Origin of the sequence: Streptococcus infantis, from assembly GCF_047460405.1 — a bacterium.
Taxonomy (GTDB): domain Bacteria; phylum Bacillota; class Bacilli; order Lactobacillales; family Streptococcaceae; genus Streptococcus; species Streptococcus infantis_Q.
Genome location: NZ_JASHGH010000013.1, coordinates 1 through 57,671 on the forward strand (window position 1 = coordinate 1; position 57,671 = coordinate 57,671).

At 41.2% G+C, this 57,671-nt stretch carries 46 protein-coding genes and 5 pseudogenes (1 of these 51 running past the window's edge); 24 read left to right on the top strand and 27 right to left on the bottom strand.

The features are described from left to right. Positions 1 to 221: 221 nt before the first annotated feature. The 4 genes and pseudogenes from QM928_RS06695 to ruvB form a co-directional block, all read right to left on the bottom strand. Positions 222 to 2,012, bottom strand: a pseudogene (locus QM928_RS06695) (hypothetical protein); the annotation flags it as partial. Positions 2,013 to 2,525: 513 nt separating this feature from the next. Further along, positions 2,526 to 7,559: pseudogene (locus QM928_RS06700) on the bottom strand (accessory Sec-dependent serine-rich glycoprotein adhesin); the annotation flags it as partial. A gap of 585 nt (positions 7,560 to 8,144) precedes the next feature. Beyond that, positions 8,145 to 8,717, bottom strand: a complete 573-nt coding sequence (locus tag QM928_RS06705; RefSeq protein WP_414294840.1) for a nucleotidyltransferase family protein — start codon at positions 8,715 to 8,717, stop codon at positions 8,145 to 8,147. Further along, positions 8,698 to 9,696: a Holliday junction branch migration DNA helicase RuvB gene (gene ruvB, locus QM928_RS06710; RefSeq protein ID WP_083303327.1), complete on the bottom strand. Its 999-nt coding sequence runs from the start codon at positions 9,694 to 9,696 to the stop codon at positions 8,698 to 8,700. The genes QM928_RS06705 and ruvB overlap by 20 nt, the downstream gene beginning before the upstream one ends. 123 nt (positions 9,697 to 9,819) lie before the next feature. On the opposite strand from ruvB, the gene QM928_RS06715 reads away from it, so the two are divergent. Beyond that, positions 9,820 to 9,912, top strand: a complete 93-nt coding sequence (locus QM928_RS06715) for a type I toxin-antitoxin system Fst family toxin (RefSeq protein WP_000970382.1) — start codon at positions 9,820 to 9,822, stop codon at positions 9,910 to 9,912. A gap of 149 nt (positions 9,913 to 10,061) precedes the next feature. Further along, positions 10,062 to 10,347, top strand: a pseudogene (locus QM928_RS06720) (site-specific integrase); the annotation flags it as partial. 518 nt (positions 10,348 to 10,865) lie between these two features. Here the strand turns inward: QM928_RS06720 and QM928_RS06725 are convergent. The 6 genes from QM928_RS06725 to leuS all read right to left on the bottom strand — a co-directional run bounded on the left by QM928_RS06725 (position 10,866) and on the right by leuS (position 16,533). Continuing rightward, on the bottom strand, positions 10,866 to 11,219 hold the full coding sequence (locus QM928_RS06725; RefSeq protein WP_315640030.1) for a type II toxin-antitoxin system RelE/ParE family toxin: 354 nt from the start codon (positions 11,217 to 11,219) through the stop codon (positions 10,866 to 10,868). Next, the gene (locus QM928_RS06730; RefSeq protein WP_315640031.1) at positions 11,209 to 11,493 is read right to left on the bottom strand and encodes a type II toxin-antitoxin system RelB/DinJ family antitoxin; all 285 of its coding nucleotides are present in this window, start codon (positions 11,491 to 11,493) and stop codon (positions 11,209 to 11,211) included. The genes QM928_RS06725 and QM928_RS06730 overlap by 11 nt, the downstream gene beginning before the upstream one ends. A gap of 533 nt (positions 11,494 to 12,026) precedes the next feature. Next, positions 12,027 to 12,449, bottom strand: coding sequence for a GNAT family N-acetyltransferase (locus QM928_RS06735; RefSeq protein ID WP_414294841.1), 423 nt, complete (start codon positions 12,447 to 12,449; stop codon positions 12,027 to 12,029). An 11-nt stretch (positions 12,450 to 12,460) separates the two neighbouring features. Then, positions 12,461 to 13,153 carry a GNAT family N-acetyltransferase gene (locus QM928_RS06740; RefSeq protein ID WP_414294842.1) on the bottom strand — a complete coding sequence of 231 codons (693 nt, stop codon included), beginning with the start codon at positions 13,151 to 13,153 and terminating at the stop codon, positions 12,461 to 12,463. Between the two features lie 121 nt (positions 13,154 to 13,274). Beyond that, positions 13,275 to 13,688, bottom strand: a complete 414-nt coding sequence (locus tag QM928_RS06745; protein WP_178894499.1) for a YjdF family protein — start codon at positions 13,686 to 13,688, stop codon at positions 13,275 to 13,277. A 343-nt stretch (positions 13,689 to 14,031) separates the two neighbouring features. Then, positions 14,032 to 16,533: a leucine--tRNA ligase gene (leuS, locus tag QM928_RS06750; RefSeq protein ID WP_414276545.1), complete on the bottom strand. Its 2,502-nt coding sequence runs from the start codon at positions 16,531 to 16,533 to the stop codon at positions 14,032 to 14,034. 149 nt (positions 16,534 to 16,682) lie between these two features. Here leuS and QM928_RS06755 point away from each other — a divergent pair, with 149 nt between their 5' ends. From QM928_RS06755 to QM928_RS06815, 13 genes are all read left to right on the top strand, one after another. Next, on the top strand, positions 16,683 to 18,332 hold the full coding sequence (locus QM928_RS06755) for a sensor histidine kinase (protein WP_414273829.1): 1,650 nt from the start codon (positions 16,683 to 16,685) through the stop codon (positions 18,330 to 18,332). Then, complete coding sequence (locus tag QM928_RS06760; protein ID WP_316108080.1) at positions 18,325 to 19,095, top strand: response regulator transcription factor; 771 nt, start codon at positions 18,325 to 18,327, stop codon at positions 19,093 to 19,095. The genes QM928_RS06755 and QM928_RS06760 overlap by 8 nt, the downstream gene beginning before the upstream one ends. A gap of 113 nt (positions 19,096 to 19,208) precedes the next feature. Beyond that, a complete protein-coding gene (locus tag QM928_RS06765; RefSeq protein WP_414276546.1) occupies positions 19,209 to 20,255 on the top strand; it encodes an extracellular solute-binding protein in 1,047 nt (348 codons plus the stop codon). Positions 20,256 to 20,267: 12 nt separating this feature from the next. Further along, a complete protein-coding gene (locus QM928_RS06770; protein WP_414276547.1) occupies positions 20,268 to 21,359 on the top strand; it encodes an ABC transporter ATP-binding protein in 1,092 nt (363 codons plus the stop codon). Next, complete coding sequence (locus QM928_RS06775) at positions 21,349 to 23,007, top strand: ABC transporter permease (protein WP_414276548.1); 1,659 nt, start codon at positions 21,349 to 21,351, stop codon at positions 23,005 to 23,007. Before QM928_RS06770 ends, QM928_RS06775 begins: the two co-directional genes overlap by 11 nt. Before the next feature lie 190 nt (positions 23,008 to 23,197). After that, positions 23,198 to 24,214 (top strand): NAD(P)H-dependent glycerol-3-phosphate dehydrogenase, encoded by a 1,017-nt coding sequence (locus tag QM928_RS06780; protein ID WP_414276549.1) that lies wholly within the window; start codon positions 23,198 to 23,200, stop codon positions 24,212 to 24,214. 25 nt (positions 24,215 to 24,239) lie between these two features. Further along, positions 24,240 to 25,136 (top strand): UTP--glucose-1-phosphate uridylyltransferase GalU, encoded by an 897-nt coding sequence (gene galU / locus QM928_RS06785; protein ID WP_414294843.1) that lies wholly within the window; start codon positions 24,240 to 24,242, stop codon positions 25,134 to 25,136. Between the two features lie 147 nt (positions 25,137 to 25,283). Then, positions 25,284 to 27,761: a penicillin-binding protein PBP1B gene (pbp1b, locus tag QM928_RS06790; RefSeq protein ID WP_414294844.1), complete on the top strand. Its 2,478-nt coding sequence runs from the start codon at positions 25,284 to 25,286 to the stop codon at positions 27,759 to 27,761. A gap of 101 nt (positions 27,762 to 27,862) precedes the next feature. Continuing rightward, the gene (locus tag QM928_RS06795; RefSeq protein ID WP_414294845.1) at positions 27,863 to 28,795 is read left to right on the top strand and encodes a DMT family transporter; all 933 of its coding nucleotides are present in this window, start codon (positions 27,863 to 27,865) and stop codon (positions 28,793 to 28,795) included. A gap of 63 nt (positions 28,796 to 28,858) precedes the next feature. After that, positions 28,859 to 29,557 (top strand): 2,3,4,5-tetrahydropyridine-2,6-dicarboxylate N-acetyltransferase, encoded by a 699-nt coding sequence (gene dapD, locus QM928_RS06800; RefSeq protein WP_414294846.1) that lies wholly within the window; start codon positions 28,859 to 28,861, stop codon positions 29,555 to 29,557. A 61-nt stretch (positions 29,558 to 29,618) separates the two neighbouring features. Then, on the top strand, positions 29,619 to 30,749 hold the full coding sequence (locus QM928_RS06805; RefSeq protein WP_414294847.1) for an N-acetyldiaminopimelate deacetylase: 1,131 nt from the start codon (positions 29,619 to 29,621) through the stop codon (positions 30,747 to 30,749). A 3-nt stretch (positions 30,750 to 30,752) separates the two neighbouring features. Further along, positions 30,753 to 31,292, top strand: coding sequence for a 5-formyltetrahydrofolate cyclo-ligase (locus tag QM928_RS06810; protein WP_414294848.1), 540 nt, complete (start codon positions 30,753 to 30,755; stop codon positions 31,290 to 31,292). Continuing rightward, a complete protein-coding gene (locus QM928_RS06815) occupies positions 31,276 to 31,950 on the top strand; it encodes a rhomboid family intramembrane serine protease (protein ID WP_414294849.1) in 675 nt (224 codons plus the stop codon). The genes QM928_RS06810 and QM928_RS06815 overlap by 17 nt, the downstream gene beginning before the upstream one ends. 81 nt (positions 31,951 to 32,031) lie before the next feature. Here the strand turns inward: QM928_RS06815 and QM928_RS06820 are convergent, their stop codons facing one another. From QM928_RS06820 to QM928_RS06840, 5 genes are all read right to left on the bottom strand, one after another. Continuing rightward, positions 32,032 to 33,411, bottom strand: coding sequence for a glycoside hydrolase family 1 protein (locus QM928_RS06820; RefSeq protein WP_414294850.1), 1,380 nt, complete (start codon positions 33,409 to 33,411; stop codon positions 32,032 to 32,034). A gap of 110 nt (positions 33,412 to 33,521) precedes the next feature. Next, positions 33,522 to 35,375 (bottom strand): proline--tRNA ligase, encoded by a 1,854-nt coding sequence (locus QM928_RS06825; RefSeq protein ID WP_414294851.1) that lies wholly within the window; start codon positions 35,373 to 35,375, stop codon positions 33,522 to 33,524. Between the two features lie 17 nt (positions 35,376 to 35,392). Further along, the gene (gene rseP / locus QM928_RS06830) at positions 35,393 to 36,649 is read right to left on the bottom strand and encodes an RIP metalloprotease RseP (RefSeq protein WP_075227063.1); all 1,257 of its coding nucleotides are present in this window, start codon (positions 36,647 to 36,649) and stop codon (positions 35,393 to 35,395) included. Between the two features lie 21 nt (positions 36,650 to 36,670). Continuing rightward, a complete protein-coding gene (locus QM928_RS06835) occupies positions 36,671 to 37,474 on the bottom strand; it encodes a phosphatidate cytidylyltransferase (protein WP_000613843.1) in 804 nt (267 codons plus the stop codon). Between the two features lie 8 nt (positions 37,475 to 37,482). Beyond that, on the bottom strand, positions 37,483 to 38,235 hold the full coding sequence (locus QM928_RS06840) for an isoprenyl transferase (RefSeq protein ID WP_049509838.1): 753 nt from the start codon (positions 38,233 to 38,235) through the stop codon (positions 37,483 to 37,485). A gap of 215 nt (positions 38,236 to 38,450) precedes the next feature. On the opposite strand from QM928_RS06840, the gene QM928_RS06845 reads away from it, so the two are divergent. The 8 genes and pseudogenes from QM928_RS06845 to QM928_RS06880 all read left to right on the top strand — a co-directional run bounded on the left by QM928_RS06845 (position 38,451) and on the right by QM928_RS06880 (position 46,308). Then, positions 38,451 to 38,846: a helix-hairpin-helix domain-containing protein gene (locus QM928_RS06845; protein WP_223140451.1), complete on the top strand. Its 396-nt coding sequence runs from the start codon at positions 38,451 to 38,453 to the stop codon at positions 38,844 to 38,846. Positions 38,847 to 39,138: 292 nt separating this feature from the next. Beyond that, positions 39,139 to 39,717 (top strand): flavin reductase family protein, encoded by a 579-nt coding sequence (locus tag QM928_RS06850; RefSeq protein WP_248034971.1) that lies wholly within the window; start codon positions 39,139 to 39,141, stop codon positions 39,715 to 39,717. Continuing rightward, positions 39,704 to 40,264, top strand: a complete 561-nt coding sequence (locus QM928_RS06855; RefSeq protein WP_414294852.1) for a GNAT family N-acetyltransferase — start codon at positions 39,704 to 39,706, stop codon at positions 40,262 to 40,264. Before QM928_RS06850 ends, QM928_RS06855 begins: the two co-directional genes overlap by 14 nt. Next, positions 40,264 to 40,842 (top strand): AAA family ATPase, encoded by a 579-nt coding sequence (locus QM928_RS06860; RefSeq protein ID WP_414294853.1) that lies wholly within the window; start codon positions 40,264 to 40,266, stop codon positions 40,840 to 40,842. Before QM928_RS06855 ends, QM928_RS06860 begins: the two co-directional genes overlap by 1 nt. Continuing rightward, entirely contained in the window at positions 40,835 to 43,486 is a 2,652-nt protein-coding gene (locus tag QM928_RS06865) for a valine--tRNA ligase (protein WP_414294854.1), read from the top strand. Before QM928_RS06860 ends, QM928_RS06865 begins: the two co-directional genes overlap by 8 nt. A gap of 83 nt (positions 43,487 to 43,569) precedes the next feature. Beyond that, positions 43,570 to 45,237, top strand: coding sequence for an ATP-dependent nuclease (locus tag QM928_RS06870; protein WP_414294855.1), 1,668 nt, complete (start codon positions 43,570 to 43,572; stop codon positions 45,235 to 45,237). Positions 45,238 to 45,263: 26 nt separating this feature from the next. After that, a pseudogene (locus QM928_RS06875) lies at positions 45,264 to 45,407 on the top strand (DNA cytosine methyltransferase); the annotation flags it as partial. An 85-nt stretch (positions 45,408 to 45,492) separates the two neighbouring features. Continuing rightward, positions 45,493 to 46,308, top strand: a complete 816-nt coding sequence (locus QM928_RS06880) for a Fic family protein (RefSeq protein ID WP_414285178.1) — start codon at positions 45,493 to 45,495, stop codon at positions 46,306 to 46,308. A 126-nt stretch (positions 46,309 to 46,434) separates the two neighbouring features. On the opposite strand, the pseudogene QM928_RS06885 reads toward QM928_RS06880, so the two are convergent. The 3 genes and pseudogenes from QM928_RS06885 to QM928_RS06895 all read right to left on the bottom strand — a co-directional run. After that, positions 46,435 to 46,759 (bottom strand): annotated as a pseudogene (locus QM928_RS06885) (group II intron maturase-specific domain-containing protein); the annotation flags it as partial. Between the two features lie 112 nt (positions 46,760 to 46,871). Then, a complete protein-coding gene (locus QM928_RS06890; protein WP_414285177.1) occupies positions 46,872 to 47,558 on the bottom strand; it encodes a YoaK family protein in 687 nt (228 codons plus the stop codon). A gap of 210 nt (positions 47,559 to 47,768) precedes the next feature. Next, on the bottom strand, positions 47,769 to 48,467 hold the full coding sequence (locus QM928_RS06895; protein WP_248034959.1) for a hypothetical protein: 699 nt from the start codon (positions 48,465 to 48,467) through the stop codon (positions 47,769 to 47,771). 280 nt (positions 48,468 to 48,747) lie between these two features. Here QM928_RS06895 and QM928_RS06900 point away from each other — a divergent pair, with 280 nt between their 5' ends. Then, positions 48,748 to 48,978, top strand: coding sequence for a hypothetical protein (locus QM928_RS06900; RefSeq protein WP_049549587.1), 231 nt, complete (start codon positions 48,748 to 48,750; stop codon positions 48,976 to 48,978). A 201-nt stretch (positions 48,979 to 49,179) separates the two neighbouring features. On the opposite strand, the gene QM928_RS06905 is transcribed toward QM928_RS06900, so the two are convergent. The 9 genes from QM928_RS06905 to QM928_RS06945 all read right to left on the bottom strand — a co-directional run. Then, a complete protein-coding gene (locus tag QM928_RS06905; protein WP_049503793.1) occupies positions 49,180 to 49,953 on the bottom strand; it encodes an NUDIX domain-containing protein in 774 nt (257 codons plus the stop codon). A gap of 1 nt (position 49,954) precedes the next feature. Beyond that, entirely contained in the window at positions 49,955 to 50,731 is a 777-nt protein-coding gene (pnuC, locus tag QM928_RS06910; RefSeq protein WP_414294856.1) for a nicotinamide riboside transporter PnuC, read from the bottom strand. A gap of 9 nt (positions 50,732 to 50,740) precedes the next feature. Then, entirely contained in the window at positions 50,741 to 51,799 is a 1,059-nt protein-coding gene (locus QM928_RS06915; protein WP_414294857.1) for an AAA family ATPase, read from the bottom strand. A 248-nt stretch (positions 51,800 to 52,047) separates the two neighbouring features. Continuing rightward, entirely contained in the window at positions 52,048 to 54,480 is a 2,433-nt protein-coding gene (locus QM928_RS06920; RefSeq protein ID WP_414294858.1) for an ATP-dependent Clp protease ATP-binding subunit, read from the bottom strand. A 6-nt stretch (positions 54,481 to 54,486) separates the two neighbouring features. After that, the gene (locus QM928_RS06925; RefSeq protein ID WP_001237459.1) at positions 54,487 to 54,945 is read right to left on the bottom strand and encodes a CtsR family transcriptional regulator; all 459 of its coding nucleotides are present in this window, start codon (positions 54,943 to 54,945) and stop codon (positions 54,487 to 54,489) included. Positions 54,946 to 55,423: 478 nt separating this feature from the next. Further along, positions 55,424 to 55,768 (bottom strand): HK97 gp10 family phage protein, encoded by a 345-nt coding sequence (locus QM928_RS06930; RefSeq protein ID WP_004261968.1) that lies wholly within the window; start codon positions 55,766 to 55,768, stop codon positions 55,424 to 55,426. A gap of 133 nt (positions 55,769 to 55,901) precedes the next feature. Beyond that, the gene (locus QM928_RS06935) at positions 55,902 to 56,312 is read right to left on the bottom strand and encodes a DUF722 domain-containing protein (protein WP_414294859.1); all 411 of its coding nucleotides are present in this window, start codon (positions 56,310 to 56,312) and stop codon (positions 55,902 to 55,904) included. A 377-nt stretch (positions 56,313 to 56,689) separates the two neighbouring features. Continuing rightward, the gene (locus tag QM928_RS06940) at positions 56,690 to 57,238 is read right to left on the bottom strand and encodes a hypothetical protein (RefSeq protein ID WP_414294860.1); all 549 of its coding nucleotides are present in this window, start codon (positions 57,236 to 57,238) and stop codon (positions 56,690 to 56,692) included. 9 nt (positions 57,239 to 57,247) lie between these two features. After that, on the bottom strand, positions 57,248 to 57,671 hold the end of the coding sequence (locus tag QM928_RS06945; RefSeq protein ID WP_414294861.1) for a phage major capsid protein. It continues 437 nt past the right edge of the window; the window shows 424 of its 861 coding nt (coding positions 438–861); its start codon lies beyond the right edge, outside the window; it ends in the stop codon at positions 57,248 to 57,250.

Consider the following 57,671-nt stretch of genomic DNA (forward strand, 5'->3'; position numbering starts at 1 on the left):
GTGCTGGCTGATTGGCTCGCACTGGTTGACGCTGATTCAGATGCACTTGTGCTGGCTGATTGACTTGCGCTTGTTGAAGCACTTTGGCTTGCAGACGTGCTGGCTGATTGGCTCGCACTTGTCGATGCCGACTCAGAAGCCGATGTGCTTGCTGATGCTGACGCGCTTGTTGACGCTGATTCAGAAGCCGATGTACTTGCTGACTGACTAGCACTTGTACTTGCTGATTGACTGGCGCTTGTTGAAGCTGACTGGCTAGCTGATGTGCTTGCTGATTGGCTCGCACTGGTTGAAGCCGACTGGCTAGCTGACGTGCTTGCTGATTGACTTGCGCTTGTTGAAGCACTTTGGCTTGCCGACGTGCTGGCTGATTGGCTCGCACTGGTTGACGCTGACTGGCTAGCCGACGTGCTTGCTGATTGACTGGCGCTTGTTGAAGCACTTTGGCTTGCCGACGTGCTTGCTGATTGGCTCGCACTGGTTGACGCTGACTGGCTAGCCGATGTACTTGCGGATTGACTTGCGCTTGTCGATGCTGACTGGCTAGCTGATGTGCTGGCTGATTGACTGGCGCTTGTTGAAGCTGACTGGCTAGCTGACGTGCTTGCGGATTGGCTTGCACTGGTTGACGCTGACTGGCTAGCTGACGTGCTTGCTGATTGGCTCGCACTTGTCGATGCTGACTCAGACGCTGATGTGCTTGCTGATTGGCTCGCACTTGTCGATGCCGACTCAGAAGCCGATGTGCTTGCTGATGCTGACGCGCTTGTTGAAGCACTTTGGCTTGCTGACGTGCTTGCTGATTGGCTCGCACTTGTCGATGCGGACTGACTAGCTGATGTGCTTGCTGACTGACTTGCACTGGTTGATGCTGATTCAGATGCCGATGTACTTGCTGATTGGCTTGCACTGGTTGACGCTGACTCAGAAGCCGATGTGCTTGCTGATTGACTTGCGCTTGTTGAAGCACTTTGGCTTGCAGACGTGCTGGCTGATTGGCTCGCACTGGTCGATGCTGACTGGCTAGCTGAGGTACTTGCTGATTGACTTGCACTTGTTGACGCTGACTGGCTTGCCGACGTGCTTGCTGATTGGCTCGCACTGGTTGATGCTGATTCAGATGCACTTGTGCTTGCTGATTGACTTGCGCTTGTTGAAGCTGACTGGCTAGCTGAGGTACTTGCTGATTGGCTTGCACTTGTTGACGCTGACTGGCTAGCTGAGGTGCTGGCTGATTGGCTCGCACTGGTTGAGGCCGATTGGCTAGCTGAGGTGCTGGCTGATTGACTTGCGCTTGTCGATGCTGACTCAGACGCTGAGGTGCTTGCTGATTGGCTTGCACTTGTCGATGCGGACTGGCTAGCTGAGGTGCTGGCTGATTGGCTCGCACTTGTCGATGCGGACTGGCTAGCTGAGGTACTTGCTGATTGGCTCGCACTTGTCGATGCTGACTGACTAGCTGATGTGCTTGCTGATTGGCTCGCACTGGTTGACGCTGACTGACTTGCAGACGTGCTGGCTGATTGGCTTGCACTTGTCGATGCTGACTGGCTAGCTGATGTGCTGGCTGATTGGCTTGCACTGGTTGACGCTGACTGGCTAGCTGATGTACTTGCTGATTGACTTGCGCTTGTTGAAGCTGACTGGCTAGCTGACGTGCTTGCTGATTGACTCGCACTTGTCGATGCTGACTGGCTAGCTGATGTACTTGCTGATTGACTTGCGCTTGTCGATGCTGACTGGCTAGCTGACGTGCTTGCTGATTGGCTTGCACTTGTCGATGCTGACTGACTAGCTGACGTGCTTGCTGATTGGCTCGCACTTGTCGATGCTGACTGACTAGCTGATGTGCTGGCTGATTGGCTCGCACTGGTTGACGCTGACTGGCTAGCTGATGTGCTTGCTGATTGGCTCGCACTTGTCGACGCCGACTGGCTAGCTGAGGTGCTTGCTGATTGACTTGCGCTTGTTGAAGCACTTTGGCTTGCAGACGTGCTTGCTGATTGGCTCGCACTTGTCGATGCTGACTGACTAGCTGATGTGCTTGCTGATTGACTTGCGCTTGTTGAAGCACTTTGGCTTGCAGACGTGCTTGCTGATTGGCTTGCACTGGTTGACGCTGACTGGCTAGCTGATGTGCTTGCTGATTGGCTCGCACTGGTTGACGCTGATTCAGAGGCCGATGTGCTTGCTGATTGGCTCGCACTGGTTGATGCGGATTCAGACGCTGACGTGCTTGCTGATTGGCTTGCACTTGTTGATGCTGACTGGCTAGCCGATGTACTTGCTGATTGACTTGCACTGGTTGATGCTGACTGGCTAGCTGATGTACTTGCTGATTGACTTGCGCTTGTTGAAGCTGACTCAGATGCACTGGTCATTGCACTTACTGATGCACTGGTTGAAGCAGACACTGACGCACTGGTTGACGCTGATGCTGACTTATGATCCGAATCTGACAAGTCAGGAGTTACTGTGTTTTTTGTTCCGTCTTTGTAGGTAATCGTTACAGTTCCATTGCTAGCAATCTCGTACGATTTAATACGGAAATCTGACTCAGGGTTGACTGTCTTCACTGCAGCAAGAATCTTCTTAAGATCATCTGGTGTCAATGAAGTTAAATTAGAAACTTGGATAGCACTACTTGGTTTAATACCTGGGAATTTTTCATTCAATTTTCCTTGTGCAACTACAGTCGTTACTCTACCCGTATTATCTGATAAATCTGTAGCACTAGTTCCACGAGTCCATCTATTACCATCTGCATACTGTACATTTTCCCCATAAGTAGCAGTGTACTCTAGGACTTTTGGATTTGTTGTTGAAGCTTCAGTGGTAATATCCTTAATTCCTAGTGCATCATCATCTGAAGAATAACCAGTTTGGAAAATACGACTGATATCAGAAGTTCCATCGTTTAATTTCAGAGTTTTAATCTTACCACTATTATCTTTAGCAGTTAAAACAACTTTAATCTTGTCGCCTGCGAAGACTTCGTAACCGCTGACTCCTGGGCGAACATTATTCTTAATCGTTTGTTTTTCCCATTGGCCAGTCTTATCATTCTTAATATAAAGTTCAAAAATTACTTCAGGTCCTACAGTTTCCTTGGTAATCGTTGCAGTCGTTGTAGCCGAACTCAAGGTTTCAGTTCCACCACTTGGAAGTGTTACTGTTTTTTCTTGCTTAGCTGTCACATCTCTAGTCGGAAGGAGACCATTGTTGCCATCGTAAGCTTTTTGTAGTTCTGCAGGTTCAAAGGTAACACTTGATTCGTTATCTTTAGCTGTCTTGGTAAATGTATGCCCAGCTAAAGTCAAGGTTACAAGAGCTCCAGGTGTGACATTGGTCACAACAATTGAACGATTTGGCAAACCACCTGTTTCGTTGGTAGAAGCAACTGAGATAACCGGTGCTTGTGGATTGACCTTAATAGTCACGTCTACTGTTCTGCTATTTCCAGGAGCTCCACTATAGGAACCTTGCGGAAGAGTGACTGTAACTTTTTTCGTATAAACCCCAGGGTTTGCCAGCATAGCGTCATCAGGAGCCTGGACCCAACTAAAGGTTGTTCCTGTTGGGAAAGCTACACTTGTATTCGAATTTTTAAGTGCCTCTCCTGGATTTTTAATAATCTCTGCTAATGGAGCCTTATTTCCCACAGTTGTAACATACTCTTGTCTAGCTACAGGATCAACAACTGTATAATCAAAGCTTGTCTGACTTGTCAAGGCTGGATTGCTTGTTGAAACATCCCCAAAACGTCCTTTTGGATAAGTGGCAATTAGCGTATAGGTTGTATGGTGACTGACAGGTTCCAAATTCACAACCTCTTTAGTCGTATACCATACTTCACCAAAAGTAGGAGTTCCAACATTAGTTGTTTGTTCAGCCCCTGTGTTATTTAACTTATATTTATAAGACCATTTGGTTCCTGTTGGAAGTTCATTAACATTGGTATACAAATCAGTATGTCTACCCATATTATTAGCCCAATTTCCTCCAGAAACTCTACTTAGATTATCACCTGTCGTTCCTTTAAAGGCATAAAATTGACCTGTCACACCATTGTAAGTCTTGGTTTCAACTTTCGGATAAACAGTATAGTTAACTGTTACATCATCAGTCGAGCCATCAGAATAAGTAACCCGTGCAACTGCACTTTTTGTCCCAGCAGATGTGTTGTCAATGCGACTAACCCATGAAACAGTCGTTCCTTGAGGGAGCTGTCCTCCACCATCAAGCTGGACAAAGTTCGTAGCATCGTTTAAATCCGTTGCCGTTTCACCAGTATAGGTATAAATAGTCGATGCCTTCGCTACAGCAGTATATTTATCAGTCTGGCTTTTGATTACAAATTTGACATAACCATTGTCGGTTATACCGTTTTTTGCATGGTTACTATCAGAGGTGTTTTGGTCATCTGTTGCCATTAAATAGCGTTCAAATGATGCTAACGGTACATTTTTTGCTAGAGTGCCTGTAAGGGTAATCTTTGCATCCGCCTGATCTGTCAAATTTGTGATTGGAGTTGAACGATTGAGACCGGTATATCCTGCATAGTTTGTACCATTAGCATTGTCAGCTGTACCTTGCATTTCAAACTTCAATGAAGAAATCTTGCCAGAATCATCAGTTGCTCTAAAGGTTACATTAACTTCTTCCCCACGGTATAGATAGATTTCCTTAGTTGTAGCATTATCATAATGAATCTCCAGTTTTGGTCGTTCATTGACTGTAACATCTCGAGAAATAGTATTGCTTGTTAAATCCTTATAAATAATCTTTGCAGTTCCATCGCTTGCAACTTCAATGTCTTTGATGCGGTGAACTGTCTTATCATTCTTAGCGTAGATGGCATTCTTGACATCTGTCTTTTCGTTATCTGTTAAACTGTTTTTATTTACTACAGGTGTAAAGTCAGGATTTGTTACTTTAAGACGGTCTTTCAGTTGTCCTTGGGTGATACGAACATTGCCAGTACCATTCACTCTGTTGAAGTTGCCTACTTGGTCAGTTGCAACTGCATTCCGTTGCCAAGTATGTCCTGAGTTCCACTCCAGATTATCATTCATATGAGCGTCGACTGTGATAGTCGCAGGACTTTCTGGCGTAGCTGTGATATTTCCTGTCAAGAGCCCTACAGTTCCTGTACCATAGTTAGAACCTTCAAAGTAGTTTTCTCTCAACCCTGGTTGGTTCCCATCTGCTCTAGGTACAATCTTGAACTCTCTTAATTTACCACTATTATCAGTCGCAGTAAATTTAACGGTGAAATCATCACCTGCATAGACAATATGTTCCATCCCACGACTAGAGTCGGGACTTTGAGTAGCTGTAATCTGCTGACCACCACGTGTCACGGTTACAGCAGGTACAGGCACCTCAGTTTCCGCTCTTACGTTAGCTCGAACGACATCCACAGTGTTATCACGATAAGTAATAGTGATTTCACCCGTATTAGACACCGTTATTTCATGATTACCTTCAGAATTTTTCTTGTAATCAGAACTGTTGAGGATAGTGGCATTTTTACTATTGTTCCTAAAGTTTGCAAGGATTTGAGTTTTCTCAGTCTCGCTCAAAGATGACGGATTATTTACCGTAACAGTATCACCACTCACAGGCTCGTTACGCTCGTTGAAACCTTTGATGGTGAGAGTCATATGTGCCGTATCTGTTTGACCGTCACTATCTGTTACAACATATTCAAGAATGTGCGCGCCAGTAGCAAACGGCTTCCATGTTCCTTTGTCTCGACCAATGGTACCTTGCATATTTACCGTATAAGTAGTTGGATAATAGGCAAACCTACCATTTTGATACACACCAAAATCACCAACGACATTTCTTGCATTTCTTGGATAATCAGGCGCATATAAGCCAGTGATAATTGTATTATTAGATCCTGCAGCTAATGTTTTCAAGCCCCTATCATCACTCATTTTCATCTTGATTGTGGTAATAGAGTCGTCATTATAGTAGGTAACATTTGCAGGCAAAGTAATCGTAGGGCGCTTAGATGTTCCACGGTTATGACCAGCTTCTCCAGTCGAAACAGTTGAGCTCATTGAGCCACTATAATTCCCAGAAGTGTTGGCGCTTGTGAACGGTTGACTACTTGTCGCCACTCGCGCACTCAAAGTAGCTGCATTAGACTTATTGTTCACAGTCGCATAAACCAATATAGTCGCCTCAAGGTTTCTATTCAAGTCATGGTGCTTGTTGAATATATACTCATTACCAGAACCACCACGTTTTTCCATTGGTTGTCCATTAAAAAGAACACGAGTGATGGTTGTATTTCTATCCACTTGCGCGATCAGACCAGCATAATTAAGCGGACTCTGCGAGTGCATTTTTATTTTCCAGACAACCTCACGATTAGAACTTGAATAACTTCCTTGCCCAAGTTCAGCTGTGGTGTGACCGTTTATCGAAACACCTCTGAGATTTCCCCCTGTTGGCATCGCTTGCCCGTTACGGCTGTCACGTTGACCAGAGGTTGCACGTGAAACCGCATTAGCGATAGAGTTGCGAGCTGAAGTGGCAGAATTGATCACTTCTCCTAGATCTGCGTTTGGATCCTTGAGAGCAGACTCAATCTCAGCAACCACGGTTTTAACCTTGATAATTGCTGCATCTGTATCAGGTAAATTAACTGCTTTAGCTAGATATTCACCCATTTCTGCTGAAAGAGTTGCCAGTTTCTTACGGTCTTCTGCTTGCTTTTTAGCGCTTGTTTCTGCTGTCGTTGTCGCAGCAAGAGTCGCTGTTGTCGTAGCTGTCAGACTCGCATTTTGACTTGTAAAGTTTTCTGCTGTTGAAAGAGCACTAGAAAGATTAGGATTGACCTGAGCATCGCTAGCCTTAACTGTGGCTCTGGATGTTCCGTCATTACTGATAGCATCTTCGCTAGGAGCCGTCTGTGAACCTTCTACATGCGAAACCTCAGAGAGGGAACTGCTTGCAACAGTCGAAGCACTATCTGATGTTGAGGCAGAATCGTTCAATGAAGACGAGGTACTAGCTGAAGTTGAAGATGAAACACTGGCACTAGTGCTAGCTGATGTTGAGGCGCTTACGGACTCGGATGCACTTGTTGAGGCCGAAATAGAGGCACTTGTAGAAGCAGAGATTGAGACACTCTCACTAACAGAGGTAGATGTTGAAACAGAAGTTTGTTGCTCATCATCTTTATTGACCGTTCCCAAAACAACCTGATCAGAATTCACTAGATTGTCAGTACCATCCACGACTTTCTCTACAGCCAGCTGTTCATTGGCATGGACTTGCGTATGAGTGGCAACTCCACCACCAACAACGGCCCCCGCGGCAACTATCCCCTTGAGGACATCTATCCCAGTTAAAGAAGTTGAGACACGATCTTCCACAACTTCAGTTGTCACCTGAGCAGTATCAACACCACCACGAAGAACCTTAAATAGCCCGAATAAAGACGTTGAGGCACGCAACCAATGTTTCCCTGACTTAATCAGTTTGTATCTAGTTACACGATCGGTTTCTCGATACTCTCCTTCTTGACGTCTAAAAAACATGTTTTTTTCTCCTTGAGTTCATTTTTTATAAAAAAAACTAAATACCAAAACATTCTTAAGATACATAGTCATGTTACATGGATATTTTCTCTTTTTTCATCCTGACAAGCACTGGTGTACTCTTAAAAAATTTTGATATAGAGCTCAATCTATAACACCTTATTATAGCACATTAGAGCCTGCTTTGTCCAAAGATTTGTATAAAAAATATATTAATACAAATGACTTGTTCTTTTTGTAGATTTTATCCGAATTTAAGATTCTTTTTTTATCCAATAATCATCTATTTACCTTTAAAAAATCAAATATTATTGTAAAAATTCAGTAGGATGAAATAAAATATAAACAAATTGACCAGAAAGAAAAGTCAGATCAATTTCTAGCAATGTTTTAAAATCCGTAGCGTACTATTCTAGGTTCAATCTACTATATATCATATCGAATCATCGCTCCATCAAAAAAAGCCGCCTGATTGGGCGACTTAATTTTTTTTATAGGGAGATTATTATGAAAAAGTTTTAGGAGTATAAGTTAAGGTCTTTTTAACTTATGAGATAAGTATACAACTCCTATCTTAAAGTTTCCTTAAGTATTTTTAAATGTGAGATTTTTCCATTTTTCACGCCAGTTTTTCTTAGATAAACGCTTTTGATAGAGCTTCATTCGGTCTTGATTTTCTAAGAAATGAGGAGTTGGACGAACTTGAAAGTTTAAAATATCCTCCAAACCATAAGGAGCAAAGAGCTCTAAAGTTGCGTCAGCTTGCAAGCGCAGTCCTACTGCCGTACAACGTTCAGGATACTTACTCATGGCATCGCAGGAATTTCTATACGGAGGTGTGTGGGGACTATGCTGATGCATATAGACTTGATTTTTAAGCTCCCATTGATACTGGGGAAAGTCCTCTCTCAGCTTGCTTTCTATAGCCAGCGTATCTTCGTAACTCACATCTGGATCAAAGAAAATCACATCCACATCCGTTTCACGGTCAAAGGCTGGCTTATCTGACAAGAGATTCCAGATAAAATTTCGGACCGAACCAGCCGCCAACCAGGAATCATTTAATTCCAAGTCACGGATGATAGTCAGAATAGCCATCATATCAGGATTTTTTCTGAAAGAGTCTACGATTTCAGCCTTATTTTTCAATGTATTCATACCCCAAATGTTCATAAGCCTTAGCTGTCGCGACCCGTCCTGAACGAGTTCGCATGATAAAGCCCTTCTGGATCAGGTAAGGTTCGTACATATCCTCAACCGTCTCACGCTCTTCGGCGATATTCACCGAAAGAGTTCCTAGACCGACAGGACCGCCACCGTACATTTCAATCATGGTACGGAGAATTTTCTGGTCTACATAATCCAAACCTTCATGGTCTACATCCAGCATAGTCAAAGCCTTATCCGTAATCACATCATCAATCAAGCCATCACCCATAATCTGCGCAAAGTCGCGCACGCGCTTGAGGAGACGATTGGCGATACGAGGAGTCCCACGACTACGGAGAGCCAACTCGGAAGCTGCCTCGTGAGTGATTTCCATCTCAAAAATATCTGCCGTCCGCTCGACAATCTCTGTCAAGTCATCATGGGCATAATACTCCATGTGACCAGTAATCCCAAAACGCGCACGAAGAGGATTTGAAAGCATCCCTGCTCGTGTCGTCGCACCAATCAAGGTAAAAGGTGGCAATTCCAGATGGACACTGCGACTACCTTCCCCCGCACCAATCATGATGTCGATGTAGAAGTCTTCCATAGCACTGTAAAGCACCTCTTCCACCGACATAGGCAAGCGATGAATCTCATCAATAAAAAGAACATCTCCTGGCTCCAAGTCATTCAAAATCGCTACCAGATCACCGGCTTTTTCGATAACGGGACCAGATGTTTGTTTGAGATTGACTCCCAGTTCATTGGCAATGACAAAAGCCATGGTTGTTTTCCCGAGACCTGGAGGGCCAAACAAAAGAACATGGTCCAGCGCCTCATCACGCATTTTTGCTGCTTCGATAAAGATTTGCAGCTGATCCTTGACCTTGTCCTGACCGATATATTCACGCAAATATTGGGGACGTAGGGTACGTTCTACCAACTCCTCATCACCCATGATTTCATTATCTAAAATTCTACTCATGTTCCTATTATAGCAAAAATCCAGCCTACAAACAAAAAAGCCACCTGGTTGGGTGATTCCCGAGTTTAGATATAATATTCTACGGCATTGCTACACCGCCTGCGAAATGAGGTGAAATAGCCCATGATGGAACTAGTACTCAAAACTATCATCGGACCAATTGTGGTCGGTGTCGTTCTTCGCTTAGTCGATAAATGGCTAAACAAGGATAAATAGTGTCAAAAAAGACCCCAAGCTTAATGTGGAAGTTAGCTTGGGGTCTTTTCTAGTCCATGATATAGAACTAATCCTTAATTCCTCTCCATTATCGCACAGTTCGCGATTTTTGTCAAAGTTTTACTCCCTTGTCCAATAAGACTTTCAACATTAAGAGAACCTTAGGAATTATCAAAGAAAACAAAAGATTACATCACTATCAATGAACATGGACGCTCATCAACTCAAATTAGTCAAACCAACATTTTAATCCATTAAATGAAACGACAGACTTTCATATGATGTACCACTTCCTCACATTATTTCACGAGTTCCAACCTAGCAGTTCGGTCAGGCACTAGGTCATACAAAGATCTATATGACAGATCGTTATAACCAAGTTGAGGATAACTCGCTGAAACGACTACAGACCTATTTCTTAGTCATATTCGCTAAAAAGTCCCCGACAATTCCCCGACCAAAATCCGAAAACTACCGAAATTTATCGGAAAACGACGTTTAGGAAACTCTCTAAAAGCCTGAAATAGAGCAAAAAAACTCCACCTGATTGGGTGGAGTTAAGGGAGATTATTATGAAAAAGAAAAGTTTAGGATTTTATTAAATAAAGTTAGGAGGTCTTTATTTAATAACTACATGATACAAGACGAAACTTAAAACTAGCTTAACTTTTCTCAAATTTTACTATTCTGCAAAAAATTTCTATCACTAGCACCTCACCACGCAAAAAAGCCACCTGATTGGGTGACTTCATTAGGAGATTATGATGAAAAAAGTTTAGGATTTCATTAAATAAAGATTACTCAATGAAAATCGAAATCAGACTAGGCAGAGCGACGCAAGCATAACTAAAGTTAGGTAAGTCGACTCTAACGAAGTATGGTGAGATTTTCGAAGAGTATTAGGAGGTCTTTATTTAATAGCTAAATGATACAAGACAAGACTTAAAGTTAGCTTAAGATTTTGAACTTTTTTTATTATCTTTTTGTAGTAAGGTAACATAGTCACTCTTGGTATGAAATAAATGGGAGAGAAAAACAGTCTTTTGTGTCTGATCAATAAAGTAAAGCAAAACGTATTGATCTATAATTTTTCCTCGTGTAGGAAACTTACTATTAATCTTTACACCGATTTTCTCATCTGCATCAAAACCAGCCTCAGGAAAGACTTCTAGACTTTTTAAGCCGTCTAAAATTTTTACTACAGTATTTTTCGCAGATTGAGGGGCTAAAAGTACCGTAGCTATATATTCGTGTATATTTTCGATAGCTTGTTCAACTTCTTTTGAAAGAATCACTTTATAAGCCATAGCGTGCCCTCACATTGTCTAGGGAAGTTCCTTCACCTGCCTCATATTCTCTCAAGGCACGTTCAGATTGGGCTTGTAGTTCAGCAATTAACTGCTCTCTATGCAAATCTTCGGCCGTCTTAATAGGCAAATCTTGTTCTAGAACTATTTGCTCTACAAATAAAGAAATAGCATCTGTCATTGTCATGCCCTTTTCCTTGATAATATTTCTAGCTTGCTCCATAGTAGCTTCATTTAGTTTGAAATTGTATTGTTTCGATACGCTTATAGCCATGATATATCTCCAATCTATACGATATAGATTGATTATATACTAGATATAGATTTTCATCAAGAAAAGTATTTTTCTCATAGCCTTACCTCCTCGCTAGATAGTATATTTTTACACGAGATTTCCTCGACAATCTTCTTTTTGAAAAATTTAATTCTTTCATATTTCGATACCTTTTGATAAAACCACGATAGATCAGATACTTTTTATCAGGATCTCAAGTAGGTCATTAAAAAGTTTAATAACACCAATTTTAAAGGCATCAAGTTTCTAAACAATAGAAGATTCGGCGATCTTTGTATTATATGGATATCCGCGTTATCCTTGACACGAACTTTTACTTTTGTTCAAAACAACGAATACCAATGAAATATCGCTGAAAGTCACATAACAAAAAAAGCCACCAAATTGGGTGACTTTATTAGGAGATTATGATGAAAAAAAGTTTTAGGATTTCTATTAAATAAAGTTAGGAGGTCTTTATTAATAACTAAATGATACAGGATAAGACTTAAAGTTAGCTTAAGTGAAAAAAATTATTTTAAATTTTCTCGGTCCACCAAAATCATGCCCGTACACTGGAAACTAGATAAGGTTTCAAACCCCAGAGAACGATAAAATCCCAAGTTTTTTTCTGTTTGTTCTGTCGCTAGTTGGACTTGATAGGCATCCTTATAATCAGCTAGAGCTTGCTTCATCAAGGTGCTACCAATCCCTTGGCGTTGATAGCTAGGCGAAACAATCAAATCCTGGACAAAAACCGAAGAAAAACCGTCTCCAACCAAGCGAACTAGACCAACGATTTTCTCACCATCACGCGCTAGATAAATGGCCAGTGAATGAGTCAGAGCCTGGGCTAACATTTGAGGCTGATTGGTATAATTTGTCCAACCAACTGCCTGGTAGAGATGCAAAACGTCATCAAGTGAAACAGATGTTTCTTTTGTAATCTTAATCATAGCAAACCTTTCTAACATTCTCTAAGGGATTTCAACTGTTGCCCATTTTCATCAAAATTATCTGGACTCAACCACGATTCAAAACGAGCTTTAACCCTTGGCCAATCCTTATCAATCATAGACATCCAGTCCGTATCTCTGGTACGCCCTTTATAAATAACAGCTTGGCGGAAAGTGCCTTCGTAGATAAAACCCAAACGTTCTGCCGCTTTTCTAGAAGGTAGATTTAGTGCATCACATTTCCACTCATAACGGCGATAGTTAAGCTCTTCAAAGACATAACGAGCAAGCAAATAGTGGGCTTCTGTTCCCATCCTGGTCTGTTTAAGAGCCGGCGAAAAGGTCACCGCGCCAACTTCAATCACGCGATTGGCTTGGTCAATGCGCATGAGAGAAAAAGTCCCCAGCGCCTTTCCAGTCGCTTTATCAATAATCGCATAATAGAAGCGATCCTTGCGCTCAATCATCTGCTTTAAAGCAACAATTAATTCTTCAAGATTTTCTACTGGTGGTTGAAAGAGATAGGTCCACATCTCCCGAGGTGTATCTGGACCATAAACATCCAGCAAATCCTCCGCATGCTTTTCTACTGACAAAGCTTCGATAATCGTATACTGTCCTTCTATCCGTACAAGTGACGGTAAAACTCCAGGTGTGTCGTCTACAGGTTCACCAATCATCTGGCCATATTCATTTACTGGCATAGCTTTCTCCTTGTCTCACACTTATAAGTTTAAAGATGTGAATAGTATATCACATCTCACACATAATATTCAAAAAATCCTCCAGTTTATGGAGGATTGATCAAATATGGAAACGAGTGAGTTAATGCCCCTTGTGCTTCTCTCTACGTTTTTGCTGTTTGCGTTCGAATTTCTCTTGTTTGAGCAATTGTTTTTGGACACTAGATTGATGTTTTGAAATCTTTTTCCTTTCCTCATACTGCAACTGCAATAGTTCTTTCGACTTGGAAGAAACTTTCTGCTTTACTTGTTTCTTCACAGCTCGCTGTAATCGTTTAGGATTCTTGATTTTTACATGTTGCTTAACTGTAGCTTCTGGACTAAAAGATAATTGAGTAAACTGAGTCTGTAAGATCTCTAGAATTTCATCATCTTTTGGCTCCTGACCAAATGTCACACGACAAACTTGATAAGTTTCTCGATACACTTGTTCGAACAAACCATGCCAAAATCCATCTTCAAAATAAACTGTCAATCCAATTGAAATTGTTTCCACGACAGCACCTCCTTAAATCTATCCCTAAGAATGGACAACCAAGGAGGAAGGTTACTGATAGGCTTGCCTACGTCTGGACTACCAACCAGAACTGTGTTTTTATCTTAGTTGGAACTATTATAGCATATAGCAATACAAAAATCCTCCAGATTCTACTCTGAAGGATTTTTAAATTTATTTCGTTACGATATTTACGAGTTTAGTTGGCTCAAACAGTTTGGGGAACTGTTTGAGGTTGCAAATAAGCAAATAAATTGGTTATTTCACAACAATGTTAACCAATTTAGTTGGCTTCAATAGTCCACTGGACTATTGAAGGTGGCAGATAGGGCTAATAAACTCGTTATTTAACGACGATATTAACGAGTTTATTAGGGACACTAATCACCTTCACAATTTCTTTGCCATTGATCTCTGCCTTAACTTTTTCGTTAGCCAGAGCCACTTCTTGCAATTCTTCGCGTGAAAGGTCTTTAGCGACCATAAGTTTAGCACGGACTTTTCCTTTGATTTGGACGACAATTTCGATTTCGTCTTCAACCAATTTGCTTTCGTCCCATGTTGGCCAAGCCACATAAGAGATAGACTCACCTGTTTCTGCGACTGTTTGCCAGAGTTCTTCTGCCAAGTGAGGGGCAAATGGGGCAATCAATTGGATAAAGCCTTTGGCGTAGTCCACATAGAGTTTGTCTTCCTTATTAGCAGCGTTGACAAAGACCATGAGTTGGGCAATGGCTGTGTTGAATTTCATAGACTCGACTTGCTCAGTAACAGATTTAACCGTTTCGTTGTAAACCTTGTCTAGAGCGCCATTGTTTTCCGCAACGATTTCTTTACTTGTGATCAAACGGTACACACGGTCGAGGAACTTACGACTTCCTTCCAATCCTTCTTCAGACCAAGCGATTGAAGCATCGAGTGGTCCCATAAACATTTCATAGACACGAAGGGTATCGGCACCGTATTGTTCCACCACATCGTCTGGGTTGACAACGTTCTTGAGGGATTTAGACATTTTGGCTGGTGCTTGCTCCAATTCTTCCCCTGTTTCCACATGGAAGAAGGAACCGTCACGTTTTTCAACTTTATCAGTCGCTACAAGAGCACCGCGATGGTCACGGTAGCTAGTTCCCAAGATCATTCCTTGGTTAAAGAGTTTTTGGAACGGTTCTTTAGTTGGAACAACACCAAGGTCGTAGAGGAATTTGTGCCAGAAACGAGCGTAAAGCAAGTGAAGAACAGCATGCTCCGCACCACCCACATAGATATCTACTGGCAACCATTGTTTGAGGAGGTCCTCATCAGCCAATTTCTCAGTATTGTGTGGGTCAATATAACGGAGGTAGTACCAGCTTGAACCTGCCCATTGTGGCATAGTGTTGGTTTCACGACGACCTTTAACACCATCTTCACGAGTCACTTCAAGCCAGTCTGTCAAGTTAGCTAGTGGACTTTCACCAGTTCCTGAAGGACGGATATCCTTGGTTACCGGCAAGACAAGTGGCAATTCATTTTCTGGAACAGCTGTTGAAGTCCCATCTTCCCAATGAATAATTGGGATTGGTTCACCCCAGTAACGTTGACGGCTAAAGAGCCAGTCGCGGAGACGGTAAGTTACCTTCTCTTGACCACAGCCTTTTTCTTCCAACCAAGCCACAATCTTAGCAATAGCATCTTCTTTGTTGAGACCGTTCAAGAAGTCAGAGTTGACGTGAAGGCCATCCTCTGTGTAGGCAGCTTCTTCAACGTTTCCACCTTCCAGCACTTCTACGATTGGTAGGTCAAATTGTTTAGCAAATTCCCAGTCACGTTGGTCGTGGGCTGGTACGGCCATAACGGCACCTGTACCGTAGCTAGCAAGAACGTAGTCTGCAATCCAGATTGGAATTTCTTTACCGTTGACAGGGTTGATTGCATAAGCACCCGTCCAAACCCCTGTTTTTTCCTTGGCAAGGTCTGTACGAGCCAAGTCTGATTTGAGGCTGGCTTGGTGTTTGTAGTCCGCTACAGCCTTAGCCTGTTCAGGACTTGTGATGGCGTCTACTAATTCATGTTCAGGAGCCAAAACAGTGAAAGTCGCACCGAAAAGGGTATCTGGACGTGTCGTAAAGACTGTGAATTCCTTGTCTGTTCCCTTAACTTTAAAGGTTACATTGGCACCAGTTGATTTTCCAATCCAGTTGCGTTGCATGTCCTTGATAGACTCTGGCCAGTCAAGGTCATCCAAGTCATTGAGCAAGCGCTCTGCATAGGCCGTGATTTTAAGCATCCATTGGCGCATTGGTTTGCGGACAACTGGATAGCCTCCACGCTCTGATGTTCCATCAGGAAGGACTTCTTCGTTGGCGATAGCTGTTCCCAGTTCCTCAACCCAGTTTACTGGCACTTCCGCTTCATAGGCCAAGCCTTTTTCATAAAGCTTGGTGAAAATCCATTGCGTCCATTTGTAGTAGTTTGGATCTGTCGTGTTGACTTCACGGTCCCAGTCGTAAGAGAATCCAAGCGCATTGATTTGGCGTTTGAAGTTAGCAATGTTTTCTGCTGTGAATTCCGCTGGGTCATTACCTGTATCCATAGCGTATTGCTCTGCAGGCAAACCAAAAGCATCCCATCCCATTGGATGAAGGACATTGTAGCCTTGCGCACGTTTGAAACGGCTGAGGATATCAGTCGCTGTGTAACCTTCTGGGTGTCCTACGTGCAGACCCGCTCCAGATGGGTAAGGGAACATATCAAGCGCATAAAACTTAGGTTTTGAGGCATCTGTTCCTGTCTTAAAAGTGTGATGGTCAGCCCAGTATTTTTGCCACTTAGGCTCGATTTCTTTATGATTGTAAAAACTCATGCTGTCTCTCCAATTTTCGTGATGCTCCTATTATACCATTTTTAGGGGGAATTAGTCTCTTTCTTTTCAACTCTTTTCTCTTTTCACCTTGCCTTCCATTTTCAATACTGCTATACTTACTTTAGTATGCTCTTTGTAAGAGGTAATTTATGGCACATTCTTTTAAACATTCTCTCCAAAAAGAGATTCTTCATCGTAGTTCTTTGGCTGCTTTAGCTACATCGTTTTTACTCCTCATTCTCCTGTTTGGTTTTTCCTATTTCCTGCAAAAGCAACAACTCACCAAGGATACCCAACAGATCGTCCAGCATATTCGCGACATGAAACAAGCGAACTATCAATTATTGGAGACCATGAATCAAAAAATGGTTCCAGAATTTTTAGAAGGTAAACACACTGACCGAGAACTCTTTAGTCTATTTTATGAAACAAAAGCTCAACTGAAACTCAGTTCTGATTTTATCATCCTTGACGACACAGGAGAACTTCTCTTTAGTACCAATCGCAACCATCAAGAAACTATTTTAGCTCCTTATTATTTAAAATTATTAATTCAAAATCCGATTCAAGGAGCCATTACAGAAAAGGTTGCTTTGTCAATAGATAAACAACATTACGCACTCTTCATTATGCCTATCGTTCAAAATCAACGAGTTAAGGCTTATAGCATTTCTTTTGTAAATGAAAATGAATTTGTGTCCAGTATCCCTCTCATCAATTCAAAATACGCCATTACAGATACTTTTGGAAACATCTACTCTAGTAATACCAATCAATTTACTCAATCAACTCTGGAAAAATTTGATGAAAAATTACTCCAGTCTAAAACTCATTGGTATGTTGAAAATCCACTTCTGATTGAAAAACGTAAAATTGAACCGATTTTCTCAATCTACACCTTTCAATCTTTCTTTCCCATTCCGAGTTTACTAGGGCTTGCTTCTGTCTTAACACTCTGTATCTTTCTATTATACTTCTGGCAGGCGAGACGAATTGCTTATAAAATTGCGACGCACAATGCCGGCCCTATTGAAAGTCTAGTCTATCAACTGCAGGAAATTCCTAAGAAAAAGGACAAGAAGCTGATCCTCCAGACAGGAGACGAATTTGAACTGATTGCTGAGAAAATAACCGATATGCTCCAAGAGTTGGATGAGCTCCATCAAAAGATGTTGACCATTGAGAAGGAAAAGTGGATCTTTGAAAGAAAGATGCTGGAAGCTCAGTTTAATCCTCACTTCCTCTACAATACCTTGGAAACCATTAAAATCACGAGTATGATTGATGCTAGTATTACTCAAGAACTTATTCAAAATCTCACGCGCATCCTGCGATATAGTGTAACTGAACTAGAAAAAGAAACGACTCTTGGGCAGGACCTAGAAATTATAGAAGCTTATCTGAAAATCCATCAGATTCGATTTGAACATTTTTCTTATCAGATTGACTGTTCTGAGAATCTACATTCCCAAACTATTCCGAAACTTTTCTTATTACCCCTTGTGGAAAATGCTCTAAAATACGGAAGACAGTATCGCATCGACCTTGCCATCTCTATCCAAATCACTCAAGAGCAGGAAGCACTGACCTTTATCGTTAAGGATAATGCTGGTGGTCTAACCAAACAAGAACGCCTACATATCTTAGAATCCTTGGACAGCCCACATACACAGCACGGTATTGTCAATAGTTACAAACGATTGAATAACTTTTTTGAGAATGTCGAATTGGATTTAGGAGTGAACCCGCAAGGTGAAACCTGGGTAAAATTTGTCACGAAAGGAAGAACGCATGTTTAAGTTAATCATTGTCGAAGACGAACACCTGATCCGAAAATGGCTTGAAATTGCCGTCGACTACTCAGCCTTGGGTATTCAAGTTGTTGGAACTGCAAGTCACGGACAAGAAGGCATGGAGTTAATTCAAAAAGAGAAACCACACATCGTCCTGACAGACATTACCATGCCCATCATGGATGCTTTTATGATGTTTGAAGCGACTCGTTCACTCTCTTATGAAAAAGTGATTCTCTCTGGTTACAATGATTTCCAAAACGCTAAAAAGGCCATGCAATTCGGAGCAGTAGACTTCCTCCCAAAACCCATAAACGTCACTGAATTAACAGAGTGTTTAGAAAAAATAACTCTGCGCCTCAAGATGGATCAACACCAAACCAATCCATTTTTACATGACTACCAAGCCTTTGTTACCTCGCTTCAAAAAATCAATCCTCAAAACCAATTGATTCAACAAATTCTCGAATTTGTCCACCAACACTACTACCTACACTTTACCATTTCTACCATTGCAGAGAATCTAGGCTATAGCGAAAGTTATCTCTACAAGGTTATCAAAGAAGATTTCCCTATCACCTTGAACGAATACATTCTTCAGTATCGTTTAAAACAAGCAGTTGAAAAAATGATCCAACAGCCTGACTATCCTCTTAGTCAAATCGCTGAAGAAGTCGGCTTCTCAGACTATAAATATTTTGGTAAAGTTTTTAAGAAATACTTTCATATCTCTCCTAAAGAGTTAAAATCCATAGGAAGAATAGTTTAGACACTGTTCTTCTTTTTTGTAGAGAATTTTACCCCATTAGGATAGAATTTTAGGTTTTAAAAGCGCTTTCATTGTTTTACAATAGAGGTAACAAAACTATGGAGGTATCCATCATGAAAAAGAAATGGATGTATTATGCTGCGTGTGGACTTGCTATTTTGGGGCTTGCTGCCTGCTCTTCTGACGACGCTTCAGGAGAAAAGGCAACTGAAAATGGAGGAAGCGATACTCTAGTAGTCTACTCCCCAAACTCAGAAGGATTGATTGGAGCAACTATTCCTGCTTTTGAAGAAAAGTATGGTATCAAGGTTGAACTCATTCAAGCAGGAACAGGTGAACTCTTTAAAAAACTAGAATCTGAAAAAGAAGCCCCTGTGGCAGATATCATCTTTGGTGGTTCCTATACCCAATATGCTACCCACGGGGAACTTTTTGAAAATTACGTATCAACGGAAAACGATAATGTCATCAAAGAATATCAAAATACAACTGGCTACTCAACTCCTTATACATTGGATGGTAGTGTTTTAATCGTCAACCCTGACTTGACTAAGGGGATGAATATTGAAGGTTATAGCGACCTCATCAAACCAGAACTCAAAGGAAAAATCGCAACTGCAGACCCAGCCAACTCTTCTAGCGCCTTTGCTCAACTAACAAACATGTTACAAGCTGAGGGCGGCTATACAGACGACAAGGCTTGGACTTATGTCAAAGATCTCTTTACTTTGATTGACGGTAAAATTGGCTCAAGTTCATCTGGCGTTTACAAGGCCGTAGCAGATGGAGAAATGGCTGTTGGTCTTTCTTACGAAGACCCCGCAGTGAAACTTCTAAACGACGGAGCTAACATCAAGGTTGTTTATCCAAAAGAAGGTACTGTCTTCCTGCCTGCTAGCGCTGCTATTATTAAAAACGCTAAGAACATGGAAAACGCTAAGAAATTTATCGACTTCATCATTTCTCAAGAAGTCCAAGACACGCTTGGTACAACAACTACTAACCGTCCAGTTCGTAAAAACGCTAAAACTAGCACAAACATGAAACCAATCGAACAAATTAAAACACTAACTGAAGACTATGATTATGTCATCAAAAACAAATCAGATATCGTGAAGAAATACAACGAAGTCTTTACAGATATCCAATCTAAACAGTAAAAGAGGTTAACTATGAGTGAGATCAAGATTATCAATGCCAAGAAAATTTACCACGATGTAGCTGTTATCGAAAATCTAAACGTTACCATTCCTAAGGGGAGCCTTTTCACTCTCCTTGGGCCTTCAGGATGTGGGAAAACAACCTTACTTCGTATGATTGCAGGTTTCAATAGCATTGAAGGAGGAGAATTCTACTTCGACGATACTAAAATCAACAACATGGAACCTAGCAAGCGAAACATTGGGATGGTTTTCCAAAACTATGCAATTTTCCCACATTTGACGGTGCGTGATAACGTTGCATTCGGGCTCAAGCAAAAGAAAGTTCCAAAAGATGAACTCATCGAACAAACAAATAAATACCTTGAGTTGATGCAGATTGCCCAGTATGCTGATCGTAAACCAGATAAACTTAGTGGTGGTCAGCAACAACGGGTTGCCCTAGCACGTGCCTTGGCTGTTAATCCTAGTGTTCTCCTCATGGACGAACCCCTCAGTAACCTAGATGCCAAACTTCGCTTGGATATGCGTCAGGCTATTCGAGAAATTCAACACGAAGTTGGAATTACCACTGTCTACGTAACCCACGACCAAGAAGAAGCTATGGCTATTTCTGACCAAATTGCTGTTATGAAAGACGGTGTTATTCAACAAATTGGTCGTCCCAAAGAGCTTTACCACAAACCAGCAAATGAATTTGTCGCAACATTTATTGGTAGAACAAATATAATCCCTGCTAGTTTGGAAAAGCAAGCTGACGGAGCTTACATCGTCTTTGAAGATGGTTATTCTCTTCGTATGCCAGCACTAGACCAGGTGGAAGAACAAGCTATTCATGTCAGCATTCGTCCCGAAGAATTTATCCGTGACGAAAACGGACCAATCGATGGAACAATTACTGACAGTGTCTATCTTGGACTTAATACCGAATACTTCATTGAGACAGGATTTGCTTCAAAACTTCAGGTAAGTGAAGAATCTACATTTGAAGAAGATTTGAAAAAAGGAGATCGCGTTCGTTTGCGTATCAATACTCAGAAACTCAATGTCTTCTCTGAAGATGGTTCGCGCAATCTCATAAAAGGAGTCAGCCATGGAGCGTAAAAAACTAAATATCTGGACGGCGTCTTCCTTCTTCATCTTCCTTACTTATCTTGTTTTTCTGGTCTATCCAATTGTTACGGTATTAAAACAAGCACTGGTACATGAAGGTCATTTCTCATTAGAAAATTTTGTTACTTTCTTTAGCAAATCGTACTACTCTGAAACCCTTATCAACAGTTTCAAGGTTTCTGTAACTGCAACGATCACTTCTGTCCTTGTTGGTACCTTGCTAGCTTATCTTTTTTCAATGTATGACTTCAAGGGAAAGAAGTTTTTACAGATTTTAATCATCATTGCATCCATGTCAGCTCCCTTTGTAGGTGCCTATTCTTGGATTCTACTTCTTGGTAGAAACGGAGTAATCACAAAGTTTCTAACCAACACACTGCACTTGCCAGGTCTTGACATCTACGGTTTCAAAGGTATTGTGCTTGTCTTTACACTTCAACTCTTCCCTCTCGTCTTTCTTTACGTAGCTGGGACTATGAAGAGTATCGACAACTCCCTCTTGGAAGCTGCTGAAAGCATGGGAACTTTCGGTCTAAAACGAATTGTAACAGTCGTTTTACCTCTCTTGGTTCCAACTTTACTAGCAGCTGCACTCCTCGTCTTTATGAGAGCCTTCTCGGACTTTGGTACTCCGATGTTGATTGGTGAGGGATATCGTACCTTCCCAGTCTTGATCTATACACAGTTTATCAGTGAGGTAGGAGGCAACTCTGCCTTTGCATCAGCCTTAGCAATTATGGCGATTACAATCGCCCTAGTTATCTTCCTCATCCAAAAGTACGTTTCAAATCGCTACAGTTTCAGTATGAACTCGCTTCATCCAATTGAACCTAAGAAAACGACAAAAGGAAAGATGGCTGCTATTTATGTGACAGTTTATGGCATTATCTTATTCTCTGTTTTGCCTCAAGTTTACTTGATTTATACATCCTTCCTGAAAACATCTGGTATGGTTTTCGTCAAAGGATATTCACTAAATAGCTATAAGACTGCCTTTAGCCGTATGGGATCTGCTATTTTTAATACCATTCGTATCCCTCTCCTTGCCTTGGTTCTCGTTGTTGTCTTTGCGACCTTCATCTCCTACCTTGCAGTTCGCAAACGCAACCTATTTACCAACTTAATCGATAGTCTTAGTATGGTACCTTATATCGTACCAGGAACTGTACTCGGTATTGCCTTTATCTCTTCATTCAATACAGGCCTCTTCGGAAGTGGTTTCCTGATGATTACTGGAACAGCCTTCATCTTGATTATGTCCTTATCTGTCAGAAGACTTCCTTATACCATTCGTTCTTCAGTTGCTAGTTTGCAACAAATTGCTCCTAGTATCGAAGAGGCAGCAGAAAGTTTGGGAAGTAGCCGTCTCAATACCTTTACTAAAATCACAACTCCAATGATGCTTTCAGGGATTATCTCAGGGGCAATCCTTTCATGGGTAACAATGATTTCGGAACTATCTACTTCCATTCTCTTATATAACGTTAAAACTAGAACAATGACCGTAGCTATCTACACTGAAGTACTTCGTGGGAATTATGGTGTGGCAGCAGCCCTATCTACTATTCTCACTATCTTAACAGTTACTTCCTTGTTACTATTTATGAAAATTTCTAAAAATAACAGCATTACGCTCTAGTTTTTTCCTACTAAAACAGCCAATTCCCCCTGGCTGTTTTTTTATATCTCTACTTTTGATTTTCTCGAATCATCACCTTCGATAAATACAGATTCCTATCAATAGGACATATCTTAGCTAGTTATATAGATGCAAGATGGGGCTTTTTATGGTAGAATATAGGAAAGTGCTTTCTCAGAAGGAGGAAAAAATGAACAAACAAACCATCGCTATTTTAGGGCCTGGTTCTTGGGGTACTGCCTTGTCACAAGTTTTAAATGACAATGGACATGAAGTACGTATCTGGGGAAATATTCCTGACCAAATTGACGAAATCAATACACAACATACCAACAAACGCTATTTTAAGGATACTGTATTAGACGAAAAGATTGTTGCCTATCATGATTTGGCAGAAACCTTGAAGGGGGTTGATGCTGTCTTGTTTGTGGTACCAACCAAGGTGACCAGATTGGTAGCTCAACAAGTGGCTGCTGTTTTGGATCATAAAGTGGTTGTCATGCATGCTTCAAAAGGCCTCGAACCCAATAGCCACAAACGTCTTTCAACCATTCTTGAAGAAGAAATCCCTGAAGACCTTAGAAGCGAGATCGTCGTCGTATCTGGTCCTAGCCATGCGGAAGAAACAATTGTACGCGACATTACCTTGATTACCGCCGCATCTAAGGATTTAGAGACAGCCCAGTATGTTCAAGAACTCTTTAGCAACCACTACTTCCGTCTTTATACCAATACAGATGTCATCGGAGTAGAAACAGCTGGCGCGCTTAAAAACATCATCGCAGTGGGAGCTGGTGCCCTTCATGGACTTGGATTTGGGGATAATGCAAAAGCTGCTATTATCACGCGCGGTCTGGCAGAAATTACTCGTCTGGGGGTTAAACTTGGAGCAAATCCATTAACTTACAGTGGTCTTTCTGGAGTTGGGGATTTAATCGTTACCGGAACTTCTATCCACTCACGTAACTGGCGTGCTGGAGATGCTCTTGGGCGTGGCGAAGCCTTGGCAGATATTGAAGCTAATATGGGAATGGTGATTGAAGGAATTTCAACGACCAAAGCAGCCTACGAGTTAGCACAAGAACTAGGAGTTTATATGCCTATTACCCAAGCCATTTACCAAGTTATTTATGAAAATGTTAATATTAAGGATGCCGTTTCTGAACTCATGAGCAATGAGTTCAAGGCAGAGAACGAGTGGTCTTAAACCACAGTTAGAAAGGAATCTCATGATGCAAAAAGTTAGAAAAGCCGTTATCCCTGCTGCAGGACTTGGAACTCGCTTCCTTCCTGCTACCAAAGCCTTGGCTAAGGAAATGCTACCAATCGTAGATAAACCAACCATTCAATTTATCGTTGAAGAAGCTCTCAAGTCTGGAATTGAGGACATTCTTGTGGTAACTGGGAAGTCAAAACGCTCTATCGAAGACCATTTTGACTCAAACTTTGAACTAGAATACAACCTCAAGGAAAAAGGAAAAACCGACCTTTTGAAACTAGTTGATGAAACAACTGGTATGCGTCTTCACTTCATCCGTCAAACACACCCACGTGGACTCGGAGATGCCGTTTTACAAGCCAAAGCTTTCGTCGGGAACGAACCCTTTGTGGTCATGCTTGGAGATGATCTCATGGATATCACTGATGACAAAGCTGTGCCATTGACCAAGCAACTCATGAATGATTATGAGAAGACTCATGCTTCTACTATCGCTGTCATGCCTGTCCCACACGAAGAAGTTTCTTCATACGGTGTTATCGCTCCTCAGGGAGAAGGAAATGACGGCCTTTACAGTGTTGAAACCTTCGTTGAAAAGCCAGCACCTGAAGATGCACCAAGTGATTTAGCTATTATCGGTCGTTACCTTCTCACACCTGAGATTTTCGGTATTCTTGAAAATCAAACACCAGGAGCAGGAAATGAAATCCAGCTAACAGATGCTATCGATACCCTCAACAAAACCCAACGAGTATTTGCTCGCGAGTTTAAAGGCTCACGTTACGATGTTGGAGATAAGTTTGGATTTATGAAGACTTCCATCGAATACGCTCTCAAACATCCACAAGTCAAAGACCACTTGAAGGACTACTTGATTGATCTTGGAAAAGAACTTTCAGGAGACAAATAAACAATTTACCAAACAGTCAGATTTAGTTTAAATCTGGCTTTTTTGATGTCTAAATCCCAAGAACCAATCCCTATCTAACCCCCATTCTAAGCCTAATTTCTTGCAAGAGATGCTTTTATGGTATAATAATAAAGAGCGAGGAATTCTATGAACAAACATGTAACAAGAATCAAACAAAAAGGACTGGCCTTACTTCGGTCTCTAAAATTAACAACTTCCAAAAAAAATCTAGATAAAAATAAGAAAGTCAAAACAAAACTAACCATTTGGACTATTTGGGCCAAGATTTTACTTGGAATAAAAGCAACTTTTAACACACTTTTCATCCTAGCTTTTATTGGCGGCCTCCTCGGGACTGGGGTTGTTTTGGGGTATGCTGTGTCTCTCTTTGATCAAGTTAGTGTCCCTCAAACGGAGGATTTGGTTAAACAGGTCAACAATATTTCATCTATTTCTGAGATTCGCTATGCAGATGGTTCCATGATTGGGGCTATCGAGAGCGATCTTTTGCGAACATCTGTCGCATCCGATGCCATCTCAGAGAATCTCAAGCAAGCTATCGTTGCAACCGAGGACGAACACTTTGCAGAGCACAATGGTGTCGTTCCTAAAGCTGTCATTCGTGCCAGTCTAGGAAACTTTATCGGCCTTGGTTCTTCGAGTGGTGGTTCTACCCTAACACAACAGCTCATCAAACAACAAGTAGTTGGTGATGCTCCTACGCTTGCTCGTAAAGCTAGTGAAATCGTAGATGCTCTAGCCCTAGAACGTGCTATGAATAAGGATGAAATCCTGACTACCTATCTAAATGTTGCACCTTTTGGTCGCAACAACAAGGGGCAAAATATCGCAGGTGCTCAGCAGGCTGCAACTGGGATTTTCGGAGTGGATGCTAGCAAACTAACCATTCCTCAAGCAGCTTTCCTAGCAGGTTTACCACAAAGCCCTATTTCCTACTCACCTTATGAGTCTACTGGTGAGATGAAGAGCGAAGAAGATATTGAACTTGGAATCAAGCGCTCAAAAGATGTTCTCTACAATATGTACAGAACTGGAGTCCTTAGCCAAGAAGATTACGAAACCTATAAAGCGTACGATATTAAGAAAGACTTCTTGCCAGCAGAAAATGTCAACGTAACTGCTAAAGGTTTCCTCTACTTCTCTGCCCTCGATGAAGCGACGAACCTCATGTATGATTATCTAATCAAAAAAGATAACGTCTCTGCACCAGAACTAAAGAACGAATCTATCCAGAAATCTTATCGTGAATTAGCCAAAAAAGAAATTCAAAACGGCGGCTATAGTATTACAACTACTATTGATAAGGCTATTCACACGGCCATGCAAGATGCAGTCGCAAACTATGGCTATCTAGTCGACGATAATACTGGTCAACCTGAAGTCGGAAATGTCCTGATGGATAACCAAACCGGTGCTATCTTAGGATTTGTCGGCGGTCGTGATTACCAAAGCAACCAAAACAACCACGCCTTTAATACTAAACGTTCCCCTGCTTCAACTACTAAACCAATCCTAGCCTACAGTATTGCCATTGACCAAGGCTTGATGGGAAGCGCAAGTGTCCTATCTAACTATCCAACTAACTTCTCTAACGGAAATCCGATCATGTATGTCAATAGTTCTGGTACTGCCATGATGAGTCTGAAAGAAGCTCTCAATTATTCATGGAACATTCCTGCTTACTGGACCTATCGTACGCTCCGTGAAAAGGGAGTCGATGTTCGTTCCTACATGGAAAAAATGGGCTACGAGATTCCAGAATATGGCATTGAAAGTCTTCCTATGGGGGGAGGAATCGATGTCACTGTAGCCCAACATACAAATGGCTACCAAACCTTGGCTAACAATGGTGTTTACCATAAGAAATACATGATTTCAAAAATCGAGAAGACCAGCGGCGAGGTTATCTATGAGCACAAAGACGAACCTGTACAAGTCTACTCTAAAGCAACTGCAACCATTATGCAGAGCTTACTAAGAGATGTTATTTCTTCCCAAGTGACTTCAAGCTTCCAGAGCGATCTTGCCGCTATCAACCCAAGTTTGGCGGGTGCTGACTGGATTGGTAAAACTGGTACGACCAATGAAGATGGCGATATGTGGCTCATGCTTTCAACTCCAAGATTAACCCTTGGTGGTTGGCTTGGTCACGATGATAACCGACCACTCGGTAAAGGTGCAGGACACTACCGCAATGCAAAATATATGGCTCATCTGGTAAATGCCATTCAACAAGCAGCCCCTTCTGTTTGGGGGACAGAACGATTCAACCTTGATTCAAGTGTCACTTCATCTCAAGTCCTCAAATCAACTGGTCAAAAACCAGGTAAGGTTACCATCAACGGTAAAGAAATTAATGTGACTGGTGAAATGGTGACAAGTTACTGGGCTAACCAAGCTGGTGCTCCGACTACTACTTATAGATTCGCTATTGGTGGAAGCGATGCAGACTACCAAAATGCTTGGAACACCATTTTAGGAAGTCTGCCTAAAGCATCCTCTTCCTCATCAAACAATAGCAATAGCAGTAACAGTAATAACAATAATAATCGTAATAATACTTCTAATAGTAACGGGAACAGAAGCAGCAATCAACGGCGCTAACTAAACAGCACAATCATTGAGAGTGGGAAAGAAAATTTCTGAAATAAATGATTTTTCTCCACTCTCTTTTTTCTTTTTTCATTTCATGGTACAATAGCAACATGAATAAATATCAAAAGAATATTTTTAAGGGAACCATTTATTCTCTCCTATCTGGCCTGATCTGGGGGATCTGCGGAATTTTAGGAGAGTACTTTTTTTCACATTATCAAGTATCTTCAGGGTGGATTACTTCTATGCGTCTACTCGTCGCTGGTAGTTTCGTAATCGTCTTATCTAGTATAAAACTCCGGTCCCAGCTCTTCGAGATCTGGAAAAATCGAAACAATTACCTGCCTTTTCTGGCCTATGCTATCTTAGGGATCTTCTCCGTACAATTTTTCTTTTATCTCTGTGTGGAGTACTCCAACGCTACCACTGCCACCATCCTCCAATTTATCAGTCCTGTCTTTATACTTCTATATAATCGCATCATCTACAAGAAAAAAGCTTCTAAAAGTGCTATTTTTTATGTCTTGGTCGCTATGGTTGGGGTCTTTTTGATGGCTACCAAAGGAGATCTATCCAAATTATCTATTACACCACTGGCTTTACTTACGGGCCTTCTCAGTGCACTAGGTGTCATGTTCAATGTCATCTTACCCCAACGCTTTGCTAAAAAATACGGTTTTGTGCCTACTGTTGGCTGGGGAATGATTATCGCTGGGATTTTTAGTAATTTTCTCTACCCTGTTTATAAGATTAGCTTCCAGGTTGATGCCATCAGTATCTGTATTTGTTTAACCATTGCCTTTTTGGGAACAGCCTTTGCTTTCTTCCTATCGATGAAGGCTGTCTCGCTCGTTTCTCCCTTGGTGGTGTCAGTGGTCAGTGCAAGCGAACCTTTATCATCTGCTATTCTAAGCGTTCTCTTTCTAGGTTTAGTCTTGGATGGGTATCTGCTACTGGCTATGATTTTGATTATCATCCCAATGATCTTTCTATCCATTGAAGAATCAAAAAACAAAATGAAAGAATCTTCTTTTAACACTTAAGGCTTCAAAATTGAAGCCTTTTTTGGTAGAATAGTAAGCATTACAAAGAGTGAGGAGACACCTATGACTGCTACAAAAATGAATGCACAAGAAATTATCCAATTTATCGCAAATGCTGAGAAAAAGACAAGCGTAAAAGTGACCTTTGAAGGACAACTTGCTGGAGCTATCCCTACTTCTGTTACTAAGCTTGGGAATGTTCTTTTTGGAGACTGGAAAGATATCGCTCCACTTCTTGAAGGACTAACAGAAAACAAGGACTATGTTGTTGAACAAGACGCTCGCAACTCCGCTGTACCTCTCCTTGATAAACGTGCTATCAATGCTCGTATCGAGCCAGGCGCTATCATCCGTGACCAGGTTGAGATTGGCGACAACGCTGTTATCATGATGGGGGCTGTTATCAATATCGGTGCTGAAATCGGTGCTGGTACTATGATTGATATGGGAGCTATTCTGGGTGGACGTGCTATTGTCGGTAAAAATAGTCACGTAGGTGCCGGCGCTGTTCTTGCAGGTGTCATCGAACCAGCTAGTGCGGAGCCTGTCCGTGTCGGTGATAATGTACTCATTGGTGCTAACGCTGTGGTCATCGAAGGTGTTCAAATCGGTAGCGGTTCTGTTGTTGCTGCAGGTGCCATCGTTACTCAAGATGTTCCAGAAAATGTTGTGGTAGCTGGTGTTCCAGCTCGTGTTATCAAAGAAATCGATAGCCAAACCCAACAAAAAACAGCGCTAGAAGATGCGCTTCGCACCTTGTAATTAGTAACAGAGGCTGAAACATTTCCAGCCTCTTTCTCGTATCAATAGAAGGAAATTAACTATGTTAGATTTGATTCAAACTCGACGCGATCTTCACCAAATTCCTGAGATTGGTTTAGAAGAATTCAAGACTCACGCTTATTTACTCAATGTCATTGAGAAATTAACAGCTGACAAGGATTTTGTTCAGATTCGTACTTGGCGAACAGGTATTTTAGTTTACTTGCAGGGAAGTCACCCAGAACGTACCATTGGTTGGCGGACAGACATCGACGGACTCCCAATCGTTGAACAAACAGGCCTTGCCTTTGCCTCTCAGCACCCAGAACGTATGCATGCTTGTGGACATGATTTTCACATGACCATTGCCCTAGGAAGTCTCGAACGTGCTCTAGAAAACCAACCTAAAAACAATCTCCTCTTTCTCTTCCAACCTGCCGAGGAAAATGAAGCAGGTGGCATGCTCATGTATGAAGATGATGCTTTTGGCGACTGGTTGCCTGACCAATTTTACGCTCTTCACGTTCGACCAGACTTAAAAGTTGGACAGATTGCTACCAATACAGGCACTTTGTTTGCAGGAACTTGCGAAGTCAAGATTCGTTTCAAGGGTAAAGGTGGTCACGCTGCCTTTCCACATCAAGCAAACGACGCTCTGGTTGCAGCTAGCTATTTTGTCACTCAAGTTCAGTCAGTCGTTAGCCGTAATGTCGATCCTATTGAGGGAGCTGTCGTCACTTTCGGTGTCTTTCAAGCCGGAACAACCAATAATGTCCTCGCTGATACAGCTTTCTTGCATGGAACCATTCGAGCTCTTACACACAGCATGAGCCTCTTGGTGCAAAAACGTGTCAAAGCTATCGCTGAAGGGGTCGCAGCTGCTTTTGATATGGATGTGGAAGTTGAACTCAAACAGGGAGGTTATTTACCAGTCGAAAACAACCCTGAATTAGCCCGGCAATTGATGACCTTCTTTGATGAAAAAGAGGGAATTGAATTAATCGATATCGAACCCGCCATGACAGGGGAGGACTTTGGTTATCTTCTATCAAAGGTTCCTGGAGTCATGTTCTGGCTTGGAATTGATAGTCCCTATGCTCTTCACCATCCAAAGATGAGTCCTAAGGAAGAAGCTCTGGCTGTCGGTATCGAGGCTGTATCAAGCTTTTTAGCCAAGAAAGCTGCGGAGTAAACTATGAAAAAAAACTTACGCAAGCAGGTCTTGCAAGAACTCAAATCTCTATCCAAAGAAGAAAAGCAGAGCATAAATGATTGGCTCACAGATCAGTTCTTTCAACATCCTTTTTATAAGGAAGCAAAAACCATCGCTACTTACCTGTCTTTTCCTCATGAATTTCAGACAGCTAGACTGATCGAACAAGCTCAAAAAGATGGGAAAACCATCCTCATTCCCAAAACTTATCCACAAGGGAAAATGGACTTTGTGCTCTATGAACCAGAGAAACTCGAAAGAAATTCTTTTGGACTTCTTGAACCTCAAGGAGACTTCACAATCCTTGAACCCTCTCAGATTGACCTGATTCATGTTCCTGGTTTGGCTTTCAATCCTTCAAGGTATAGGATTGGCTACGGTGGTGGCTACTACGACCGCTACTTGGAGCATTTCCTAGGCCACACCATCAGTACACTTTATCCTTGTCAGATTCAAGACTTCCAGCCTGATTCACATGATATTCCTGTTGAGGAGGTACTCATCTATGAAAGAAATTTTTGATCGTCGGTATCCTGTCACGAGCTTCTTTCTACTCGTGACAAGCCTGGTTTTTATACTCATGTTTTTAACCAGTGGTTTTAACTACACAAGTGCAGCCACCTTGTATAAATTCGGAGCTGTTTATCCCCCAGCAATCAAGGCCATGCCTGAACAAGTCTGGCGCTTATTCTCGGCAACCTTTGTCCATATTGGCTTGGAGCATTTTTTAGTCAATATGCTATCCCTCTACTTCTTAGGACGTCAGATGGAACAAATCTTTGGCTCTAAACATTTTTTCTTTATCTACCTTCTATCAGGTATGATGGGAAATCTCTTTGTCCTAGTTTTTAGTCCCAATGCCATTACTGCAGGTGCTTCAACTGCCCTCTACGGTATGTTCGCTTCTATTGTCGTTCTTCGTTATGCCTCACGCAACCCCTATCTTCAACAGCTTGGTCAATCCTATCTCTCCCTCTTGGTCATCAACCTAGTAGGAAGTATTTTAATGCCTGGCATCAGCCTTGCTGGACATGTCGGGGGAGCTGTCGGTGGTGCATTACTAGCTATCGTCTTCCCAGTTCTAGGCGAACGAAAGATTTACAGCCCAGCTCAACGGGGTCTTGCAACCCTAGCTTTCATTGCTTTATCAGCTTTACTACTTTTTATCGGACTATTATAAAACAAGAAAAACCATTGGAAAAACTCGAAAAGAATTGAGGTCCAATGGTTTTTTCATATCATTTGTTAGACTGCAAAGTTCTTAAAACCCATTATTGTCACTGAGTTCTTTGAACCAGTGGCCTGATTTTTTCAAACGGCGTTCTTGTGTTTCTAAGTCAAGCTCGACCAAACCATAGCGGTTTTTATAGCTATTGAGCCATGACCAGCAATCGATAAAGGTCCAGATCAAGTAGCCTTTACAGTTGGCACCATCTTCAATGGCACGATGAAGCTCACGAAGGTGACCTTTGACAAAGTCAATACGGTAATCATCCTGAATCATACCATTCTCACGGAATTTATCTTCACCTTCAACACCCATACCGTTTTCAGTCAACATCCACTCGATATTGTCATAGTTTTCCTTGATGTTTTGGGCAATGTCATAAATTCCTTGCTCGTAGATTTCCCAACCACGGTGCGGATTGATCTTACGACCTGGCATGACGTAAGGCTCATAGAAATGTTCTGGCAAGAGTGGGCTGTCAGGATGCTTAGCAAAACGTGGCGCCATGACACGCAAGGGTTGGTAGTAGTTGACTCCAAGGAAATCTACTGTGTGCTCACGAATGACTTCCAACTCTTCGGCCGTGTACTCTGGTAACAAGTCATGCTCAGCCAAAATTTCCACTAACTCTTCTGGATATGATCCTAAAACAGACGGATCTAGGAAAGATTGTGCCTGAAAGAGATCGGCAATGCGAGCTGCTTTTACATCGGCAGGATGCTGGCTACGTGGATAGGCTGGTGTCAAGTTGAGGACAATTCCAATCTTAGAACCCGGTAAAATTTCGTGACAAGCCTTAACTGCAAGAGTGCTGGCTAGTTGGGTATGATAGGCAACCTTTACTGCTGCTTTGGCATCTACCTTATGAGGATAATGGGCATCATAGAAATAGCCGAACTCTACAGGAACGATAGGTTCATTGAAGGTAATCCATTGGTCCACAAGGTCGCCATAAGTCTCAAAACAGAAGCGAGCATAGTCTTCATAAGCCTTAATAGTTGCCTTATTTTCCCAACCATCGCCATCCTCTTGAAGGGCAAAAGGCAAGTCAAAGTGATAAAGATTGACTAAAAGACGAATGCCCTTAGCCCTGATGGCTTCAAAGACCTGGCGATAGAAAGCCACACCCTGAGGATTGACTTCCCCACGCCCCTGTGGGAAAATACGTGACCACTGGATAGAAGTTCGAAAGGCTGTGTGGCCAGTTTCTAACAATAGTTCGATATCTTTTTCCCAGTTTTCATAGAAGGTCGATGTCTTATCTGGTCCAATCCCATTGTAATAGCGATTTGGCTCTACTTGAAACCAATAATCCCAGAGATTATCTCCCTTGCCGTCACCAGGCACTCGTCCTTCTGTCTGTGGTCCAGATGTTGAGGAACCCCAGACAAAATCCTTTGGAAATTTTAGCATAGCTCTACCTCTTTATTTACTCTTTTGATGTTTATTTTATCTCATTATAAAGAAAAAACAAGGCAAAAACTAGTTACATTTTTGTCTTGTTTTTCTTCTGATTATAGATTTTATTTGTTTGTTAGGATTTCAAGAGTTTCAAGCAAGCTATCTGCGTGAACTTCGATTGTATCCCCTGTCGCCTTGATCTTGACTTCTACGATACCATCAGCTGCTTTCTTCCCAACAGTGATACGGATTGGAAGGCCAATCAAGTCGCTGTCACTGAATTTAACACCGACACGTTCGTTACGGTCATCCGTCAAGACTTCGTAGCCTTTATTTACCAAAGCTTCTTCAATACGATCTGTCAATGCAAGAGAGTCTTCGTCCTTGACATTAACTGGAATCAAGTGCACATCAAATGGCGCCAATTCTTTAGGGAAGTTGATTCCCCAAGCGTAACGGTATTCACCTTTTGGAGTTTTATTGACAAAGAGGCGAGCGTGTTGCTCCATAACTGCTGAAAGGAGACGACTAACACCGATACCATAGCATCCCATGATGATTGGCACAGCACGACCATTTTCATCCAAAACATCTGCTCCCATGCTTGCTGAGTAACGAGTCCCAAGTTTGAAAATGTGACCAATCTCGATACCACGCGCAAAGTTGAGAACACCTTTTCCATCTGGAGAGATTTCACCCTCACGAACTTCACGGATATCGACATACTCGGCAGTGAAGTCACGATCTGGGTTTACACCAGTCAAGTGGTAGCCATCTTCGTTGGCACCAACAACAGCATTGCGGCTATCTTGTACCTTGCGGTCTGCGATAATCTTGACATTTTCTGGCAGATCGACTGGGCCAAGTGAACCAAAGTCCGCTCCCAACAATTCTTTCACTTCTGCCTCAGTTGCAGGTTCTAAGAAATCTGCTCCAAGGTAGTTTTTAAACTTAACTTCATTGAGTTGGTCATTGCCGACAAGTAGAGCCACAACTGGCTCTTCGTCTGCGATATAAACCAAGGTCTTGATTGTTTGCTCTTCAGAGATATTCAAGAAGGCAGCCACTTCATCAATTGATTTGACACCTGGTGTTTCCACGCGAGCCACTTCATCTTCAGTTACAACACGGTTGCTCGGTTTGTACTCGTTGGTTGCCATTTCCAAGTTGGCTGCATAGCTTGATTCACTTGAGTAGGCAATGGTGTCCTCACCAGAAACCATCCATTTGAGCAATTCTGCCTTGATTTCTTCTTGCACTTGATCAGGGATTTCATCAAACGACGCGACAGATTTATCTAACACTACCCAACGATCAAGGTCTGTACGAGCAGGTGTGATGGCCATAAACTCTTGACTATCCTTACCGCCCATGGCTCCACCGTCACCGATGATGGCTTTAAAGTCCAAACCACTACGAGTGAAGATACGCTCATAGGCTGCCTTGTACTCATCATAAGTAACATCCAAACTATCATAGTTAGCGTGGAAGCTATAACCATCTTTCATGATGAACTCACGGGTACGAAGAAGTCCATTACGTGGACGTTTTTCATCACGGTACTTAGGTTGGATTTGGTACAAGTTCAAAGGCAATTGCTTGTAAGACTTGACAGAATCACGGACAATAGCTGTAAAAGTTTCTTCATGAGTTGGCCCCAAGATGAAGTCTGACTTCTCACGGTTTTTCAATTTGTACAAGTCTTCCCCGTAGGTTTCATAACGGCCAGATTCACGCCAAAGATCTGCACTAAGAAGGGCTGGAGCCAACATCTCAACAGCACCCATCTTGTCAAACTCTTGACGCATGATCTTCTTAGCTTTTTCGATAACACGGTTAGCAAGCGGTAGGTAAGAGTAAACTCCTGCTGATACTTGGCGAACATAACCAGCACGCAACATAAGGGCGTGGCTGATAACTTGAGCATCGCTTGGCATTTCGCGAAGCGTTGGAATAAGCATTTTACTTTGTTTCATAATGACTCCTCTAATTCTTAAAAGAAGGTTCGCATGATGTCATTCCAAGTTACGGCGATCATCAAAACGACCATAATGACAACTCCGACCAGAGTGACATAGGTTTCAATTTCTTGTTTTAGTGGTTTGCGACGGATAGCTTCTAGGATATTAAGCACGATTTTTCCACCGTCGAGCGCAGGGATCGGAATCAAGTTGAAGATACCGATATTGATGGAAATCATAGCCAAGAAGAACAAGACATTCTCAAGACCATTTTTAGCGGCATCACTGCTTGCCTTAAAGATAGCAACGGGACCACCTAATTTATTCAAATCAGGTTGGAAGATCAAGCTTTTCAAAGCATTCAGGATACGTAAAGCTGAATCAGCCGCAGTTGTAAATCCGCCCATAAACATAGACCAGATATCTGATTTGAGCCTTGGCTGAACACCCAGTATATAACGACCTTGGCTTTCTTCAGGTGTCACACTGACTTGTTTTTCAGTTCCATTTTCAGAAACCGTCACATCCAAAACAGGCGCTGTTTTGTCCTTGGTCTCTGCATCGACCGCCTGAATCAAATCTGACCAGTTTGAAATCTCATAACTGCCGACTTTAGTAATTTGGGCAGTATTTTCAACACCAACCTTAGCCAAAGCGCTATCTGGAATAATGCTGAAATTGTTCGTTTGCGTATCACGGACGCCACCTTGCATGAAAATCAAGATCCAGAAAACGACGACTCCTAGGATAAAATTATTCATAGGACCAGCGAAATTGGTAATCAATTTGCCCCAGACAGTCGCATTCTGATATTGGACGTCTAGGGGAGCAATACGAACTTCCGTTCCATCAGCTTCCACAATGGTCGCATCATGGTCTACTGAGAAAGTCTTTTCCTCTTCTAAGACCAAGCCTCTAATAAAGAGTTTATCCTCAAAATCAAACTGAGTGACTTGCATAGGCAGAGCTGTCTGGTCAACCTTTTTACCAGAGAGATTGATGCGTTTGACCTTACCATCCGCTGCCAATGTTAGGCTTGCAGGAGTTCCAGTCTTAATTTCTGTCGTATCTTCACCCCAACCTGCCATCCGAACGTAACCACCAAGTGGCAGGAGACGAATGGTATAAGCAGTTCCATCTTTTCCGATGTGGGCAAAGATTTTGGGGCCCATACCGATGGCAAATTCACGAACTAAAATCCCAGATTTCTTAGCAAAGTAAAAATGTCCGAATTCGTGAACCACTACGATAATCCCAAAGACCAGGATAAATGTTAGTAATCCTATCATTTAATTTCTATTTACCTTTCCTTAAAATAAGCCAAAGAGGTGCATAATAGGGAAGACAGCCAGCATGCAATCAAAACGATCCAATACCCCACCATGACCTGGGATAAACTTACCTGAGTCTTTGACACCAAAGTGACGTTTCATTGCACTTTCAATCAAATCACCCAACTGACCAGCTATACTAAAGAAAATAGCAAAGACCATCATTTTGTAAATCCCATAAGGTAAAGCAACGGTACTATCAACTAGCATAAAAATCAAAGTCACTAGCATAGCAGCCAAGATACCTCCCATAGCACCCTCTATGGTCTTGTTAGGGGAAACTCTCGGAGCTAGTTTTCTCTTACCAAACTTCATTCCTACTAGATAGGCTCCACTATCGGTTGCCCAGACCATACACAGTCCCAAAAGCGCCTTATCCAAACCTGCAATACGAGCATCGACCAAAGCATTAAAGCCAAAGCCAACATAAAAACTCATGGCAATCGGAAAAACAGCATCCTCAATAGTATAGTTCTTGCTGAAGACTGTTGCCCCTAGTAAAATCAGGATCACGACACTATAAGCAACAACGTTCCCATCCACAGGCAAAAACTTCAGGTAGTTTTCCAAAGGAATAGTCAGAAAAAAGGTTGCTAGTAAAGTCAAGAGCCCTTCAGGAGTCATGGTATTTAACCCCTTCATACGAAGCAACTCATGGACTCCCAACATAGCCACAATCCCCATGGCAATCTGGAGCCATAAGCCACCAATCGCCAAGATTGGGATAAAGATAGCCAAGGCCAAGATAGCAAAAAGGGTTCTCTTTTGTAAATCCTGTATCATAATATCTCCTAAACTCCTCCAAAGCGACGGTTGCGACGATTGTACTCGATGATAGCTTCTTTCAAGGCTTCCTCATCAAAATCAGGCCACAAGACATCCGTGAAATAGAGCTCGCTATAAGCAGCCTGCCATGGCAAGAAATTACTCAAACGAAGTTCACCACTGGTCCGAATAATCAAGTCAGGATCACGCAAGACTTTTGGCAAATGTCCCGTAAAGAGGTATTCCCCAATCAATTCCTCTGTGATATCACCAGGATTGATCTTAGCATCTAAAACATCCTGTGCAATCAACTTGACCGCTTGTGTAATTTCAGCTCGTCCACCATAATTAAGGGCAAAATTGAGAATCAATCCTGTATTTAACTTAGTCAGCTCTTCTGCCTTTTTAAGAGCATCAAAAGTCTGCTTCGGCAAACGATCAGTCTCCCCAATCATTTGAATCTTCATGTTCTTCTGATGCAATTCGGGAACAAACTTATCATAAAATTCAACAGGTAAGTTCATGATAAACTTGACTTCCTGGTCTGGACGTGTCCAATTTTCAGTTGAGAAGGCATAGACCGTCAAGGCTTTGACACCCATATCACTAGCAGCAATCGCTACCTTTCTCAATGCATCCATCCCAGCCTTATGCCCAAAGACACGTGGCTGCATCCGTTTTTTAGCCCAACGGCCATTCCCATCCATAATAACACCGATGTGGTCGGGCACCATTGTGGGGGCTTCTGTTGCTTTATCTTTTTTTAAAAATCCAAACATGATTGTATTCCTATTCAAAAATCTATCGTTTCATTATACCATATTTTTCACTTTTCTTCTATTATTGCCTATCATTCTACGGCGAAATTTCCCATATATCTCCTATATTTCCAGTATATCAAGCCTTGCAATTCCTAAAGAAAGTTGATACAATAAAACCATAGAGATTCGATCCTTGTTCAGCCACAGGGATTTTTTATTGAAAGGATTTTATCATGTCAAAGACACTCCAACGTAAAAAACAATTGAGAAACAGCCTACGTCGCTCAGGTGCATTTTCAAACACTGTAAACAAGGTTGTCGAAGAAACAAAAAAAGTTGTGAAACATGCTGAAAAAGCAGCAAGCGATGCAGGTAAAGTTGTCTCTAAAAAGGTTGAAAAAACTGTAGAAGCAACCAAAGAGCAAGCTCAAAAAGTTGCTACTTCTGTGGAAGATTTCGCTGCAAACCTAGGTGGACTTTCAGTTGACCGCGCTAAGACTTTCTACGATGAAGGTATTAAGTCTGCTGCTGACTTCAAAAACTGGACAGAAAAAGAACTCCTTGCCTTGAAAGGAATCGGTCCAGCAACTATCAAGAAATTAAAAGAAAACGGCATTAAGTTCAAGTAATCTTTCTTGTTCCTTGCTTTTCCGTCAAAAACTTGTTAAAATATAGCCATTAGAGGTGTTTTGAGTCCCACATTTTACAGAAAGTGGCGGTGCTGAGAAGTCCACAAATGTGTCAAAACTGGTTGCTAATGGATGAAATTAAAAAATGAAATATAAATGTCTTTTTGTTTAAAAGACGAGAGATGCGGGCATCTGCCCGAAATTGGGTGGTACCGCGGATTAACACATTCGTCCCTGTCAGATTAATGACAGGGGCGATTTTTTTGTTGCGACCTAGTAAAAGGAGGTTGTCATGAAACAATCTTTTAAAACAAGTAAGCTCTACTTTGGTTTTCCAATCTTCATTTTGGGGTATCAGGACCAGAACTTTGAGCACAATATCACGACCTGCAGTTCCTCCTATAGTCTAGGCGATTGGCTAGTCATCGGGGTTGGTGCTGAGGAAAATGCGGCAGACCAGATTAAGCATTACCAGAAGTTCACTGTGAACATCCCTGACGAAAACCTCATGCTTGAGATGGAGCAGGCTGGCTTTATCAGTCATCGGGAGAAATTGAAACACCTGGGGCTTGACTATGAGATTTCTGAACGAACTCAGGCACCGATTTTAGAGGCTTGTCCAGTCGTTTTGGATTGCCAGGTAGATCGAATTATCGAGGAAGATGGCATCTGCCATATCTTTGCCAAGATTCTCGAGCGACTGGCTGATCCAGAGCTCTTAGATGACAAGGGCCATTTTAAAAATGACCGTTTTGCGCCGACTTACTTTATGGGGGACGGCCATCAGCGCGTTTACCGTTATCTAGATGACCGAGTCGATCCCATGGGAATCTTCATCAAGAAAGCGAGGAAGAAGAATGACAAGAGCTGAACTGCCAGAACGAATCGAAACAGAGCGACTGGTCCTGCGAGTCCGAACAGTGGCGGATGCAGAGGATATCTTTGACTATGCCAGTCGTCCAGAAGTCTCTTACCCAGCAGGTTTTCCACCTGTCAAGACCTTGGAAGATGAGATTTATTACCTAGAACATATCCTTCCCGAGCGTAATCAAAAGGACAATCTCCCAGCAGGCTATGGAATTGTGGTCAAAGGGACTGATACAATCATCGGATCTGTTGATTTCAATCATCGCCACGAAGACGATGTTTTGGAGATTGGCTATACCTTGCACCCAGATTATTGGGGCCGAGGTTATGTTCCTGAAGCAGCGCGTGCCTTGATTGATTTAGCTTTTAAAGAACTGGGGCTTCATAAGGTAGAATTGTCTTGCTTTGGCTACAATATCCAAAGTCAACGTGTCGCTGAGAAGCTTGGCTTTACCCTTGAAGCTAGAATCCGAGACCGCAAAGATGCCCAAGGAAATCGCTGTGACAGTCTGATATATGGCTTGCTGAGGAGTGAGTGGGAGGTGATTTGATGCATCTTTTCATTATTGGGGCTCCGGCTTCTGGGAAAATGACGATTGGTCAAGAGTTATCTCGACTGACAGATGCTACCCTCTTTTATAACCATCAAGCCATCGATTTTGCATTAGAAATCTATCAGGACTTTACAGAGGAAATGTGGGAATTTGTTCGTGGAATCACTTTTTCTTTCCTTGGAGCAAGTGCAAGAAATCAGCAATCAGTAATTTTAACTGACGTAATTGATTTTTCAAATCAGTACCAGCTGATGTATTTAAAGCAAATTCAGGATTTATTGGATAACTTTCATCAAGAGATTCTGTTTGTTGAGTTGGAAACAAGTCTTGAAGAGCGTTTACGTCGAAATCGAACGGAGAACCGGTTGAAGCACAAGCCCTTGAAACGGCATATTGAGATATCTGAAAGAGAAATTTTAGAGACTGATAAAACGAATCAACTTAATTCTCAAAAGCAACCGAGTGGTCTTCACCACTATCTTAAAATTGATAATACGAATCTGTCCGCAGAAAAAGTTGCAAAGCAGATTCAAGAAAAAATGAAAACAATAGAGAAAGGACAAACACATGTCTAAAGAACTTTCACCTAAATACAATCCAGCCGAAGTTGAGGCTGGTCGTTACCAAAAATGGCTTGATGCGGATGTTTTCAAGCCTTCAGGCGATCAAAAGGCTAAGCCTTATTCAATCGTCATTCCGCCACCAAACGTAACTGGTAAACTTCACCTTGGTCACGCTTGGGATACGACTTTGCAGGATATCATCATCCGTCAAAAACGTATGCAAGGTTTTGATACACTTTGGCTTCCAGGGATGGACCACGCTGGGATTGCCACTCAAGCTAAAGTTGAGGAGCGCTTGCGTGGTGAGGGCATCAGCCGCTATGACCTCGGTCGTGAAAAATTCCTCGACAAGGTCTGGGAATGGAAAGACGAATATGCCACTACTATCAAGGAACAATGGGGCAAGATGGGGCTCTCTGTAGACTACTCACGCGAGCGTTTCACTCTTGACGAAGGTTTGTCAAAAGCTGTTCGCAAGGTCTTTGTGGACCTTTACAAGAAAGGCTGGATCTACCGTGGTGAGTTTATCATCAACTGGGACCCAGCTGCACGCACAGCCCTTTCTGATATCGAGGTGATTCACAAGGACGTGGAAGGTGCCTTCTACCACATGAACTATATGCTAGAAGATGGCTCACGCGCCCTTGAAGTTGCGACTACTCGTCCTGAAACTATGTTTGGAGACGTAGCCGTTGCGGTCAACCCAGAAGACCCACGCTACAAGGACTTGATAGGAAAAAACGTTATCCTTCCAATCGCTAATAAACTAATCCCAATCGTTGGAGATGAGCACGCAGATCCTGAGTTTGGTACAGGTGTTGTTAAAATCACACCTGCCCACGATCCAAACGACTTCTTGGTTGGTCAACGCCACAACTTGCCACAAGTCAACGTTATGAACGATGACGGAACTATGAATGACTTGGCCTTCGAATTTGCAGGTATGGACCGCTTTGAAGCTCGTAAGGCAGTCGTTGCTAAGTTGGAAGAAATCGGTGCCCTCGTTAAAATCGAAAAACGTATTCACAGTGTTGGTCACTCAGAGCGTACAGGTGTTGTGGTTGAACCACGCTTGTCTACTCAATGGTTCGTCAAGATGGACCAATTGGCTAAGAATGCTATTGCTAACCAAGACACAGAGGACAAGGTAGAATTCTACCCACCTCGTTTCAATGATACCTTCCTACAATGGATGGAAAATGTCCACGACTGGGTCATCTCTCGTCAGCTCTGGTGGGGTCACCAAATCCCTGCTTGGTACAATGCTGAGGGTGAAATGTACGTCGGTGAAGAAGCTCCAGAAGGTGACGGATGGACTCAGGACGAAGATGTCTTGGATACTTGGTTCAGTTCTGCCCTTTGGCCATTCTCAACTATGGGCTGGCCTGATGTCGACTCAGAAGACTTCAAACGTTACTTCCCAACTTCAACCTTGGTTACTGGTTACGATATTATCCCGTTCTGGGTATCTCGAATGATTTTCCAAGGTTTGGAATTTACTGGCAAATCGCCATTCAAAAATGCATTGATTCATGGTCTTATTCGTGACGAGCAAGGACGCAAGATGTCTAAATCTCTCGGTAACGGGATTGATCCAATGGATGTTATTGATAAGTACGGAACAGATAGCCTTCGTTGGTTCCTTTCAAACGGTTCTGCACCAGGACAAGACGTGCGCTTCTCTTATGAGAAAATGGATGCTTCATGGAACTTCATTAACAAGATCTGGAACATCTCTCGCTACATCCTCATGAACAATGAAGGCTTGACCCTTGAGCAAGCAACTGCCAATGTCGAAAAAGTGGTCAACAAAGAAGCCGGAAACGTTACAGATCGCTGGATTCTCCACAACCTCAATGAAACCATCGGAAAAGCAACTGCAAACTTTGATAAGTTTGAGTTTGGTGTGGCTGGTCACATCCTCTACAACTTCATCTGGGATGAGTTTGCGGACTGGTACGTTGAATTGACTAAGGAAGTCCTTTATAGCGATAACGAAGAAGAGAAAGTCATCACACGTTCTGTTCTCCTTTACACTCTGGACAAGATCCTTCGTCTCCTCCACCCAATCATGCCATTCGTGACAGAGGAAATCTTTGGACAAATCTCAGAAGGCTCTATCGTTACAGCAGAATACCCAACTGTTAACCCAGCCTTTGAAGACCTTGCTGCCCACACTGGTGTGGAAAGCCTCAAAGACTTGATCCGTGCTGTTCGTAATGCGCGTGCGGAAGTAAACGTAGCACCAAGCAAGCCTATCACCATCCTTGTTAAGACAAGCGATAGCGACTTGGAAGCCTTCTTTAACAGCAATGTCAACTACATCAAACGCTTCACAAATCCGGAGCACTTGGAAATCGCATCAACCATCCCTGCACCTGAACTCGCAATGTCAAGCGTCATCACAGGAGCAGAAATCTACTTGCCTCTCGCAGACCTCCTCAATGTCGAAGAAGAACTGGCTCGTCTCGACAAGGAACTGGCTAAATGGCAAAAAGAACTGGATATGGTCGGTAAGAAGCTCTCTAACGAACGCTTCGTAGCCAATGCCAAACCAGAAGTCGTCCAAAAAGAACGCGACAAACAAGCCGACTACCAAGCTAAGTACGATGCGACCGTATCACGGATTGATGAGATGAAGAAGTTGGTGAAATAAACACAGAAACACGGTGAAATGCCGTGTTTTTTGGCATAATTTGGTATAATAAATAAAAAGTGATATGTAGAAAGAAATAGATTATGTTATTAAAAAAATTCTCTGTAACTAATTATCGCAGTATAACTAATGCTACAGTTTCATTGGGTGACTTTACAGTACTAGTTGGAAAAAATAATGAGGGTAAATCTAATTTACTTAGAGCCATAGACACATCTATGTCTATTATTGCATCAATAAATTACTTAAAGCCAACTCGTAATTTATATGATTGGGAGCGAGATTTTCCTATTCAGCATCAAAAAAGAACACGTGGTCTTGATTCGATTTTTCGATTACAGTTTGAGTTAAATGAAGAAGAAAAGAAAGAATTTAAGAAAAAAACTCGTTTAAATGGTAATGAGATAATAGATATTGTGTTAAAAATTGGTAAAACAAATAGGCCAAAATTGTCTGTCCCGAAGAGGGGAAGTAATACTTATAATTCTAAAGCTTCTCAAATAACAGAATTTATTTCTCAAAAAATTAATATTAATTATATCCCCGCTGTTAGAACAGAAGATCAAGCACTGGATATTCTTCAACGTGTAATACGTACCGAATTACGTGTTTTAGCATTTGATCAGGAATACACAAATGCTATAGATAAAATAAATGATATTGAAAATAAACTTTTTAAGGAATTATCAGATAGAGTCAGTCCATCACTGAGTGAGTTCATCCCTAATTTTCAAAGTTTTGAAATTACAGCAAATAAATCACAAGGATATTACGGACCTTTTGGTAGGTCAGTTGATATTCAAATTGATGATGGGGTCAAAACTAGTATCTCGTATAAAGGCGATGGAATTAAGAGTTTAGCAACTCTAGCAATTTTAAAAGATAGAGATTCAAAAACAGGTGCTTCAATTGTTGCTATTGAAGAACCGGAATCGCATTTACATTCTGGTGCAATACACACTTTACTTCAAGTTTTACAGGGACTTTCTGAGAAAAATCAGGTGATTATAACCACACATAATCCATTATTTGTGCAACAAAATCATATAATGTCAAATATAATTGTTGATTCTGGTAAAGCTAAGGTTGCAAAGAACATTACTGAGATTCGTAATATTTTGGGAATTCTTCCATCTGATAATTTATCAAATGCACGGTATGTTATTGTTGTTGAAGGCGAGGATGATAAAATTGCTCTTCAAAAAATATTACCGGTAAAGAGCGATTTAATCAAGAGTAAATTGGATAGTAATCAATTAGTAATAAAACCTCTAGGAGGAGCTTCTAAACTTCCTAGCGAATTATATAATTTAACTCAAAATTTGTGTAAATATGTTGTGCTTGTTGATAATGATAAAGCAGGACTTGATGCCAAGAAAAAAGCTATAGAAAAAAATCTTTTAAAGGAAAGTCAAATTAGAATAGTAATGGCAACAGGTTTAAGAGAGTCTGAATTTGAAGATTGCTTAAGAATAGATGTTTACGAAGAATCTATCAGACAAGAATTTGGGATAAGTAACTTACAATGTAAGGAATTTAAAAATAATAATAAGAAATGGTCTGACAGAATGAAAGAAGTTTTCCAGACAAATGGTGTAGGATGGAGTGAAAGTATAGAATCTAAGTTAAAGTTAACTGTTGCACGGTCAATACCGGAAAATATTTCGGATATAAATGGAATACTAATACCACAAAAATCAGTATTTTTAGATAATTTTATTTCTATTATTGAAGAAATGATAGAAAAATAATAACAATTTAGAAAGCAGGTTACTACATGACAAATTCTGTAAGTTCGAACCGACCTGAGAAGTACAAAATTGCAGCCTTCTTCTCAGGTGTTGGGGGAATTGAGTTGGGATTTGAACAGACCAACGAGTTCAGAGTGGTGTATGCCAATGACTTCGATAAGTCTGCGCGTTAGACTTACTAGCCCATTTATTCAGATATATCTTGATAATCATATTATTCAGTCACTAAAGAAAAACAATTGAAAGGATCTTTCTATGCAATCAACTTACAATATTGACAATCCAAACTTGTCTTATGAAGCTAAGCGTGATTTATGGCAGATCGGTTTTGGTCTACAGAAGGTTGATAATCTATTTCCATCAGCTTATATGGAATCTTTGGCTGAGAAACAGGCCCGGGGTGAACTGACTTACGAGCAGGTTTATGAAGATGCAACAAATTACCATCATACCATTGATGCAAGTACAGAGGAGGCAGACTTGGTTTCTCTACGTATTGTAGAACTATTGTCTCGAAGAGGCTTTAGCTTCAGTCCTGCGACCTTACTTGCTATTCATAAGGAGTTGTTTCAAGATATATTTGAAGCCTCTATTCCGGTGGGGCAATTTCGTCAGACCAATATCACAAAGAATGAACCTGTTTTGAATGGTGAAAGTGTTGTATACTCTGATTACTCTATGATTCAAATAACCTTGGATTATGATTTTAATCAGGAAAAACAAGTTGCATATGCGACACTAACCCAGGCGGATATGGTTAAAAAAATCCAGCATTTTATTTCAGGAATCTGGCAGATTCATCCATTTCGCGAAGGAAACACTCGGACGGTAACAGTCTTTTTGATTCAGTATCTTCGTGAGTTTGGTTTTGATATCGATAATACACCATTTCAGCAACATTCCAAGTATTTTCGTGATGCCTTGGTATTAGATAATGCAAAGATTTTACAGCGACGTCCTGAGTTTTTAACAGCTTTTTTTGAAAATCTCTTGCTCAGTGGTCAAAATGATTTGTCTTCAGAAAAAATGTATCTAAATCTAGATCTCGATCTTTCAAAATCCTCATACTGAGTAAACATTGAATTTTAGAAAAATGAAGTAAATATTTCTATTTAAATACATATTATCATATAGAACATGGACTAAGACTAGCCCCTCTCCCACCACGGTACGTACCATTCGGCATACGGCGGTCCAACTAACTTTTAACACATGTCGTTCAAGGTAGTAAACCAAGTAAGAAACCAGTCCACGTTTTCGAGGACTGGTTTTGATATATCACGTTTAAGTACCGACCTCTGAGCCCTAATTGATAGTGGTCACCCCGGCCAGATACCTTATCTGCTATCCATTTAGTAATTCCTAACTTAAGTAGGACCCACAGTTAACTAGGTTTCTTTTTCCATTACTTCCAGATAATCACTTGTAGGCGAGTTCGCAATCGCTCATCTACGCTGGTGACTATGCGCCTCATATTTCCCAATGAGAAATAGTTTATCCATCCCCGAATGGACAAATTCAGTTACTCAAAAGTTCACTGGTAGCGAGGAGCCCACGGAGGACTTTCACCTCAGATGTACGACATGGCCATCATACCAAAAATGGCAAATCTCAATTTGAGAGATTTGCCATTTTTATATATTTTCATCTTGCAAATCGAGCTGCTTCACTCTAGCAATATAGTAGGACATGATCAAAAACAGATTGAAGCTGACAATCCAAATAGACCATTCATGGAAAAAATGCATAGATACAGCCAAGCTAATAGCGCCCACTACGAAACTGCCTACAACAATGCCATAGTTCAAGGCTTGACGACGATATTCTTGAACATCTCCTTCTCCTCTAACGATGCGATACAAAGCAGTCAACATTTTTCGGTAATTTCCAGAGGTCATAAAAATGACATAGGGATGATCTTCAATCAAACTACCCGTAAATGTTAGCATCATCATTCCAGTTCCAAAAGCAATAAAAGGAACTTCTAATAGAGGAAAGCGGGAAAAGAAGGGAAGAACAAGGGTCCCGATAAATAAGGGAAGTAGCATCTTAACCCGCCAATAGGCTGTTTTGCGATATTCTTTCATGTGCAAGGCAAAAAGAAAGCCTAGGGAAAAGAATATAATCGAGCAGAATCGCAATATGGTATTGATAACATGTGAATCGTGCCAATCTGATATCAGTAGAAGAATATTCCCTGTCTGCGTTGCCACCAAACTATGGTACTGGATATGACAGAATACATCCAAAGAACCACCTATAAAACCCAGGAACACTCCCATGAGTCGTGTGTTTTGAGGTAAAATTAATTTATCTGGCATTGATTCATCACTCGTTTTCCTTTAATGCATTCATTATACCACTTCTCTCGGAGAAACTAAGTGAAAAACGGTCAGTTCAGGTAGACATAATTACATATACTCCTAAGTTAATCTCATCTCTGGAGTTCATTTATGATGTCTTATCAAATCGAAATACTGTAATACTCATCAACTGAACTATTTTTAAACAAATTATTTCTGTACTGAAGTCTATGGCTTAATCAAAGTAACACTTGAAACAGTACCATCTGCACCTGTTGTAATTTGAATGACTTTTCCACCACCAATTTTGGCATTATATTTACCATCATCAAGGGTATAGGCATAGCCTTGGATCGAGTAGTTTTCTTTCTTACCATCAGCAGATTCTACTGTAAATTGACCACCTGATGAAACAGTGATAGTCTCGCCATTAGCCCCCTTCCAGTTGCCAGCTGCAGCAGAGAAATCTCCATCAACCATGGTTAGAACACCCTTGTAACGTTTGTTGTGTTCTGCTTGCTTATCTTGAAGTTTGCGGTCAGTAGTTGGATCATAAGTTGACTGGCTAGTCTGTGCTTGAGAACCTTGTTGATTTGAGGGAGTTTGCGAAGATGCCTGTTGGTTATAAGCTTCTTGGCTCTGTCTTGTTTCTTGTGCTGGTGCTGGTGTTGTTGGGGATTGATTTGCAGTAGTTTCTGACTGGTCAGAAGAGGAGGTCTTAGCTTTTTCTGATGAAGTTGAACTTGAGGACTTCTGAGTTTTGTTCTCTTTACTTGAAGAACTGGCCTTAGAACTAGAAGATGCTTGTGTTGTCTTGCTAGAACTATCACTTGTGGTATTTTCTTTCTTATTACCACAAGCCCCCAATAGTAATGTTGAAGCGAGTACAGTTACGGCCATTAATCTGATAGAAGTTTTAGTTTTCATGTTATGCTCCTTTGTAACATTTTTGAAATATTAAGAAATATTTTTGTAACATTATTGTAATATTTGTTTTTAAATCTGTCAACTATTTATCTAAAATTTTTTAGAATTATTTTTTAGTACATTTATTTTCTTACCCCTCTTATATCTTTTATTCGTAAAGAATTTTAAAAAACACAAAAGTTCTTCCTGATAAAGTGCTATATTTCAAAGTGTAATCGCTTGCATTTTTTTCTTGAAGGGCTATAATAAAATTGAGATAGGATATTGGAGGTGTAGGCTTATGTTAAGTAAATATTACAAGTATCTTCCTTGGGTGATTTTAGATGCTTTCGTTTCTTATGGGGCAGCTACTCATTACGCTCAAACAACATTTGATTTGTTCTACCTAACTGCTATTTTCATGATTGTCTACGTGGCTTTATTGTATTTACACGAAACCTATTTAAAATATAAATACAAGGATTTATTCATTCGAATCATGAGCAATTCAAAGAAAGATAAACATCCTTAGTAGTCAAAAAGAGGTCGGGATTTTTCCCGACCTCGCTTTTTTATGACTAATAAGTCTTTGACACGATGGCTGAATTGACTTTTGACACAAACTGTATTTTCTCTATTCTCAAGTTCAACCAGTCATCGGACTTGTTGAAACTTCTCAGGATTGAAACTAGGAAATCAAGACTTGGGCTATCGATTTCTGCTCCCAAACCTTTTATTTCAATCGATAGGTTTTTCTTGGTTTCTTTTTAGGAACTCGTTTGAGCCCAACTTCTTCTACATATTCTCCGTATTTTACAAGAAAGTTATTGCTGACGATTGGTCGTCCTGGGTTGATGAGATTGACTAATTCGGTTCCTTCATAGACAGTGAATTCCTCCTCCAACAGATAAAGGAAGGTTGGGTTCCAATCGAGACGGCCTTGGATTCGTTTGATGGATTCTTGAATAATGGCATAATGGTCAAAGGCGAAGGCTTGCTCCCCCAGCTCTAGTCCCTCTAGGAAGCACTTGCCCGTCTGAAAATCGACATCGACAAAAACCACATCCTTGGCATCATCTCCAGCTTGAACGAGATCGAGTGCTCTGCTAGGTAGATACACCAAGTGGGCGATAGTAACCGTCCAGCCCCGCGGATCACGACCTGGGGTAGACACTGTCATCAACTGTTCGATTTTTTCCAAAGGAAGGTCAAGATTAACCTCCTCTCTCACTTCACGCTGACAAGCATGCCTTGCATCTTCGCTCTTATCCATAAAACCACCGACCAAAGCCAAACAGTTTTGATAAGGATGGGCCTTGCGACGAATTAGCAAGAGTTTGATTTTCCCTTCCACAAAGCAATAAGCTACCATATCCACCGTCACGCTCGGTTTTTCATACTGAGGAAGATCCTGTTTGCAGTACCAGTCTAAAAATTCCTTCTCAGTCGCATGAATCTCAAAATATTCTCTCTCTGTCATTCCAGCCGGGATTATCGTTTCAGTCATCTTATCCCTCCTTGACAGCCTTAGTCCATTGGTACCAACCGACTAGACTATTGATGGTATAAACCCAGTACATCCCTTGGATATGGATGTTTTCACCCCACCAGAGGTAGATACTAAAGAGATTGGTTGCAATCCAGAAAATCCATTGCTCACGGTAAAGACGTGTCATCAAGAGTTGACCAACACCATTGGTCGCATCGGTAACACTGTCACGGAAAGGACGAGCACTGCTGATACTTTGGTAGGCTAATCCCATGCCAATCCAGATGATAGCAGTCAAGGCCAAGTACTTGAGCCAATCAATCAGACCGAGTTTCTTAGCTTCAAAGTGAGACTCCTCTGGTTTTCCTTGCTCATTGATCCGATTAGACAACCAAGCATAGAGACCAATAGGCTGCATGACAAAGAAATAAACTGTGGTCAAAACTTCGCCATAGAAAGTAGCATTCATAGCTAGGACCAAATAGATTGCAGAGTTAATAGCTCCAAAAAGATAGTTGCTAGCCCGACCTTCAGCTACCAATATAACGCAGACAATCCCTGTCCAAGAGGCCAAGAGACCAATCCAGTCATGACTTTCTGTGTTTTGTGTAAACTCCAGAATAAGAGGAACACTTGATAAAGCAATCAAATAGAACCACTGGAAAAGACTACGGCCCACAAAGAGGTCTTTCCAAAGCAAACGCATAACTCCTGCAAAACCAATTTTACGAGCTTCTGCGTGAACATTTTTAAAGTTTTCAATAAATCGTGTAATTTTTTCAGTTATTTTTTTCATTTTCTTCTCCTAATCTGCTTGGTAGATGGCATCGATAGCTACTTTTGCTGCTTCATAATTTCCTAGATAGTCATCAGCTAGATAAACATGAGGGATATTGGTTAGATATTGCTCCCTCATCATATCCAAATGCTGAGAAAAACTGTGACGGATATGGTCTTCTGCCATGGTCATGTCGCGAAAACCATCATTGACATAAGAGCCAACAGGTTGCACAAAGAGGATTAAATCCCACTTTTCCTTGGCTAAGATGGAAACAAAGAGATTATCAAAGGTCTCTCCGGATAAGTCCTCCTGCTCTTCGCTTTCCATGTAGTAATCGTAGTAGCCCTTGGTTACCAATGAGTTGGTATCTGCAATGACTAGGCCTCGATTGGCATTGCTATCGATTAACTTGGAAGTTTGGTCATATTGGCCCAAAAGAAGGTAATAATAATCTTTTGGGGTAAGCTCATCATCTCGGACATTATTTTTTATCTGATACTCACGAGCATACTCCAGACTGACTGGCGCATCATAAAAACGCGCTAAATCCTTGGCTAGAGTTGTTTTCCCATTACTAGCACTTCCCATAATCAACACTTTTTTCGTAAACTGACGGCGGAAAGGTTGAGCGATGTATTTCCAATATTTACTTGGATTTTCTCGAATCATGGTAGCCGAAATTCCAAATTTTCTTTCCTGTAGAACAGTCTCAAAACCACGTTTTGACAATTCTTGTTGGTATTCGAACTCTCCTACAAAAAAGATAAGTTCCTCACCAGTCTGGTCATAGGAAATGGCCTGTAACATCTGATCCAACCATTCCTGCCAGCCCATTGGATAGCGTGGAATATTGCTTTCGTCAAGTTTACAAACAGAGGTCAACTCATCATCTCGAAATGCTTCACGAATATAGCGAAACCTCTTTTGTAGTGTAAGCCCCACCTGTTCACCACGATCTCCCTTATAACCTGAAACTACCACCCATACAGCATCACATTGACGTTTTGCTCTTTGGATTAAATCAATATGCCCTTGATGTAAGGGAGCAAAGGTGCCAAAAACCACCGCTATACTCTTTTTCATATCTGTTCAACCTTTTTATAACTTTTTATATTTTGCATTATACTATGTCTTGTTCTGTTTGTCAACACTTTTTTATTATTTTTTATAAAAACGTTGATACATGATAAGATTTTTTTACTTGATATGCAAAACCTGATCAGGAGAATTCTGTTTTGAAATCCTTAAACTAAATGCAAAATCCAAATCCTTATTTGAGTAACAACTTTCCAAAAAAAGAGGCTGAAACAATCTGTTCCAACCTTACATTTTTAAACAATTTCAAATTTTAATTGACCAGCTTTAACACCAATCTTCAGGGTCTTACCAGCTTCCAATTCACCTTTAAGGAGAAGCTCTGCAAGTTTGTCTTCCACTTCCGTTTGTAGGGTTCTACGAAGTGGACGAGCCCCCATCTCTGGATCATAGCCTTGCTGAGCTAGAAGTTTAAGGGCAGATGCTTGGAGTTTCAAGTCAATTCCTTTTTCTGCCAGGCTTGCAATCAATGGTTTGACCATAATCTTAACTACTTCCTGCATATCTTGACTTGACAAGCTATGGAAGACTACCTTCTCATCAATACGGTTGATAAACTCTGGACGATAAGCCTTTTTCAGCTCTTCAAACATACGTTTTTCCATATTTTCCTGGTCAAAACGAATGTCCTTAGCTCCAAAGCCGACTGTCTTATCGTCACGAAGGGCTGTCGCACCAAGGTTTGACGTCATGATGATAATGGTATTTGAAAAATCAACCTTACGGCCTTTACTGTCCGTCAAGACACCATCATCCAAAACCTGTAAGAGGACATTAAAGATGTCTGGGTGCGCCTTTTCTACCTCGTCAAAGAGAAGTACTGAGTACGGTTTATTGCGAACCTTCTCGGTCAACTCTCCACCTTCTTCGTAACCTACATAACCTGGAGGAGCTCCGTTGAGACGGCTAGCTGCAAATTTCTCCATGTACTCACTCATATCAAAGCGAATAAGGGCAGATTCGTCATCAAAGAGGACTTCTGCCAAGGCCTTGGCCAATTCAGTTTTACCAACACCAGTTGGCCCTAAGAACATAAAGGAACCAATTGGACGTTTGTTATTGCGAATACCTGATTGATTTCGGCGAATGGCACGACTGATACTAGATACAGCCTGTTCCTGTCCAATCACACGTTTATGCAGTTCAGCTTCAAGGTTGAGATACTTCTTGGCATCCGTTTGGGTTAATTTTTGCACAGGAATTCCTGATAAGCGACTCAAGGTGGTCAAAATATCAGATTCTTCTACTACATCTTTATAAACAGGTACTTCCTGCTCTTTTGCAATGAGCTGAGCTGCTTGCTTCCATTTTCCATCCATCAAGGCCTTATCAGCTGGTGTTAAACCTGACTCTTCTTGTTTAGCGTGTTTCGATTTATTTTGCACTGTTGCTGCCGCTTCATCCAAAAGATCGATTGCTGAGTCTGGCAAATGACGACTCGTCAAATAACGATGTGCCATTTTGACAGCTGTTTCGACTGCATCGTCTGTAATTTGGACATGGTGGTGTTTCTCATAAGTTGCTTTCAAGCCCTGCAAAATAGCCATACTATCTGCTAAACTTGGCTCCTCAATCATCACTTTAGCAAAACGACGAGAAAGGGCTGCGTCTTTTTCGATGTGCTTTTGATACTCTTCCTGAGTAGTCGCACCGACAGTTCTCAGAGTTCCACGTGCCAAGGCAGGTTTCAGGATATTGGCTGCATCCAAGGTCGAATCAATCCCACTTCCTGAACCCATAATGGTATGAAGCTCATCGATAAAGAGGATGACCTTGCCATCTTCCTCGATATCTTTGATGATATTGTTCATACGTTCTTCAAAGTCTCCACGGAAACGAGTTCCCGCAACCACATTCATCAAATCAAGCTCTAAAACTCGCATCTTAGCCATTTCATCAGGTACATCCCCGTTGGCAATACGTTGCGCAAGACCAAGTGCTAGAGCTGTTTTACCGACACCTGCATCTCCAACTAGGACTGGATTATTTTTTGTCTTACGGCTCAAGATTTGAATCATACGAGAGATTTCTTGGTCACGCCCGATGACTGGTTCCAATTTACCTGAGCGAGCTTGCTCTGTAAGATCATGCGTATAATCTTCCAAACCTCCACTTGGTGTCTGAGGCATGCCCATCATATTAGCCATAGAATTTTGCTTGTCCGCTACCGTACGATGGCGTTGACGAAGGGCCTTCAAATCATCTCTAGTCCAACCAGCACGCGCTTCAAGACTACGACGAAGTCCAGCAATCTTGACCTGATCCTTCTGATCTTCGTAAGAAAATCCCGATTTTTCTAGAATACGAGTAGCCAAGGCATTGCCATCATGTAAGATAGCATAAAGCACGTGCTCTGTTCCTAAAACCTTGGCATGCACAACAGAAGCTACATGCTCTGCTTCCAACAACAATACCTTCAAACGGTGTGAAAAAGGCAACTCCTGATAATTTTCCTTATCGCTATACTTTGTTTCAGTCAGCTCTACGGCAACTTCCTCCAGACGATCAATCTCATATGGAAATTCGTTTAAAGTTGCCCCAGCTACACTATAACTATGATTGGCCATAGCAATCAATAGGTGCCAAGACTCTAGGTATTCTGCTCCAAAATGACTTGCGACCAGAAAGGCACTGTCTATACATTCTTTCAATGCTTTTGAATATTTCATTTAGTTCTATTTTCCTTTTCTATCTACCTCTTGTAATAACTGTCGGAGCATATTGGCACGGATAAGATTGGCATCCTCACCTAAAACCCGGTCTGTCGCCATCGCTAGTAATAGATTCATCTCCTGACGAGTCACTAAATCCTGTTCAAACAAGAGTCTTAAAACATCTTCAAAGATAACTAGGCTGACTTCTTCGCCCACCGAATACAGTAAATCGCGGAGCATTTCATGGTGGTTGGAGAATTCGATCCGTCCTATACGAATGTAGCCACCACCACCACGCTTACTTTCAACCAAGTATCCCCTGCTTTCTGTAAAACGAGTCTTAATCACATAGTTAATCTGACTAGGAACAACCTGGAAAGTATCTGCCAACTGACTCCGTTGCAACTCCACAATACCAGATTGATCTAAAATTGCCTTGATGTAGGCCTCAATATGATCTGATGTATTTTTAAGTCTCATAACAAACCCACCTCTCTTTAAACCTTGACTATCTTTGACTATACTATCATTTAACACTCTATAAGTCAAATTTTTAGGGCTAAGCCCTTGGAAATACTGACTTTCTTCAAAAACAATTAGGCATTAAATCGCCTTAGTTTTTCTTGAAAGTTCCTAAAAAAGTGCACAAAAAAGAGCCCTAAAATGGGCGTAATATTGACGAGTTCAGCAGGCAAGAAACTAGCACGGTCAAACGTGCTTTTTTTATTACCTGCTAATATTATAGCATATCCTCTCAAACTTATATATAACCCGAATCCCGCAAAAGAAAAAGATAAAAGCATAGAGGATAGGGCGAAAGCCTCTCGCACTTTTATTTTATCAAATAGCAATATGAGAAGCAAGGATAAAAAGCCCTCAGAAATAAATCTAAGGACTTAAATAACGATGTGTTGGTTCGCTCACTTAATTAGTATACTTAATACTATTCAATTATAGTTTACTTTGAAATGTTCTTAATCCTTTCTGTAAATTTTTGAATCGCATTCAGTTCTGCAGGTCTTAAATGAGGGTACGCCTTAGTCCTCCCCCCATTTCGTTTAATATGTCCAAATTCAAGTAAATGAGTAAGAGATCCGTATTTAAAACTATATACGACCCAAACTCCATTTCTCACTCTTTTCTTACGCCATCCTTTTGAATATTTACCTGTTCTTTTAGGGCTAGTTTCCTTTAATTCTTTAACTGTTTCTTTAGCGACTTGCTCCGCAATTTTATCAACTTCTTCATTAACCTCTTCGCAATATTCTGCTAAAATATTTGCTAATTGTGCTGCTAAATCCATTTTCTAAAAACTCCTTCTATTTTTTTAAATATCAACTTTTTACCCCCTTTTTGGTTGACAGCTTCCGACTTGGAAAAAGTTACCGCTCCCGGTACCTAAAATCAACGAAAATGCTTTACAAAGTGGGGGGGAGTCAATATCCTTTCAATTCCACAAATCTTTTAGCGATTACCTTTCTACGGCTATTTATATAACGAGTAGTTTTATTTAGTTTCTCTGCCACGTCTTCCCAAGTCGCACCAGCTTCTAAATATCTCATTTTAAAAATTACTAGATCACTTTCAATTAAGTTTTCCATCAAGGTATCTACAACTAGTTTGAAGCCTTCTAAATATCTTAGTGTTTGGTCTTCTTCAATTCTAATGATGGTTGCTTCAGTAGGACTATATACTGTCTTGCCTTTCCCACCAGTATAATCTTCAGTGCTATGTTTCTTATTATGTATCAGTTCCTGTCTTCTCAAATAAATTTTATTAGCAATCGTTCTATATCGCCCTAACTCAATATCTATCCCGTCCAGGTCTCTGTTACTCAGCTCGTACATCGGTAAGTACCTCCACTTAAATTTTAAAAATTATTTATCTTGCAATTTGTCAAATTGTAAATTCTGTCAAACTGACAAAAAATGCTGAAAGCCTACTAATACTCAAGTTAGAAGGTATTGCTGTTTTAAGTTTGACAACTCTTCAATATGACAAGTTCAAGGGAAATTTCTTTAATTTATCCCCTCAGTTTCTCATATCTTACATTCTGTGAAACTCACTCCATTCTGTAAACCCCTGATATACCTTGCTTTCAAGCTATTACTTCTTTTCAGTTTATGCTTACTTTGTTATGTGAAACTTAGTAAAGCATAAAAGTAGGACTAGCGATATTTCTTTTGTTTGAGCCATATATCACTAGCCTTACTTAATTTGTTCCCTATTTTTCTAAATACACTTTAATGTCCCGATATTCCTTAGAAAAATTCATCCATCCGCTAGAATCAGGGTTTAAGAATGGTAGGACAGTAAGCGGACTTACTTCTGTTCGATACGGCGATAGAGAATATCTCTGACTTATTTCTCTGACTACACCTGTATGGATTTCTTCTACATCCTTCTTCAGTTCTTGAATTTCATCATATGCGTCCAGAATTCGTCTAAGTTTTTTTCGGTATTGTTTATAGATCTTCTTAGTTTCCATCCGTTGCTTAGTTTCTTTAAAAATGTATTCAAAGATGACTGCATTAGCTTCTGAAAAATCACTATCAAATTTTTCCTGAAGAGCATTAATAGCTTTTTCCATCTTTTCCAGCTGCTCTAAAGATTCTAAGTTATTTGACAAAAAAGAATCTATGTTCTCAAATGAGACTGCTTGATTGCCTAACAGGCTTTTCCTTTTTTCGCTTAACTGTTCTCGTGCTGAATTAATCTTACTTTTTTTATTATCTAGATCATCCAGTGTTTCAAATACTTGATTAATATCCATTTCTTTCTCCTAGTTCCATTGAATAAAGTAACCACAATCTTCTTCAACTTTTTTTACATCAAATCGGGTATGTAAAATCAACCGTTTCCCAAAATAGTCATTCGCATCCGCCCAGCTAAGTGTATCTTTCTTTCGGTCAAACAAAGTAACAAAGTTTTCTAGATCTCCGATAAAGCCTTTTTTGTCACCTTTATTCCCTAATGTTGTATCATCTACAATTAAAAAGTTATCTACAAAGAATGTTTCACTTGTTCCTGTCTCTTTATCAACTTTAAGAAGATAATTTCCTGAAGTGTCTTTCATTTTTTCTAAGATACTAAATAGTGATTGACTAACAACCATAGATACATTGCGCTCTGGATTGATTAAAGAAACAATAGATTTCAAGTCGTCCATACTTGTAGCAGTCTGCACTTTCGCAGTTTGGAGAATT

Coding starts and splice junctions, on each gene's coding strand:
- QM928_RS06855 (WP_414294852.1), top strand. CDS start 39,704: ATGACAAGAGCTGAACTGCCAGAACGAATCGAAACAGAGCGACTGGTC.
- QM928_RS06860 (WP_414294853.1), top strand. CDS start 40,264: ATGCATCTTTTCATTATTGGGGCTCCGGCTTCTGGGAAAATGACGATT.
- QM928_RS06805 (WP_414294847.1), top strand. CDS start 29,619: ATGTTAGATTTGATTCAAACTCGACGCGATCTTCACCAAATTCCTGAG.
- QM928_RS06940 (WP_414294860.1), bottom strand. CDS start 57,238: ATGGATATTAATCAAGTATTTGAAACACTGGATGATCTAGATAATAAA.
- galU (WP_414294843.1), top strand. CDS start 24,240: ATGCAAAAAGTTAGAAAAGCCGTTATCCCTGCTGCAGGACTTGGAACT.
- QM928_RS06740 (WP_414294842.1), bottom strand. CDS start 13,153: ATGCCAGTAAATGAATATGGCCAGATGATTGGTGAACCTGTAGACGAC.
- QM928_RS06835 (WP_000613843.1), bottom strand. CDS start 37,474: ATGATACAGGATTTACAAAAGAGAACCCTTTTTGCTATCTTGGCCTTG.
- QM928_RS06770 (WP_414276547.1), top strand. CDS start 20,268: ATGAGTGAGATCAAGATTATCAATGCCAAGAAAATTTACCACGATGTA.
- ruvB (WP_083303327.1), bottom strand. CDS start 9,696: ATGAGTAGAATTTTAGATAATGAAATCATGGGTGATGAGGAGTTGGTA.
- QM928_RS06820 (WP_414294850.1), bottom strand. CDS start 33,411: ATGCTAAAATTTCCAAAGGATTTTGTCTGGGGTTCCTCAACATCTGGA.
- QM928_RS06870 (WP_414294855.1), top strand. CDS start 43,570: ATGTTATTAAAAAAATTCTCTGTAACTAATTATCGCAGTATAACTAAT.
- QM928_RS06920 (WP_414294858.1), bottom strand. CDS start 54,480: ATGAAATATTCAAAAGCATTGAAAGAATGTATAGACAGTGCCTTTCTG.
- QM928_RS06845 (WP_223140451.1), top strand. CDS start 38,451: ATGTCAAAGACACTCCAACGTAAAAAACAATTGAGAAACAGCCTACGT.
- QM928_RS06930 (WP_004261968.1), bottom strand. CDS start 55,768: ATGGATTTAGCAGCACAATTAGCAAATATTTTAGCAGAATATTGCGAA.
- QM928_RS06795 (WP_414294845.1), top strand. CDS start 27,863: ATGAATAAATATCAAAAGAATATTTTTAAGGGAACCATTTATTCTCTC.
- QM928_RS06810 (WP_414294848.1), top strand. CDS start 30,753: ATGAAAAAAAACTTACGCAAGCAGGTCTTGCAAGAACTCAAATCTCTA.
- QM928_RS06815 (WP_414294849.1), top strand. CDS start 31,276: ATGAAAGAAATTTTTGATCGTCGGTATCCTGTCACGAGCTTCTTTCTA.
- pbp1b (WP_414294844.1), top strand. CDS start 25,284: ATGAACAAACATGTAACAAGAATCAAACAAAAAGGACTGGCCTTACTT.
- QM928_RS06760 (WP_316108080.1), top strand. CDS start 18,325: ATGTTTAAGTTAATCATTGTCGAAGACGAACACCTGATCCGAAAATGG.
- QM928_RS06890 (WP_414285177.1), bottom strand. CDS start 47,558: ATGCCAGATAAATTAATTTTACCTCAAAACACACGACTCATGGGAGTG.
- QM928_RS06755 (WP_414273829.1), top strand. CDS start 16,683: ATGGCACATTCTTTTAAACATTCTCTCCAAAAAGAGATTCTTCATCGT.
- QM928_RS06775 (WP_414276548.1), top strand. CDS start 21,349: ATGGAGCGTAAAAAACTAAATATCTGGACGGCGTCTTCCTTCTTCATC.
- QM928_RS06840 (WP_049509838.1), bottom strand. CDS start 38,235: ATGTTTGGATTTTTAAAAAAAGATAAAGCAACAGAAGCCCCCACAATG.
- QM928_RS06865 (WP_414294854.1), top strand. CDS start 40,835: ATGTCTAAAGAACTTTCACCTAAATACAATCCAGCCGAAGTTGAGGCT.
- QM928_RS06735 (WP_414294841.1), bottom strand. CDS start 12,449: ATGATTAAGATTACAAAAGAAACATCTGTTTCACTTGATGACGTTTTG.
- QM928_RS06765 (WP_414276546.1), top strand. CDS start 19,209: ATGAAAAAGAAATGGATGTATTATGCTGCGTGTGGACTTGCTATTTTG.
- pnuC (WP_414294856.1), bottom strand. CDS start 50,731: ATGAAAAAAATAACTGAAAAAATTACACGATTTATTGAAAACTTTAAA.
- QM928_RS06825 (WP_414294851.1), bottom strand. CDS start 35,375: ATGAAACAAAGTAAAATGCTTATTCCAACGCTTCGCGAAATGCCAAGC.
- QM928_RS06880 (WP_414285178.1), top strand. CDS start 45,493: ATGCAATCAACTTACAATATTGACAATCCAAACTTGTCTTATGAAGCT.
- QM928_RS06850 (WP_248034971.1), top strand. CDS start 39,139: ATGAAACAATCTTTTAAAACAAGTAAGCTCTACTTTGGTTTTCCAATC.
- leuS (WP_414276545.1), bottom strand. CDS start 16,533: ATGAGTTTTTACAATCATAAAGAAATCGAGCCTAAGTGGCAAAAATAC.
- QM928_RS06925 (WP_001237459.1), bottom strand. CDS start 54,945: ATGAGACTTAAAAATACATCAGATCATATTGAGGCCTACATCAAGGCA.
- rseP (WP_075227063.1), bottom strand. CDS start 36,649: ATGATAGGATTACTAACATTTATCCTGGTCTTTGGGATTATCGTAGTG.
- QM928_RS06905 (WP_049503793.1), bottom strand. CDS start 49,953: ATGACTGAAACGATAATCCCGGCTGGAATGACAGAGAGAGAATATTTT.
- dapD (WP_414294846.1), top strand. CDS start 28,859: ATGACTGCTACAAAAATGAATGCACAAGAAATTATCCAATTTATCGCA.
- QM928_RS06915 (WP_414294857.1), bottom strand. CDS start 51,799: ATGAAAAAGAGTATAGCGGTGGTTTTTGGCACCTTTGCTCCCTTACAT.
- QM928_RS06725 (WP_315640030.1), bottom strand. CDS start 11,219: ATGGCTTATAAAGTGATTCTTTCAAAAGAAGTTGAACAAGCTATCGAA.
- QM928_RS06935 (WP_414294859.1), bottom strand. CDS start 56,312: ATGTACGAGCTGAGTAACAGAGACCTGGACGGGATAGATATTGAGTTA.
- QM928_RS06705 (WP_414294840.1), bottom strand. CDS start 8,717: ATGAATACATTGAAAAATAAGGCTGAAATCGTAGACTCTTTCAGAAAA.
- QM928_RS06900 (WP_049549587.1), top strand. CDS start 48,748: ATGTTAAGTAAATATTACAAGTATCTTCCTTGGGTGATTTTAGATGCT.
- QM928_RS06715 (WP_000970382.1), top strand. CDS start 9,820: ATGATGGAACTAGTACTCAAAACTATCATCGGACCAATTGTGGTCGGT.
- QM928_RS06895 (WP_248034959.1), bottom strand. CDS start 48,467: ATGAAAACTAAAACTTCTATCAGATTAATGGCCGTAACTGTACTCGCT.
- QM928_RS06780 (WP_414276549.1), top strand. CDS start 23,198: ATGAACAAACAAACCATCGCTATTTTAGGGCCTGGTTCTTGGGGTACT.
- QM928_RS06730 (WP_315640031.1), bottom strand. CDS start 11,493: ATGGCTATAAGCGTATCGAAACAATACAATTTCAAACTAAATGAAGCT.